The following is a 57,671-nucleotide window of genomic DNA, read 5'->3' on the forward strand; positions in this document are numbered from 1 at the left end:
GAGCAGATGGTGACAAATAACGATTGTCTATCCAGGCCATGCCAATAATACGTTCACAAACCATATCCTCCACATGGATTTTGACGATTTTTTTCGGATTCAAATCCTCATCATCAGGTAGCAATGAAACACCGAGACCTGCACCAACAAAACCTGCAATGGTAGATACCTCATCACCTTCATAAGAAATTTTAGGCTTAATGCCCGCAGCATGTAACAAGCGATCAGCTGAGCGGCGGAGGGCATACCCTTTTTTCATCAGCACAAAGTTCTCATGCTCCAATTCTTTCATTTTTATGCTTTTGCGATGAGCAAGAGGATGATCAATTGGAACCATAATAAATAACTCATCTCGCCAAAGTTCTTTCCAGCTAACGGGAGGCTCTGTATCAATCGCAGCTAGTAAGCACAGGTCTAACTCTCCAGCAAGCAATTGTTTTAATTGAGAATGCGAGTAATTTTGGGTGAAATGAAAACGGATATGGGGGTGCTTCTGACGAAAAGCACGAATTAAGTCAGGCACAATACTAGTCCCAAGAGTGTGTAAAAAACCGAGTGACACATCCCCAAGCTCCGGATTATTAAGCTCTTGTAATTCTAAGACAGCTTTCTCATATTCTTTCCGCATTCGTTGCACACGATATAAAAAAAGTTCACCATAGCGATTGAGCATAATGGAACGTCCCTGCCTATCAAAAAGCGGTACACCTAGTTCTTCTTCCAGCTTTGAAATCGAACGACTTAGCGCTGGCTGTGAGATTGCCAAAGCTTCTGCAGCACGTGTCATATGTTCTAACTTTGCAACGGTTACAAAATATTCTAATTGTTGCCACTCCATTTTTTCACCTCTATTCTCGTAATTTTTAAGTTAACTGCATTATAACGGGAAACAGAGAGGAAGTATAGGTGGCAAAAACTTTTTAAAAAGACGTTGCCTTTAATTAGAAGAATGGAAAAGTTAAGTAGCAGAAAGTGTGATAGTACAGGTGTTAAGTTGACATCATTCATGCATGAGACATATTGATTTGATAAAAACTATAAATTGTACATTATGAATAAAGGGTGTTAAGATAGACACATAAAATACACAATTAATAATTTCCGTGAAGGGGATATCCTAAAATGAAGTTAACAAAGCCGCAACCTCTAACAATTGAGGGAGGCAAAAAAGCCGTACTATTATTGCATGGATTCACAGGTAGCACAAAAGATGTGAAAAAGCTAGGAGAATTTTTATCTCAACGAGGTTATACCGTTCATGCACCGATTTATAGTGGTCACGGAGTAGAACCAGAAGCATTATTAGAAACAAAACCAGAAGACTGGTGGAACGATGTTGTTGAAGGCTATAACTTCCTTCAAAGTAAAGGCTATGAAGAAATCGCAGTTGTTGGCATTTCACTAGGTGGTGTTTTCTCATTGAAAGTAGCAGAGACATTTCCAGTAAAAGCATGTGTAGCGATGTGTGCACCGATTACACGTGATAACTCAAAAGGCTTATTTACACGCTTGTACCACTATGCTCGTTTATATAAACACTTTGAAAATAAATCAAAAGATCAAATTATTTCAGAATTACATGAATTACGTATTTCACCAAAAGATTCATTAGATGGTGTAACACGTTTAACGACTGAAACACGTGATGATTTATCTACAATTAAAGCTCCAACATTAGTACTTCAAGGGTCATTAGACGATGAGCTTTATCAGGAAAGTGCACCGTTTATTTTAAATACTGTAGAGACGGATGACAAAGAAATCATTTGGTATGAAAATTCAGGTCATATTATTACGTTAGATAAAGAACGTGACAAAGTATATGAAGATGTTTATAAATTTTTAGATCATATTGAATGGTCAGTTGCAAATTAAGGAAGGGCTGTCAGAGGGCAGCTCTTTTTTTTATGTACTAACTTTCTATATTCATAATGATATTCGAAAAAACTATTGTAATTATAATAAATGCTTGATAACATAATTGAATTGTAATGAAAAATCATTCGATTAAAATAATTTGCTATAGTTAAAAACTTCTAAGGAGCACATCAATTATGCAACAAAAAATACCTTTCTCAACCTATGCAGTCATTGGCACTATGTTATTTGGGCTGTATTTTGGAGCAGGGAATCTTATCTTTCCAATCCAATTAGGTCAACTAGCAGGGACCCATTTTTGGCTTGGGTTAATCGGATTTTTAGTCACAGCTATCGGTCTACCATTCCTCGGAATTTTAGCGATTGGTTTATCAGGTAGTAATGGCTTACGCGATTTAGCGAGCCGTGTTCATCCCGTCTTCGGTATTGTCTTTTCATTGGCCCTTTACTTAACAATTGGCCCGTTTTTTGCCATTCCACGTACGGCGACCGTCCCTTTTGTAGTGGGCTTTGAGCCATATATTCAAGCACAGCATGTTACATTATTGCTTGCCGTGTTTAGCTTCATTTTTTTCGCCATCGTTTTTTATTTCTCGTTAAATCCAGCAAAAATTATGGATTACATTGGTAAATATTTAACACCAGCCTTTTTAATTGTGTTATTCATTTTAATTATTACGAGTATCGTCAAGCCGATGGGTGATTTCCAGCAACCGATGGGTGATTATATAGATGGAGCCTTTATGACAGGCTTTAAAGAGGGCTATAATACGATGGATGCTTTAGCTTCGCTTGCCTTCGGGATTGTGGTCATTCATGCAATTAAAAGTGCAGGTATATCAGATCGGAAGGAAATAGCGAAGGCGACATGGACGTCAGGTATATTTGCAATGGCCCTAATGATGCTTATTTATGGCTTGATTACGTATATGGGTGCTTCCAGTATTTCAGCTGTAGGTACCTTTGATAATGGTGGTTTAATTTTTGCCGCAGTGGCTGACCATTATTTCGGTTCATTCGGTGCTATTTTATTAGCCGTTATCATTGTGCTCGCTTGTTTAAAGACAAGTATCGGCTTAATCACTTCATGTAGTGAATTTTTCCACGAAGTGTTTCCGAAGATTAGCTATAAATGGTTTGTATTTTTATTGTGTGTGGTATCCTTCGTCATTGCCAACTTCGGATTAAACAATATTATACAATTCGCCATCCCTGTTCTTATGTTCCTATATCCACTTGCGATTGTTTTAATATTACTGGCACTAAGCTCATCGTTCTTTCACAATAAGCAAACGGTGTATGCCATCGCGATGATTTTCACATTTTTCATTAGCGTAATAGACGGCTATAAAGCTTTAGTAGGAAGTGTGCCTGAAGCGGAATTACATGTATTTGATGTTGTAGAGAAGGCTTATTCTTCCATTTTACCATTTTATGATATAGGGTTAGGGTGGATATTGCCTGCGGTCATTGGAGCAATACTTGGAGCTCTAATTCCATCTAAAAAAGTACTATAATTAAAAGTAAGCACGCACAGAAAAAGACATCTGTGCGTGTTGTTTTTTTACGATATTAGTAAGCTGTCCATCCACCATCGACAGCAATAACTTGTCCGTTCACAAAGCTCGCTTCGTCTGAGCCAAGGAAAATAGCTAATTGAGCAATTTCCTCAGGTTGACCAGCACGAGGATTAATCGATAAACCAAGTGATTGGCGTGCTGCACCTGTTTGACTCATATTTGTCATGGAAGAGGCGATATTCGTCATAACTGCCCCTGGCGCAATACCATTACAGCGAATATTTTTATCTGCATACATAAAGGCTGTATTTTTAGTTAATCCAACAACGGCATGTTTAGACGCAGTGTATGCAGCTCCTGCACGTGCACCGTATAAGCCACCAGCAGAAATATTATTGACAAAGACACCATGTCCTTGGGCAAGGAAAATGTCTGTTGCCATACGCATTGAGCGCATCACAGCTGTTGTATTCACCGCAAATACTGTATCCCAACGATCATCAGAGATTTCTCCGACTGGTTCCATACCATCCATAATACCTGCATTATTGACTAAAATATCTAATTGTCCATAGTTACTTTTTGTTTCATCAAATAAACGTTGTAAGTCTTCTGTTGATGCGACATTTGTTTGAATGGCAAACGCTGTACCCCCAGCCGCTTGAATGCCTTCCACAACCGCTTGGGCACCTTCTAAATTTAAATCTGAAACGACAACCTTAGCACCTTCTTTTGCATAACCTTCTGCTATAGCTTTCCCCATCCCTGAAGCTGCACCTGTCACAATTGCTACTTTACCTTCTAATCTCATCTCAAAGACCTCCTCATACTATTTTTCGATAGATATTGAACATCTGTTCATTAAAATCATATAATAAATATGAAAGCGATTTCAATATGCAAAATATCCGGATGTGTTGAGTAATCAACACTTTTGAAAAAACTGTTTACTAAGGAGCTGAAAAAATTGTCTACAACGGATTTACGTATTATTAAAACAAAGCAAGCCTTACACGCCGCCTTATTGACACTACTTAGTCAAAAGCCTTTGGAGCAAATATCCATTGCAGAAATATGTAGAGAAGCCAAGGTGAATAGAGGAACCTTCTATTTGCATTACGAGCAAAAGGAAGGACTCTTTGAAGAATACTTTCAAGAAATTATGGAGGATTTATACCAATCCTACGAAGAGCCTTACCGTGCCGTGACAACATTGGATACACATCAACTAGATCCGAACACGATTCGTATTTTTCATCATATTGAACGCTTTAAAATGTTTTATCGTATTGTGTTTTCCAAAAACGTCCCATTGACGTATTATTACATGCTGTTTGACGGAATTTATTCATTGCTAAAGAGAGACATCACCTTGCATCACGAGCATCAAATGACAGAATCAATTTCGACTGATTATTATAGCGCCTACCAAGCAAATGCGATTATCGGACTCATTATCCAATGGTACCGTGGCGACTTTAAGGACAGCGTAAGCGTCTTAAATCAGCAACTCGCCGCGATTTTGAAAAATGTCCGTAGTGGTGAATAGAGCGGGGATTAGTGGATGGAATTCCTAGGGTGGGATTGAGCGTAAAAAGTGGAGATAGGGAGGAAAAAGTGGTGGATAAAACGTTGAGAGTGACGGATAGAGCAAAAAAGGTGATAGTCCGCTTGAAATGATGCGAAATGAAGAAATCAGTGGATAGAACGGTCGAAGTGACGGTTAAAACGCTCAAAGTGACGGATAGAGCAGAGAAAAGTGGTGGATAAAACGCTCAAAGTAGTGGATAGCTCACTCAAAAACGGATAGCCCCCCGTCCATCCAGCAAATGAACAGAGCAAGGGGCTAAAGCATACAACTAACTAGAGGTAAGAGCAGGAGCGGGTTTGATTGCTACGGTTACTGTAGCAATTGCCAGAGTGACTAGGATGATGATGGCTAAGGAGCTACTGTTTTGTAGTAAATTAGCGGCACTTCCTCCAAAAATAATAGTGTAATAGCCATCGGCACCGTAAGTAGCGGGAAGCAGGGCAGCTATTTGCTGGTAGCCTTCAGAAAGCATGATTTTCGGAACGAGCACTCCAGAGGTTACTAATTGGAGGGATAGGGCACAAATATTAAAGACCATGCCGATATTTCCAAAGAGAATGACGAAAACTTGTGCGAGGCAAAGGAAAGCTAGGAACATCACAGATTGGAAGAAATAGATGGATAGAAAGCTTTCATTACTCGAAATAGTAAATAGATGCATTAAGCCGATTGTAAGGAGTGGTAAAGTGAGAGCGACTCCAATATTGAGCAACTGGCGTGCAAAGAATAATTGCCATTTTGAAACACTACTTTGTACCATTTGTGCGGCTTGCTGATGTTGCATAATCATCACCATAGCCCCTACAAAGGAGGAGATGATGACCATTAGTGGGACAAAGTTTGCTGCAAATCCCTCTACATCATTCGTTTTAACGATAGTCGCATCGACGGCATGATCTTTAACTGTCTTCATGGTTGTTTGGACAGATGCATTTATTTGCTGTGAGGTATTTTGCTCAAATGGAAGCTGGGCAAATTGTTGGGAAAACACCTCGATTGCCTGATTTTGTTGTAATGGGTAGAGCATTTGGTTCATTTCTTCTGTTAATTGCTTAGCTACGCCATCCATCATGTTTTTCGCAACACTAGCATTGGCCTGATTAATCGAATAAATGATTTCTGCTTTTTCTCCAGCCCTAAGCTGCTTCGTAAAATTAGCTGGAATTTGCATAATCATATTAATTTGCCGTTCATTGAGTGCTTGCTCGGCATCCTTCATAGAGGAATATTCTTTTAGCGTAAATGGAATGTTGCCCTTCATGTCCTTTACTATTTGCGACCCCATTTCTGTATCTTCTGTCAACAAGCCTATTGATAATTGATCAGCTCGCTCATTGACTCCGTCATAGGCTGTCATCCAAATTGTAAAGAAAATTAATTGAAAGGCAATTGCAGCAACAATGCCAATATATGTTTCTCGAATTCTCAATAAAGTTTGTAAACCTCTCATGTTTAAACCCCCTATAATAAAGTAAGTACTTACTTGCATCGAAAGGAAAAATTTTTTCTAGGAAACGAGTCCCCTAGAAAAAATAGCAACACTTGTCTGTAATAGTTCTTCGGTTGGTATGTCAGACACCATGGTACCAAGACGTGCACGTGACATAAAATGACCAAAGTTAAGCGCAATTAGTGATAACGCTGCAGCTTCAAAATCAACCTCTCTTATCTTCCCTCGTTGTTGCATTTCTTGGAAGTAATGGCATAGTTCCTTTTTGATTAGAAGAGGAATATTGGCTATTTCCTCACTGATTTCAGGAAACTGGATGGACTCCTTAAAGCCGATCATCACCAAGTCTTTAATCGACATTAAAAACTCAAAATGCTTTAATGAGAAGTTTAATAAATCTTTTTCTAAATCCCACGTAACATTTTGATGGATCTCCTTTTGTAAAAGGGGATAATACGAAAATTGTTCAACTATGGCTTTCAAGAGGCCACGCTTATTGCCAAAATGGCGGAAAAGTGTAACTTCATTGACGCCGGCTAATTCAGCAATCGTTTTCGTTGTGGCGGCAGTATAGCCCTTTTCACTAATTAATTGTAGAGCAGCTTCGATGATTCGTTCTGCAGTTCCCTTTGTTGTCAATCCTAAACTTCCTTTCGTGCAAGTAATCACTTACATGCTAGCATAGTGCATAATTCTCTGCAACAAAATAATTTGTTTCAAGGAAATAATCAACAACAAGAACATTGACAACTATATCGGCGGCTGATATATTTTAAATGTATCGGCTGACGATATATTGGTAGACGATATAAAGGGGGATTGTATGACACAGGAGCATCCGCCGTTAACTGAAGGCGTATATTATATTTTATTAGCATTGTATGAGCCTAGACATGGTTATGGCATCATGCAATTAGTAGAGGAAATGAGTAGTGGGCGAGTACGCTTAGGCGCAGGTACCATTTATGGGGCCATTAAAACTTTGCTTGAACGAGGCTGGATTGAGGCGCTCGACGAGGATGGCCGCAAGAAAGAATATGTAATTACAGAAACTGGGAAAAAGATAGTTGAATATGAAATTTTGAGATTAAGGGAACTTTTTGACAATGGTATCCGTATAACGAGAGGAGTTGAATAATATGCATAAATATCGTTTGATGATTAATCCATATGCAATTGAAAATTGGGTCAACAACATGGCTTGCCAGGGCTGGCATCTGAAAAAGTTTACATGGATTCGTTTTACGTTTGAACGTGGAGAAGCAGGCAGCTATATTTATCGCCATGATGAATTAGAGCGATTTGGCACTCATTACGAAGAGGACTATCTAGCATTTTTAAAAAGTTCAGGCATTGAACAAGTTGATCGCTCTGGTAATTTTGTGTTTTTTAGAAAAGCTTCCCAGGGAGGTCCGTTTGAGCTTTATACGGATAAAAAAACTAAAATAGGAAGCCTGTCAAAAAAGATGGCTCTCTTTTTCTCTCTTATTCTACTTAATTTATATTTTGGTATTTCAGGCTTGATCGGCGATTTTTCTCATGAAAAGACGAATTGGATAGGGTTTATTTTACATAGCTTACATCTAATTGTAGTCATCTTATTCTCTTTCCCATTATATAGGCTTAGACGAGTCCGCAATCGATTGAAGAAGGAATTAAATATATTTTCAGATTAGTGGACGTCCATTATTTTCTGGGAAATCAGAAAATAACAAAAAATATAGTGGGGTGAAAGGATGGAAAAAAGAATATACCGTTTTTTTATCGATTATGAAAAGGAAGAACGGTGGGTCAATGCAATGGCAGACCGGGGGTGGAATTTAAAAAAAGCAGTTGTAGGTTATTTTGTTTTTGAAAAAGGAGAACCACAACAATATATTTATCGGAATGAATTTGTGAATAGCAAATCGAAGGACTATTTTGAGTTTCTAGAGGCGATGAATATAGAATGTGTGCACAAATTCGGTGTTTGGGCATATTATCGAAAACTAAAGGAAGAAGGGCCATTTGAATTATTCTCAGATACTACCTCTAAAATTAGCTATATAAAGTCAATGAATCGTATTTTTATTGTACTGTTGCTATTTAATATAGTGGCTGGGCTTTATAATTTTTCGATTGGAGCTTGGGGACCTTCTGTAACAATCGTCAACACTAGTGTAGGATGTTTAAATTTTATCGTATCCATATTGGTGTGTATCTCTATATTTAAAAATGAAAACCGTAAAAAAAGATTGAAAGAAAATTTACATATATTCGAAGGATAAGGAGGATGACAACATGACTTTACAGTTACAGCATGTCACGAAGAAGTACAAGGATTTTACGGCTGTAGATGGATTGAATTTTACAATTGAAAAAGGTGAAATTTTTGGTCTGATTGGCCAAAATGGTGCAGGGAAAACAACTACTTTCCGTATGATTTTAGATTTACAGGAGACAACAGCAGGTACAATTACATGGAATGGTCAGCCAGTAAATGCGATTAACCGAGATGTGCTAGGATATTTACCTGAGGAACGTGGTATTTTCCCGACGATGAAAGTAGAGGAGCAGTTGTACTTTTTTGGTGAGCTACGTGGCATGAAAAAAGCCGAGCTGAAAAAGGAAATTGATTTTTGGATTCAACGTTTTGAGCTGGAAGAAAAACGAAAAGATAAGGCTGAAACACTATCAAAGGGGAACCAGCAAAAAGTACAGCTTATTGCTAGTTTTATCCATAAACCTGAATTTTTAATTTTGGATGAACCGTTTAGTGGATTGGATCCGGTTAATAAGGACTTACTGAAGGATGCCATTCTACTTTTAAAGGAGCAGGGTACAACAATTTTGTTCTCTAGTCACCAAATGGATAATGTGGAGGAACTTTGTGATCACTTATGCCTATTAAAAAGAGGTGTTTCTTTATTTTCTGGTAGTCTACTAGATTTAAAGAAACAATATGGCAAAACAAAACTGGCAGTACGGACAGATTGGTCAACAACACAGCTATTGGCGTTAGAGGGCGTCAGGGATGTACGTGTAGAGAAGGAACAAACAGTTCTTACATTAGTGGATGAAAGCTTTGCCCAAAGTATTTTTGAGCAGCTTTCCAATGGGAAGTATATTGAAAAATTCAGCCTGGATTATTTATCATTAGATGAAATCTTTAAAGATAAGGTAGGTGGCAATGTTGTCGAAGTTTAATTTATTGATGAAACAATTATATAAATCAAAAATAAAATCAAAATCCTTTATTTTAATGACATGTTTATATGTACTTGTCATGTCTGTAGCTGTTTTCTGGTCCGAAATTAAGGAACTATTTACAGGTGATGATGAAGCACAGCAAATTGCCATTATTAATGAGACATCTGCTGATTTAAGTGGTATCTTTGTTTCCAATGGGGATATGGCCTTTATCCAAGATGAAAAGGATAGATCGACACTTGAAAAAAAAGTGAAGGACGGCAAACTAGATGCCATAGTGACGATTAACGATCAAGGTGGTCAGCTACAAGCTGAAATTGCTACGTTTACACCACTGAAATTAAACGATCAATCGACATTGTCATCTTTATTGCAATATGCTGGTCAGCACTATGCGGTACAGCAATTATCACTTTCACCAGAGCAGGCAGCACAAATTATGGCTGCTCAAACTACGATTTCCACTAAAAACTTAAATGAGGAATCAACGGGTGGAAAAAGTGAAGAAGAAAAGCAATCAGGTTTAGTTGTTTCCTATGCAGTTGGAATTTTAATTTATTTCTTTATTTCTACATTCCTATCTATGATTACGACTGAAATTGCCTCTGAAAAGGGTTCAAGAGCAATGGAAATGCTTCTAGTAAGTGTCAAACCAACTACTCATTTTAAAGCAAAAATTGCAGGTGTTTTATTGCTTGCTTTAACGCAGATGGGCATTCTTGCAGCAGTATTCCTGATTTATGCTAAGCTCGTAAAAGGCGGTATCGTTTGGGATGCGGCTGCTAGCATTGTCAAAGAATTGTCTGTTGGCTATGTTATCTATGCCATTGTATTCCTATTGCTAACGGTTATCCTGTATCTTATCATTGGCGCATTATTTGGCTCATTAGTATCGAAAGTAGAAGAAGCAGGTCAGGTATTAATGCCTGCCATGATTATTACGATTATCGGCTTCTATGTCATGCTAACAGGGATGGGTAATCCAGATACAATCATTATTAAAATATTCTCTTATATTCCATTAACATCAGGAATGATCATGCCTATGAGGATAGGTGCTACAGATATCGGAGGGTTAGTTCCATTACTATCTTTAGGTATTTTAATCGCAACGATTATAGTCGTGTACCTATTTAGTTTATCGTTCTATAAGCGTAGTGTACTGACATATAGCTCAGGCGGGGTCATTCAAAAAATTAAAACAGTTTTAAAGGTTACCACTTAAATGATAAGCAGCTACACGATGATGTAGCTGCTTTTTGGTTGTTTCATGCCAACGTTAGAAAACAATGTAAAGGAATTTGCGTAATCAGTCGAATTTTGTTTAGAAAGAAGCTATAATTTAATTAAGAGCTTGAAATTGGTTTTGTCTTTCTATCGGAAATGAAACCTTTTTCCAAAGTAATCGTAAGTAAATTGTAGAGATAAATTGCAGGGGGTAAAACGTATGTCTGAATTCAACAATGATCTTTTAAAATCCAAGGACCCATTCGCTACTGAAAATCCTTTATTACAACCTAATCCACTTATGCAACAAGAGCCTGAACAAAAACCAGTACTTGTATCTGAGCAAGAGCTATCACAAATTGCGCAAAACCAGCTTATGTTAAAGAAAGATCCAGAGGTTCATGCACTTGCTAAACGAATTGATGTTAAAGATCAAATTGCCATGCTAGAGCTTGGGAAAGAAACAGCAAGTGGCATTTCTACGTTTTCTGATAAAATGCTGGCTACTATGAAGTCCAGCAAACTAGAAGAATCGAGTGTCCTTTTAAATAATCTCAATAAAATTATGGATAAATTTGATCCTCAAGATTTCTCGGAGGAGAAAAAAGGCGGCTTTATTTCCAAGCTCTTTAATAAAGGAAAAGAGCAATTGGAAAAGTTTCTATCTAAATATGACAGCATGAATAAGGAAGTAGATGTCATTTACCGCGAAATTCAAAAATATGAAGGTGAAATGAAGCGAAATACAATTGACCTTGAAAATCTATACGATCAAAATTTAAATTACTTCCAATCTTTAAGTAAGTTTGTCGCTGCGATTGAAGTCAAGATAGAAGATGTTCGTTCAACATTACCGGCCCTTGAACAAAAGGCTCAGACGGGCGATCAATTAGCGGCAATGGAATATGAAACAATGCTACGTGCAGTGGAATTATTAGAGCAACGTCGCTATGATTTAGAAATGGCGCAGCAAGTATCATTTCAATCTGCACCTCAAATACGTTTAATGCAGCAAGGTAATAACCATTTAATTGCGAAGATTAACTCAGCCTTTGTGACGACAATCCCTATTTTCAAACAAGGTTTAATTCATGCCGTTACTTTAAAGCGCCAAAAGCTTATTTCCGATTCTATGATTGAGCTAGATCGCCGTACGAATGAAATGCTTGTGCGCAATGCCGAAAACATTAGTAAAAACAGCGTTAATATAGCACGAGCAGCAGGTAGCCCGAGCATAAAAATTGAAACAATTGAAACAACATGGCAAACGATTATGTCTGGTATTCAAGAAACGAAGCAAATTCAAGCTGAAACAGCTAGAAGTCGTGAAGAAGGTCGTAAACGTATTGAACGTTTGCAATTAGAATATGAAAAATTGAAAAAAATGTAATACTCGAAGCTTCTTGTAGAAATTTTTGCAAGAAGCTTTTTTTATTTTGTATGTATTAATTGTTCTTTGACAAAAAGGAAAATACTGATTATGATAAAATTAAATGAGAATGATTATCAAATGAAAAAGGAAGCGAACAGATGTTATACAAAGCAATACGAATACATGAAATCATTCGTGGAGGAGTGAAATGATGACCAATAAAGTAAAATCCTCTACATTGTCGTATGAGCCTTTTGAAGATGGAACGCTTGCTCTTCACGCAGCTGAAACTTTAATGCTTATTCCACAAAGCCGTTATTTAGAGTTATTGCATAAGGAAAAAGTGTATAGTGCGAGACATGCAGATTTAGATCATAAGCAAAATGGGATAGAACAAGAACGAAAAATATTAAAAAAGCAAAATGCAGTACTGACAGAGGACTTGCAAAAATCTAAGCAGCAAAACATTGTCCTGCAAAAAAAAGTAACGGAATATAATTGCGTGGTAGAGGAAATGCAGGTGCTCCGACAACAAAATACGGAGCTATTAATTGAACTGAGTAAATATACGTCCTTGTCGAGAGAGTCATTAACGGGACCGCTTAAGTCGATGATCCGAAATATGCGAGAGCAAGGGGTTGGTATAAAGGAAATCCATATTCGCATCAAACGCCAAATCAATCCAGATATTAGCTATAGTACAGTGCGTAAATATATCTCCGAGCTAGAATCAGAGCAGAAGAATGGACGTTGATCTAAGAAGTCTAGAAATTTAGCATTTACAGTTGCCATTCAAAGCCCTATAATGAGTCTATTCTTTAACTAGTTTAATATTATGTGAGATCGCAATTGATTTCACTATGAGTAGGGAGCGTTAGTGGCAATGTCAAATGAGAAAAAAGGGGTTTTGGCGGCATTTTTTGCCTATGCCTTTTGGGGTGCCTTTCCTCTCTATTGGAAACTACTTGAACATGTACCAAGCATGGAGATTTTATTATCCCGAGTGATTTGGTCGTTTGTCTTTACTGTACTGGCTGTCATCGTATTTCGAATGCGTAAAGACCTTATCGCGGACTTAAAATATTTATGGTCACATCAAAAGCATTTCTGGCAGCTTGCGGGTGCATCCTTCGTCATTTCAATGAACTGGTACTTGTATATTTGGGCAGTAACCCATAACCATTTAATTGAGACAAGCTTAGGCTATTATATTAATCCGCTCATATCTGTTATTTTTGGAGTAATTTTCTTTAAAGAATCGTTGAGTCGCGCACAATGGGTAGCGACAGGAATTGCCTTTATGGCAGTTATTATTTTAACGATCAATTATGGCTCAGTACCATGGGTAGCACTATTGATTGCGCTATCTTTTGCGATATACGGCGTATTGAAAAAGAAAATTACACTGGATGCGACGAGAGGATTAGCTATTGAAACATTATTAATCCTACCATTTGCTTTAGGCTATTATGTGTATCTATTTACAACCCATCAAGCTTCGTTTTTACATGTTGACGTAAAAACAGATATCTTGATGATTTTCAGTGGTTTAGTAACAGCTGTACCACTCATCCTATTTGCAAAAGGTGCACAAAATATTCCATTGTATTTATTGGGCTTTATTCAATATGTTTCACCAACCATTGTATTGATTTTAGGTATCGTACTGTACAAAGAGCCATTTAGTCAGATAGAGCTTTTAGCATTTAGCATCATTTGGGGAGCATTATTACTATTCTCAGGTTCCAAGATTATAGAAACAAGAAAAGCTCATCATAAATCAGTAGACTTGTAGAATATTCTACAAGTCTTTTTTTATTCAATGGACTACATGGAGAGCGCACCTTTACAATTTAGTCAGCATATAGTAAGATGATGTCAATAATTAGATAACAATGATAAAAATTGAGAGGTGCTTTTTGTGAGTGCGGTAGGTTCTAACTAGGTAAAAATTACATGAAATAAATGATATGGCGACAGGGGATATATGTCATGAACAGACCCCTTATTTGGTCATGGATTTATTTCAAAACCTATGTAGATACCTACAATACTTTATCAAGCGGTGCATATATGGATGAAACTTCTGAAAATGAGGTTTTATTTGTAGTGCTATGAACACTCGCCTTTTGAAGATAGAGCTGTGGGGATTCCTCACAGCTTTTTTTAGTTTATTTAACACTTCATTGCTATCTAATATTGAGTAGGTATCTTCATGAATGATAAATATCAGAATGAGGAGCATATACAAATGAATTTTACTACGCTAGAGAAGTTACAATACCAAGAATTAAAAGATATCGTTAAATCCTATTGTGTAAGTGGATTGGGCAAACAGTTATTAGATAAATTAATGCCAAGCTCAAACTTAGCAGTTGTAAAAACTCGCTTGAATGAAACAACTGAGGCACGGGTAATCGTAGATGCGGAGGGTCATGTCCCATTTCTAGGCGTATCCAATATTGAACATATCATGACCAAATTGGCAAAAGGTATGATTTTGGACCCCAGTGAGCTCATCAGTATGTCAGACTTTTTACGAGGCTGTCGTAACATTAAAAAATTCATGTTGGATAAGGAATTTTTTGCGCCAGTTCTTTCATCTTACGCAAATTCGATGGCTGAATTTAAAAGTGTGGAAGAAGAAATTAATTTTGCCATAAAAGCTAATCGCGTTGATTCAGCTGCTAGTCGAGAATTGAAGCGGATTCGTCATCATATCGAAACGACAGAGGAAAAAATAAAAGACCGCTTAACAAAATTCTTGAACAACAGTGCCAATAAAACGTATATACAAGAGTTCTTTATTAGTCAAAAGGATGAACGCTATACGATTCCAATTAAGGCTTCCTATAAAAATCATGTACAAGGGACGATAGTGGAAATCTCCTCAAAGGGTGCAACTGTTTTTATGGAGCCAAGTGTGGTCGCTAAATTAAATGGAGAATTAGCTACTTTAAAGGCTGAAGAGGCGGTGGAGGAGTATCAGATTTTAGCATCTTTATCTGGGCTTTTAATGGATCATCTTCAAGCTCTCCATATTAATATGGAGTTGATTAGCCAATATGATATGGTTTTTGCTAAAGCAAAATTTAGTAAACAAATTGGCGGTATGGAGCCACGCCTCAATGATTATGGCTTCATCCAAGTAATCAATGGTAGACATCCTTTATTACCAGGGAATGCTGTGCCACTTCAATTTACGATTGGAAAAGATTATAGGAGTCTAATTATTACTGGACCAAACGCAGGCGGGAAAACCGTTGTGTTGAAAACAATTGGCTTATTAACATTGGCGACAATGTCCGGCTTTCATATCGTGGCAGATGAGGGCACTGAATTGGCTATATTCGATCATATCTTTGTCGATATAGGTGACAATCAAAGTATGGAAAATGCGCTAAGTACGTTTTCATCACATATGAAAAATCTCTCCGACATTATGAGAGCATCCAATAACCATACGCTATTATTATTTGATGAGATCGGCAGTGGTACTGAGCCGAATGAAGGTGCGGCACTGGCTATTGCGATTTTGGAAGAGTTCTATCAAATGGGCTGTATGACAGTAGCGACAACACATTACGGAGAAATTAAACGATTTTCAGAGATGCATCCAGACTTTATGAATGCGGCTATGCGATTTAATAGTGAAACATTAGAGCCTTTGTATCAGTTAATGATTGGAACGTCTGGAGAGAGTAATGCTCTTTGGATTTCTAAAAAAATGAATGTCCGTGCAGAGGTTTTGCAACGAGCACAGGATTATATGGATAATAAGGATTATCAGCTGACTCGGGTGCAGGATAGTAAAATTCGTAAGCCGAAAGAAGAGAAAGCTGGCAGGGCAGCAATCATTAAATTTGCCAAAGGGGATCGTGTGAAATTATTGGATCATGATGATGTCGGGCTTGTTTATCAAGAGATGAATCAGTTCTATAATGTCACTGTGTACTATAAGGGTCAAATGCTAGAGGTTCATGTGAAACGACTTACATTAGAGCTACCGGCAACCGAATTATATCCTGAAGGATATGATCTTGAGACCTTATTTGTCGACTATCAAGAACGTAAGCTTCAGCATGATATTGAGCGAGGGTCAAAAAAAGCATTACGCAAAATTCATAAGCAAATCAAAGAAGATCAGCAAAAGTAAAAACAAGGGATTGCACGAAGCGGTGCAATCCCTTTCATATTAAGAAGTAGAATCAATCTGTGCCTTAATCGTCATATAGACTTCTTCGATTTTGCGTTTATAAGGCAAATCAACTAAATCCAGTGAATCGTTGTATGCCATTTTCGCAATATCATAGGCGGTTGTCAGTTCCCCGAAATGCGCATAGCAAAGAGCCTTATAGGAAAAGCATTCATTTAAGCCTAAAATATCATATGGATGGCTGACGAAAACAGGTGATGCTTGAAAATGCTCAAATGCAGCCCTTGCCTCCTCATAACGACCAAGTAAATATAAGGATTTTCCTTTTTCCGCATAATAATAGTTTGAATCCAAAATTTCTAAATCCTCATGCTTGAGCTCATTAAAGCTCTCAATTTCTATTAACGCCTGCTCATAATTAAACATGTAATTATTATAATAATGTGCCCGTAAAATATAGATGAAAGCATCTACTAGTACGCGTTCGGCAAATGCCCGATATTGCTCCAGCTTCATAAACATATGCTCAGCTTGTTCAAAGTCATGGTCAATCATCGCGCAATAAGCACCGATACGATACATATCATCGATTTGATAAAACAGTTGGTTTTTATGAGCATTCGCAATGGTTTCGTTGATTAATTTTTTCCCTTCTTCATGTTCTCCGATGGCGAGCTGTAAAATGCTTGTATAATAAGCCATTAATAAAGCATCCCGAGAATCAAGCTGATAATCCTCTTGTTCAATAATTTCTTGCGCCTGTAAAATACAGGCATAGGCCAAGTCATATTGACGTTTTTCCGCCAATATGTTCATTTGCAGGATGAATGTTTTGAACCAATGGCTAAGTAAATTAATTTCCTTAAAGATAGTGCGGGCTTGAAGGAGGGATGTTTCCCATGAAGCTAATCCTACTTCATACTGTGTGACAGCATATATATACAATAAACGGCCTGCTTCGTAGCTATCAGGAAGGCCCTCTACTGCTGGTTTTATCAAATCAACAATTTCTTGATGACGAACTATATCTCCCCATTTTACCTCTGCAAATAAAATTTCAACCTGCTCTAAAAGTGAACGGATGGATGAAGGGGTTACTTCTTCGAGTAATTCACTAGGCTTGACACCTAACCTTTCGGCAATATAGTCAAGGCTTTCCATAGAGGGCTTGGCCTTTTCATTTTCTATTTGACTCAGCATTCCTTTTGTTAGACGATCACCGGCAAGCGCCTCTAATGTTAATTTTTGTTCTTTCCTTAATTTACGAATTCGTGCGCCTAGAGAGTTCACTGCCTCGCCTCCTTTTGTTTAATTATATTAAACTTTTTCTTGCGTGAAAAGGGGGAGCTGTGTTATATTTTGTTTAATAAAATTAAACTTTTTAATTTAGTTAAAACACGGAGGGGGTTTTGAGATGAATGAAGTGGAGAAATTAAAAAAGGCGACCTATCATTTATGGACATTTACAGCGAGTAAAATGATTGCCATGCTAGGGGCAAATGTCATGGCGTTTGGTTTTAGCTTGTATATATTAGCCATGACAGGGTCCGCCATGAGCTTTGCGACCAATATGATTTGTTCTGTGTTACCTCGTGCTCTCGTAGCACCATTGGCTGGGTATGTCGCGGATAATTTTTCAAAAAAACGAACAATTTTATTAGCGCAGGCAGGAACTATTTTGACCGTAGGGGGATTACTGATTTATACAGAAACGGTAGGGATGTCTGTTTATGCTATTTACATAGCTACTGTTTTTAATACGATATGTTCCGCATTTTCAGGGGTTACGTTTTCATCTGCAATTGCTACACTTGTTAATCCAGAACGTTTACAGCGCGCGATGTCTTTTAATCAATTATCGATGTCGGTGGCTGCCATTGGGGGACCCGTCATTGGCGGTATGATGTATGGATTTTTCAATATTGACGTATTTTTAATGGTAAATATCGGAGCGTATATCATAGCGTTTTGCTTAGAGGCAACAATGGATTTTAAACTCTATAGTACAAGAGGAGAAGATGAAAAGAAGGAAAAAGTGTGGGAAGGGCTTAAAGGCGGCTTCTATTATATAAAACAGCGTAAAGTCATAAAAACAATCATGTGGGTGGCATTATGGATTAATCTATTCTTTTCCGCCATCGCTGTTGGAGGAACGTTTATTATCATTGAATTGCTAAAAGTAGAATCAACGCATTTTGGTTTTATTCAGGCATCAGGTGCAGCGGGTATGCTTATCGCTTCCATTTATTTTGCGACAAGACCAGAAGTCAAAGCACCATTACGTTTCTCAAAAATTAGCTTATTGCTGTTGGCAGGTAGTCTTGCTTTAGCCGTGATTCCATTAGTCACGAATTTTTCCTATATCGCAATTGTTAGTTTTTATCTAATCATTTATTTTATTTTCGCCATTTTCGAAATGGGTATTAATATGCCAATAGGGGTCTATATGCAAAAAAACATCTCGGAAGAATTCCGCGGCCGCGTTTTCGGACTAATGGAAACAATGGCAATGTCCATGATGCCAATTGGTATGGTTGTGTATGGAGTATTATACGATGCTATACCAGCCACGATCATATTGCCTGTTACAAGCGTCATTATCATTATCATTTCACTAGTGATGCTACGTACTTCTATCTTAAAAGAAGCACATCCAGAGTATTATGAAAAAGAAGCCATCACAAAAAGCGTGCCTCATTCAACAACATAAATGCATGCTTATGACTGTAGACAAAAGCTATCGTGACGTCATGATAGCTTTTGCTTTTTTCTTTTTATAAGAGTACTGCAACCGCCTGAAGTAGCAGATCTCAACAGCTTTCCTGTTTTAATGAGCTTAGCGATCCTCGATCACGAGATAGGTGGCTTGAACAGGGCCATGAACACCAACGATTAAAATCATTTCGATATCTGCAGAGTTACTAGGACCTGTAATGAAGTTAATACAAGAAGGAATTTTTTCTCCATTTTTGATTTTTTCACGAATCCACTGTGCTGCTTGTGTCATACGTGGAACAATTGTACTTTTCGGGATCAAAATGATTGATTTTTTAGGTAAGAAGCTAATACTTCTTCCTAGATCTTTACTGCTAAAAAGGATAGCGGTCCCTGACTCAGCTAGCGTCATCTCGCTAATAGTCAAACCGATATTTGCTTTTTCAGCCTGTTGAATATTTTCCTCTGGTTGCTGAGAATTCCATTCATAATATTGAATATTAGCTTGTGGCCATTTTTCTGTCATTAACTTAGATAATCCGTAATCTTGAAATCGTTCATCCTTAGAAGTAATGACGGATTGTCCGCCGTAATGGTCCACCACAGATTGTAGATCTTGAGAAAGCTTCGCACAATTCGAAATCACGATATTCGTATGAATATTGGCGCATTGTTTCGTGAAAATCTCTAGTAATTCGTCTCTTGTGGCATCTATTAATGTACGGTTTTGTGGTTGGTACTGCCAAGTGGGGCGTGGAAGCGTTGTAATAGGTGAACGCCCTAACTGCTGTGCAATGTTTGCTAAAAAATCCTCTCGATGCTGAATGGTACCAGTCATGATTCTTCATCTCCTTTTGTACGGTGCTTCATCCAATTTCGGAAACTGTTTTTATTCGGTGCAGGGAAATCCCGTGCTTCAGTCCATGCTTTTAAAGGACCTGGACCTTTCGTAATCGTATGGTCTTTCGTAAATGGAGACATTGCAGGAGCGGCCATTTTTGTAGCCATTTTATACAAAGTAGGGGAAGAAGCCCCTAAGCCAAATGCCTTCATTACTAGCTTTTCGGAAACAGGTGCTTTGCCTTCATTTTCAACGATGACCTGACGATGTCTATGAATAAGCTGATGTAAAGGAATTTTTACAGGGCAAGCATCTGTACAGGCACCACATAGCGTTGAGGCATAGGGGAGCTCTTTAAAATCATCATAGCCTCCTAATAACGGAGAGAGAACCACACCAACAGGGCCCGAATAGATAGAGCCATACGTATGCCCACCGACATGACGATAAACAGGACAAGCGTTGACACAGGCGGCACAGCGAATGCATTGTAAGATAGGCTGAAATTCGCCACCAAGTATGGCAGAGCGACCATTATCCACTATGACTAAATGGAATTCCTCAGGTCCATCTGAATCACCCTCGTCTTTAATTCCTGTAAGCGTAGTAATATAGCTTGTCAGCTTTTGACCTACAGCACTACGTGTTAATAAGCTAACAAGAACTTCCATTTCTTCAAAGGTAGGAACAATTCTTTCCATTCCCATAACAGTGACTTGAGTTTTTGGTAGAGCCGTAACTAAATCAGCATTACCTTCATTGGTGACTAGAGTAATCGTTCCACTTTCAGCAATAGCAAAATTACAGCCTGTTATACCGATATCAGCAGTTAAATATTCATCGCGTAGTTTATCACGCACATAAAGAGCAAGCTCCTCTGGCTTTTCCGATTGAGTGTAGCCTTGTTTTTCTTTAAACACATCTCGAATTTGCTCTTTGTTTTTATGCAGAGCAGGAGCCACAATATGAGATGGGGGCTCGTGATCTGCAACCTGCAAAATGTATTCACCTAAGTCCGTTTCTATCACTTCACAGCCTAATTCCTCTAAAGCAGCATTCAGGTTAATTTCCTCGGTTACCATCGATTTTGATTTAACAATTTTAGCGGCATTTTTCTTTTTCGCAATACCTTGAATATAGGCTGTCGCTTCTTGAGCAGTTTGAGCAAAGAAAACATGGCCACCTCTTTTGGCAATATTTTCACTTAATTGGTATAGATAATAATCTAGGTTTTCTAAAACATGTTTACGTATTTCTTCTCCATGTGAACGCCATTCTTCCCAATCTCCAAGTTCCAGAGTTTGCTGTAGACGACGAGTTTGAAAGCGGTCCTGAGCATTAGAAACAGCATTACGCATAAATGGATTGTCAAGCTCTTTTGTAACACGGTCTGAAAAGCGATCATTACTAGTTTTCATGGCCATTAATGTTTCCCCCTCTTATCGGCAATTTAAAACCTCTGCAATATGCATCACTTTAATCGGTTTGCCTTGGCGATGAATACGACCACCAATATTAATTAAACAGCCAGCATCTGCTCCAATTAAATAATCCGCCCCTGTCTCCTCTACATGATGGACCTTTTCATGAACCATTTCGCTAGAAATATTGCCCATTTTGACAGAGAATGTGCCACCAAACCCACAGCACCTATCTTTTCCAGGAAGCGCCACATACTGTAAACCTTCGACGTTTTGTAATAACTTCAATGGAGCCTCAGTCACACCGAGGAGGCGAGTCATATGGCAGGAAGTATGGTAAGTAGCTTTGCCCTCTAAATGTGCTCCAACATCCTCTATCTTTAAAACGTTGACAATAAATTCAGTAAACTCATATGTTTTGGCTGCCAATGCCTTTGCTTTTGATTCCCATAGAGGATCCCCCTTAAAAACCTCTGGATATTCCTTAAACATATAAGCACAAGAACCAGAGGGGGAAACGACGTATTCGGCATGCTCGAAGGCAGTGATCATTCTTTTCATCGCATTTTTTGATTCTTTCACATAGCCACTATTATAAGCAGGCTGTCCACAGCAAATTTGTTCCTCAGGAAAATCAATTTCACAGCCAAGTCTTTCTAATACTTCCACTACGGCTTTCCCTACATCTCCCTGAAACAAATCCACTAGGCAAGTAGCAAAGAGAGTTACTTTCATATGCATCGCTCCTTTTATAAACAACAGGTCATCAGATGACTTATGCTATATGTATCATACTACAAATTTTTCTAAGAAAGAAGGTGTTTTGATGGAATTTTCAGAAAAATTAAAACAACCTAGTCGAGAGCTAGGCTGTTTTAAAGTGGATGAGAGTCGGTTGTTTCATAATACTGCAATAGAACCTTTTCAACATTGCTTAAATGAAGGGTCATTGCCTGCTTAGCTGATTCTTCATTTTGCTGCTGAATAGCAAGGAAGATTTTCATATGTTCCTCATATAGTTGCTCGCTTGTTGTTTTTTTAGAGTACAACCAAATGCGGCGTGTTTCTTTCATCGTATCAATCATCAGGCCAGAAATTTGATCTAGAATCGTAGCAAGTAGGGGATTTTGGGAGGCAGTCGCAATCGCCACATGAAATTGATAATCCACCTTTTCACCAAGTTCACCATCTCCATGGGCTTGCTTCATGTCATCTAAAATTTGAACCATTGCTTGAATATCCTGTTCGGTACGGTTGATAGCGGCACTGGCGGCTGCTCCTACTTCAATGATCTTGCGCACCTCTAATAAACGGGCAATATCAAGTTTATTCGATAACATGGCTGTAGATAATGGAAAATCCAGTCTATTTGGAGGCACACTTTTAACAAAAGTCCCAGAGCCTTGTTTGATTTCAATCAATCCCATTGCCTTTAAGGCAGACAGCGCCTCTCGCACAGCAGAACGGCTAACTTGTAATTGTTCAGCAAGCTGTTCCACCGAGTCCAGTCGATCACCAGGCTTTAAAACACCCGCTCTTATTTTCTCATGCAAAATTTCGGACACTTCTTCATAGATTTTTTTAGGTTTAATTTTTCTTAATTCCAAGGAGCTACACCTCTTTTTTTCAATCAAATGCGCGTTTGTTATGAATAGTATACATGAAGATTAGTGAATCACTCACTAATTAACCATATATCGACTATAAAAAAGGGGTGCAGAGCTGATTTAAATGAGATTTGCCATCCTATTTGATGATGTAGAATAATGGCGAATTTTGTTGACAGAAAATCAACAGGGGCGCATAATGCAGAAGTAGCTTATTAAGTGTTCTACATGTATGGGAAGGACTTTTCAGAAATCTCATCATTTTGCCATGAAACGTTCACAATCAGGAAGGGCGCAATTTATCATGTTTTTTGGTACGATGGATGCAGTAACTGTAAGGAGCGATCGAAAATATGGGATCAGATATTAACGTATTTTTAGCTTTTGGTGCAGGGTTTTTAAGTTTTATTTCACCATGTACCCTCCCATTGTATCCAGCATTTTTATCGTACATAACGGGTATGACATTAGATGAGCTAAAATCAGAAAAAGGGATGCTACAAAAGCGTGCCATTTTCCACACACTATTCTTTTTACTAGGATTTTCAATTATTTTTATCATAATTGGACTAAGTGCCTCATATGCGGCAGAGTTTTTCCTGAACTATCAAACTTTACTACGTCAGGTTGGTGCCATTTTAATCGTAGTATTTGGATTAATGATTGTAGGATTACTACAAATTGATTTCCTCATGAAGGATCGAAAGTTTCAATTTAAAAATCGACCATCTGGCTATTTGGGATCCGTTTTAATTGGTATTGCCTTTGCGGCAGGATGGACACCATGTACAGGACCAATTTTAGCTTCTATTATAATGTTGGCTAGTACAAACCCAGGAGCGGGCTTTAGCTATATGTTCGCCTATTATTTAGGGTTCGCGATTCCATTCTTTGTGTTATCGTTCTTTATTTCACGCATGACATGGATTCGCACACACAGCCAAAAAATCGTGAAAATCGGTGGTTATATAATGATTGCCGTGGGTATTTTGTTATTCTTTGATGGATTAACGTATATTACTCGTATATTACAGCCTATTTTCGGTGGATTTACAGGCTTTTAATTTGATACACTAAAGAGGCATACCGTACTTTAACGTGGAGGGAGATGAACATGTGCCTACAGTTTTAGTAGTGGATGATACGCTATTTATGCGTGTTGCAATCAGTAATATGTTTTCAGAATGGGGTTACGAGGTAGTAGGTAAGGCAGCAAATGGTAAAGAAGCTGTGGCTATGTATCGAGAGTTACAACCAGACTTAGTAACAATGGATGTAACGATGCCCGTTATGACTGGTATTGCGGCAGTAAAAAAAATTATCCCAGAGTTTCCAAATGCAAAAATAATTATGGTAACAGCATTAGGCCAACAAAAGTTAATTGTAGAAGCGATTGAAAGTGGGGCAAAAGATTTTATTACCAAGCCCTTTGAGCCAGAAAGATTAAGAGCCGTCGCTGACCAATTACTTGGACAAAATTGCTAATTTGACATTAGAGGAGGATCTTTTATGTTAAGCAATATCCCTTCTCACTATTATGTTATTGGGTCAACCATTATGGCCATTCTTATGGGTAGCTTTGTCATGGTCATACGTATGAGAGCTTCCAAAATGCCAACAAATGAGAAGAAAATTATTATTCCGCCAATCGCGATGTCTTCTGGTGCGCTCATGTTTTTATTTGAACAATTCCGAGTGCCACCCATGCAAATATTAGAAGCAGCCGCTGTAGGAATGGTATTCTCGACCATTTTAATTGCCACTTCCAAATTTGAAGTGAAGGGTCGAGATATTTATTTAAAACGTTCAAAAGCATTCGTTTTTATATTATTTGGTTTATTAATATTCCGGGTAGTGGCCAAAATGATTTTAAGCAACTCCATCGATGTCGGCGAATTAGCAGGCATGTTCTGGATCCTAGCCTTCGCCATGTTAGTACCTTGGCGAATCGCCATGCTACTCCAGTTTAAAAAAATCAAAAAAACAATTTCCCAACTACACTAGTACTCAAACTAGTGTAGTTTTTTTATGCTCTCGAGTTGGGCGGTGGGTGCAATGAGAAATAAGGACGGTTCGGCAGAAGTGATGGATAGAGCTCCAAAAGTGGCTGCATAGGCAAAAATGGCGGATAAAACAAGAGAAGTGACGGATAGAACCGCAGAAGTGACGGATAGGATCGCGAAAGTGGTGGATAGAGCCAGCAAAGTGACGGATAGAGTATCAAAATAGGCTGCCTCGGCAAAAGCGGTGGATAAAACGAGTGAAGTGCTGGATAGAACCGCGAGAGTGACGGATAGAACCGCAAAAATGCCGAATAAAACCGCGAATAAGGATGCCCCGCTAAAAAAGTAACATAGAAAACGAAGGAACAATAACCCCATTCAATCCCCAAAAAAACGCTGCACAAGCGTATGTGCAGCGTAGCTTTCTTTATTCAAATAAATGTTCGTAGGGGGCGATGTCAATTTGCATTTGCTCTAATTTTTTGCGTAAAAATTTGTGATCGCGTTTCGGTGTTGCTTGGATGTAGCCGCGAATGATGAGGTCATTATTAATAGCAGGTGCTTTTTCCTCTAAAGCGAGCTCGCCAATTTTCCCTGCAATTTTCTCCTTTGCTACTTGTCTAAAGAGCTCAGGGACAGGGCTTACAAGCTCATAGAGTAACTCTTTTTCTGCTTGTCCCCATAAATGAATTGTTTTATCTAAATAAAATTCCTGCCAATCTAAATCAGACTTTCCATCCTGCTTTGGGAGTGCTTTTAAAAACTTGCGGAACATGAAAAAGCCGCCAATCGCCATCAATGAAATGAGGACAACTACCCAAAATAAAATAAACCATAAAAACCAACCTTGTAACAAATCGTTCACCTCTTTGTCTTCTCTGATTCTATTATAAGAGCTTCCGAAAGAAAATTCATCCTATAATGTCCCTTTTTTAGCAATTCGTCTTTATATAGTGTTTGAAGGGAGGTGAGATGTATGGCAAATGAGAATTTTTTACATGCTACCCTAAGACTTAAATATGTGGAAGGCTACAATGAGCAAAACGAGCCAACATTCACTACTAAATCGTATCGTAATATTGCTAAGACACATAGCGTAGAAGATTTAGTAGCTGTCGCACAAGGGATGGCCAGTCTATCATCACAAGCACTGGCTGGTATCGAAAAGCAAGAGACAAGCGAATTAACTTAAGGGGGATCAGAAGATGGCACAAGTTTTAGAGTTACAATTTGTGACAGTGGATGGTAAAACATCTACGCTGACGATTGATGCACCGAAGCCAGCAATAAACGCAGCTGACATTCAAAAGGTCATGCAAACTATTTTGGCTAAAAATGTATTTTCTGGACAAGGTGGCGCCTTAGCAGCTATTAAAGGCGCTCGTATTGTAGAACGAAAAGTAATAGAATTCGATGTAGCAACAGAATAATGCGAAAATGGTCTTTGCTATGAAAAATGCAAAGGCCATTTTTACCTAAGTGAAAGGGGGCATAACGATGGAACAGTGGTTAAGCATGATTTCAGATATCGGTTTCCCGATAATAGTGTCCTTTTATTTATTACAGCGTGTCGAGGAAAAGCTTGATGCGATACATGAGGCACTTGTTTCCTTAAAATGAAATTAATTTCACAAATATGTACGAAAGCTGTCACCTAGAAGTTCTTGTCAACGCTTACAGCCTAAGTTAGGATGAGGGTAGTGTAGGTTAGGGAGAGTGTTAACATGAAACATAAACTAATTGGGCTAATATTGCTTTTAGCCTGTGCGACTGTTCTAGGCGCCTGTGGGAATTCCAAATTTAAAGCAGATTATAGTTTGGAAATACCTGATTTTGAACATGTCAATCAACGTGGAGAGACGGTTTCGCTTGAAAGTTTAAAAGGCAAGCCATGGATTGGTATGTACATTTTCACGAATTGTGTATCGATTTGCCCACCAATGTCCTTGAATATGGCACAGGTCCAAGAAAAGCTACAGAAAAAAGGAGTAGAGGATTATAATATCGTCGCCTTTTCCGTAGATCCAGATGTTGATACGCCAGAAGTATTAGCCAACTATATTAGTAAATATAATGTGCCAGATGATTCTAAATGGAATCTTCTTACTGGCTATTCACAAAAATATATTGAACAGTTTGCGGTTAAAAATACGAAAATTTTAGTGAAAAACGATCCTAACAGTGATCAAGTTATCCATGGTAATCAATTTTTCCTAGTCGATAAAGATGGAACAATCGTTAAAATGTATAATGGCTTTGCTGAAAAGATTGAAGATGTACCAATTGATACAATAGCTTCTGATATTGAAACATATATTGATGAAAATTTATAATTAGCAACCGTCTCGAACTTTTGAGACGGTTTTTAATTGTATGACGACTATTAGCTGGTAAACAGTAAGATTTTCTATTTATAATAATAAAAAAGAGGGGATGGGGGTTTGCTTATGACGATTGCACAAACGTATTTACAGGTCATCCAAAAAAGGTTTAACAATGTGAAAGAGCTAGGGGATGGGGCACTGGCCCAACTAGAAGGGGCTGAGTTGCACTGGGCATATAATGAAGAATCCAATAGTGTCGCGGTCATTGTTAAACATGTTAGTGGTAATATGATTTCGCGCTGGACTGATTTTTTAACGACAGATGGTGAGAAAACTACACGAAATCGAGATGATGAGTTTATTAATAGTCTGTCTACAAAAGAAGCCATTCTTGCAGTTTGGGAAGAGGGCTGGCAAGTATTTTTAGATGCATTGGCGGGTATTACAGAATCCGATTTGCAGGGGTATGTCACAATCAGAGGGGAAAAGCTAGCGGTAATTGATGCGATAGAAAGGCAAATGGCTCATTATTCACAGCATATTGGCCAAATGATTTATATCGCGAAGCAAGTAAAGGGATCCGAGTGGCAAACGTTAAGTATAGCAAGAGGACAGTCGCAAGCGTTTAACAAGGCCATGCTTGAAAACAGCCATGAGAAATAAGAGAAATCGTAGCAATTATTAGTTGCTACGATCTTTTTTATGATAAATAAAGCTTGTACATCGCAGTCTCCGAATCAATGGCTTGAGCTAGTTCAAATGCTTCCTGCTGATTTTTATGATGAGAGATGATCTCATAGAAAAAGCGAATTAGAAACATAAGATTGGCGTTACCATCGATATAGTCATCTGGTGCTAAATAGGAGAGGCAGCCACTTTGCAAAAATGCTGTTGCGAGCTGTTCGCACCCTAATGTACAGCCTGCTGCAATAACCTTTACACCTTGGAGGCGGCTATAAGTTTGTACATCCAATGGACCAAAGTATATACTCTTTGGTTCATTAACTTCATAAACATCCTCCCCTAGCTCAGGTAGACAAAACCGTCCTTCATCTCCGTGAAAGTTCAAAATTAGATAATCCATCTTGCCATGAAGATCAACGCCTGATAAAACATCAATCAAATCATTGGGTCTACCAATTAAATGAAGTGTTACCCTTGCACCAAAGGATTCAAGTGCAGCTCGGAGGGCCATTGATTCGAAATCACAATCAGGTCCTACTACTACATTAACGTATAATTCTGGCTTGCTCATTTGCCATCCCACCTCCATCCTTTAGTATAGATGAAACTTATTGGATGAGTAAACCGTATATTACAATAATTACTATATATGTAAAGGTTAAAGGAGTTGTAGCTATGAAACGGGTTGGACATTTACTTACATTACTACTTGGCATGACGTTAAGCCTCATCACCCTCTTACTGTTTTTGGACAATGAGAGGCAAAGAGACGAACTAGTATCTCTTCCTTATAGTCAATTTCAAACTATCCAACAGGCATGGTATATGTCTGGAAGTGATGGCAAGGAGCAATATTTATATCCATTAAAGCAAGTGTTCTACCTTAACCGTTATGAGGTAAAAGATACAGAACACCTTCAACAAGCTTTACGGACTAAGAAAGTCCCTATCAGTCGACCCGCCCAACCTACCCCAACAAGTGATTTATATATACGTTTCGATAATGGTAAGGAGATGGCCATTAAGGTAATGGTCGAGGATGAACAATTATTCCTCATGGATCAAAAAACGATGCAGTATTATCAACTGCCAACAGCAGAAGTGGTCGGTTATTTTCGTTGGTTGAATGAAGAAAGCCGAATGCCGTTGTTATTATTTATTATTTATACTATTTTATTTTTTAGTATAGCTTATCTGCTTGCAAAGAAATTAATAGGAGGTACATCGAAAACTACTCCGACAAAATTAATCAAACAGAAAGGAAAACGACTGACTGCTGATTTTCTGCTTCCTATCATCCTGCCATTAATCATCACCATTTCGATGCAAATATATGGGGCTCAGCATAGCTTATTATTATTAAGTGTCATGATGCTTACATCAGGTATTCGAGAATATGTTGAAAAAAGAGAGCTTTTCATGAAAATGGTCCTGCTTCTCCTGCTCTTTTTGTTTTATCTCCATGGCTTTCAATGGATTATTTCTTATTTCAACTAGCGAAATAGTGGATATTATTGTCAATAGTTTTCAGGTGGAGTTTGCATTATTGTTAAATTTTAGCGATGTTTTGTGAGGAAAGGTACATATTCTGTAGGATAATAGATTTAGGTAGGATATACTCAATGGTGATTACAGTAGAATTGAGGGAATCATATGAGATTAACTGTGGAACGTAAACTACAAATGGCTTTTGGTATAGTGCTAGCCTTCTTATTAATGATTACAGCCATTGCGATGTATTTCTTAACGAATAATAATAAGACACTAGCTGAAATCGAAGACAATACGGAATTAATCCATCTATATCAAGATATCTCGTTCCAAACTGTGCGTGCAAATGCAGCTATTCGAGGATATATATTATATGGTAAGGAAGAAATGTTGAACAATCATCATGAAATACGCAATACCTTACATACATCCATTAATCGCCTCCAAGAAATAGGCGCTCGCAATCAAGATTTTGAGCAATTTTTACAACAGCTTGATGATTGGGAAAAGGCGATAGATGGACAGATTATTCCGCTTTATAAACGCGGCGAAATAGAACAGGCTCAGCAAGTAGCCTTGCCGATTTTAGGGGAGGGCTCTTTGAAGCTTGTAGTCTTTGGTAAGACAATGGCTACTGCACAACAGGAGGACATGCTAGCACATATTGAGGCGACTAAGGAAAAAGGGGAAAGAAGTGGTATTGAAATAATGATATTGGCGGCAATTTCTCTCCTCATTAGCATCATTATTGCTACTGCATTTGGTAGAAGAGTTGCTAAAAACATCCAGCTAACAGTCAGAGAAATGGATACATTCTCGGAGGGGAATTTACACGCTCATCTACAATTCAAAACAAAGGATGAATTTGCACATCTAGCCGAGTCATTCAATAGCATGTCAGAAAAACTTCGCCAAATGATGAAGCAAGTTGGAGATTCCTCTGAGCAAGTAGCCGCTACCTCTGAGCAGCTAACGGCTAGTAGCTTGGAGGTTACACAGGCAACGGAAGTCGTCACTGAATCAATTCAAGACATTGCACAAGGAATTGATGAGCAGGATACGTTAACAGGCGATGTACGAAATTTATCGGCCCATATTTTGAAGAAAATGAATGATATTTCCACTAGCATTCAAAACGTTAATGATGCAACCGTCGAAACGAAAAATATGGCGAGTTTAGGTCGTTCTTCCGTCCATGATGCCACGGTACAGATGGATGAAATTTCAGCCAACACGAGTGAATTAAATACGCGCGTCCAAGATTTAGATGATAATTCAGCAGCCATTGTAGCAGCTGTGAATGTCATTAAAAGTATTGCGACACAGACCAATTTGCTTGCTATCAATGCCTCCATCGAAGCAGCCCGAAGCGGTGAACATGGGAAAGGGTTTGCCGTTGTCGCTGAGGAAGTACGTAAACTAGCAGATGAGTCGAATCTTGCAGCAGTGGAAATTGAAAAAGTAGTAGCACAAATTACTGATAGTACAAGAATAATTGAAGAAGATATGGTGAATAGCAATGATTCGGTGCATGTAGGTCGTGATAAGGTCAATGTGGCAAGAGATAATTTTATACAAATTGATGATGCCATTACGGATGTACAAGCACAAACGGAATTAGTTACCGCAGCTATTCGTACTATCCATCAAGATATTGAAAAGCTGGTCCAAGAGATTGATTACATAGGCGAAGTATCTATGAAATCAAGCCGTCATGTGCAAAGCGTTGCCGCTTCTTCGGAAGAGCAAAATGCGGCGATGGAGGAAGTAGCGGCAGCTTCCAACCATTTAGCGAAAATGGCGATCGATCTACAGGAATCCATACAAACATTTAAATATTAAGCTCATGATAAAGGAGATGTCTAATGGTCCAATAGATTATTAGACACCTCCTCTTTTTTTACTTTCCAATCATTTCAGCAAGCTCAAATTCCTATAGAATCAGGATCAATAGTTGCCATTTTTCATGTAGTTATGATTAGGAAGTGATGGGCTAATAGTTTGTTCTTCCTGACAATTACAGGGATTTATAGTTATCTGTAAAGACTGAATAATAGAATAATCATAAATATGTTTGAAAAATAATATTTCATCCGATAAAAGCTATGGGAGAGATGTAAAACAGATACAGAGTGGGAATGGTTGTAGCAAATATCAGGCTGACAAGTGATATTTTTCACTTCAAGAAACAAAAGGAGAATAATATATGAAGAAAATATTTAGCAGTTTTAAGGGCAAGCTTTATACGCTATTTGCGCTAGTATTACTAATTCCTGTTATATCTGTAGGTAGTTTATCTTATTTATCAGCTAAAGATTCCATAGAAGAAGAAATCTTATTTAGTGCCAATGAAAGTGTAGGCATTTTAAATAAGCTTATCGATCAAACTATTACTGATAAGATGAATGACATTCAAGTGTTTAGTAGTGAGATAGATGCACAGCAATTTAAGCAATCACAAGCATCTATAGAATCGAAGTTTAAGCAGTATGGACAGCTTAATCCAGACGTTTTAAGTATTTATGTTGGAACCAATGATGGTTCGTTTTCTCAGGTACCAAAATTGAATGATGCGGATTATAATCCATTAGATCGAGATTGGTATAAACAAGCGACTGCTTTAAAAGGTGAAACTTTAATTACTAACCCTTATAAGGATGCAGGAACTGGTGATATGGTTGTAACGGTTGCTAAACAAATCAAGGACCGCTCAGGGGTTGTCGCTATTGATATTAAATTAACAAACCTTCAAAAAATTGCAGATTCCATTCGAATTGGGAAAAATGGGTATCCCTCTATTTTTGGAGAGGACAATCTGGTCATTTCACATCCTACATTAGAAGCGGGTGGCAAGCTCAAAGAAAGTTTCCTCGATAAAATGTATGAAAGTCCCTCTGGCACCTATGAATACGTCTTTAACGGTGATGATCGTATTTTGTTCTATACGACGAATGAGGTAACCAATTGGAAAATTACAGGTACGATCTTTTCTAAGGAAATTGATGAATCGGCTTCATCGATTTTAACTCATACCATCATAGTTCTGCTTGCCGCTGTCGTGATTAGTTCTATAATCTTCTACTTCGTGATGAAGGCTGTCATTAAACCAATTAAAGCATTAAAAGATAGCGCCGTTACGATCAGTAAAGGTGATCTGACAGAGACTGTTACAATAACTTCGAAAGATGAAATAGGGCAATTAGGACAAGCCTTTAACGATATGCAGGAAAGTTTGCGGACGCTTATTCAAAAAATTGAACAAAATGCAGAGGAAGTGGCATCGTCTGCTGAAGAGCTAACAGCTAATGCGAATCAAACAAGTATAGCAACCGAAAAAGTCGCTATTTCTATTCAAGATGTTGCGTCAAGTGCAGATGGTCAAACGATTAGTGCCAATAAAAATGCAGAATCATTACATGAGCTTTCAACAGCCATTCTTCATATTGCTGAAATTTCTTCTGCTGTGACGGACCTTTCACAGCATGCGACATTACAGGCAGATGAGGGCGGACAAGCTGTCCAAAATACAAAGGATCAAATGCAGTCTATTCATTTATCTGTTGCAGATTCTAATGCTAAAATTCAAACCTTACATGAGCGTTCACAGCAAATTACATCCATTTTAGATGTTATTACAAGCATTGCGGATCAAACTAATTTACTGGCTTTAAATGCCGCTATTGAAGCAGCAAGAGCAGGGGAGCATGGAAAAGGCTTTGCGGTTGTCGCAGATGAAGTTCGTAAGCTAGCCGAGCAATCACAGGAATCGGCTAAACAAATATTTGATCTAATACGTGGGATTCAACAAGAAACAGAGCAGTCTGTTAGTATTATGGCTAAGGTAACGGAGGATGTTCAAAGTGGTTTACATATTTCTGATGAAGCCATTACGAAATTCCAAGTAATTAGGAATAGTATGAATGAAATTACACCGAAAATGGAAGAGGTTTCTTCTGCCTCAGAGCAAATGTCTGCTGGCGTACAAGAGGTAGCAGCGGTGACGGAAGATTTGGCCTTCTCAGCCAAGGGCAATGCTGCCGCTTCTGAAGATGTTGCAGCCTCAACAGAGGAACAATTAGCATCAATGGAAGAAATCAACGCCTCGGCACAAGCACTTGCACATATGGCAGATGAATTAAAACAACTTATTAGTCAGTTCAAATATTAAAAAAAACGCCCCTCCATTCATTACAATGGAGGGGTGTTCCTATTTTATCGATCTTCTTCCCAACAATCAGTATTTTTTAATGTCGGAATTGATTTGGCATAAAAGACAGGATTTTTACCTGCTTTGCGTTGGCCTGTAAAATCATCTAATACAAGGAAGGCAATTTTACCAAGAATCATGATGATAGCAATATTGATGAAAGCCATAAGCCCCATAAATAAATCTGCTAAATTCCATACAAGTTGAACTTGTGCTACAGAGCCGAACATAACCATGACTAGTACTAGTATGCGATACATAATCATCCAACCTTTATGGGCATTTATAAATTCGATATTAGATTCACCGTAGTAATAGTTCCCGATGATCGAACTGAAAGCAAAGAAGATAATGGAAATGGCAATAAAATAAGGAGCCCAATCCCCAACATGTACAGCTAGGGAATTTTGCGTCAAAATAATACCATTACTTTCACCTTTATCATATAAACCAGCTAAAATGATGATAAAGGCTGTTGCTGTACAAATCATAATCGTATCGAAAAAGACACCTAAGCTTTGTACAAGCCCTTGCTTAGCAGGATGTGAGGTATTAGCAGTCGCCGCAGCATTTGGCACACTACCCATCCCAGCTTCATTGGAAAATAAACCACGACGTACCCCTTGCATAATAGCGACTCCAATTGCTCCACCAGCAGCTTCTTGTAGACCAAATGCATGTGTGAAAATTAATTTAAACACAGTTGGTATTTCTGATAAATTTGTCACCACAACAAAAAGGGCTACAAGTAAATAGAAGATGGCCATAACCGGTACAAGAACTTGAGTTACCTTTACAATTCTTTGTACACCACCAAAAATAATTAATGCTGTTAGTGCTACTAGTAAGATGCCAATGAGCTTTGGACTTATATCAAATGCTTCCCCAACTGAAGTGGCAATTGTATTAGATTGCACTGCATTAAATATAAATCCAAAACTTAGTGTTAATAGAATACTAAAGATAATACCTAGTTTTCTTTGACCTAACGCTTTTTCCATGTAATAGGCAGGTCCACCTCGGAACGTATCGCCATCCTTCACTTTATAGACCTGTGCTAATGTACTTTCAATGAAGGCTGTTGCCATTCCTAATATAGCAATAATCCACATCCAAAATACTGCACCTGGTCCACCGACACCAATGGCTAAGGCAACACCTGTAATGTTCCCAGTGCCTACGCGTGAAGCGGCACTAATCGTAAAGGCTTGGAACGGCGAAACCCCTGAATCGCCTTCTCTTTTTTCGACAATCAGACGAAACATTTCAGGGAAAAGACGTATTTGTACAAATTTTGTACCTAATGAAAAATATAGTCCTGCAGCTAATAGTAAGATAATCAGGATATATGTCCATAAAATATTATTTCCACTATCAACAATATTTGAAATCCATTCCATAAGTTGTTTCCTCCTTTCACAGTACGCTTTAGTCTACACTGTTTTTTTATGAAAAATCAACCTTTCTAATATAATAAATTATAATAAGGTTTTGATTTTTCCTATAAGAGTGATATATTCCGAAAATTCTCTTATTTTTATTCTGCAAACGCGTATAATAATAGAATAAAAGGAAGGAGATTGGATGATGAAAACAATCGGATTGATTGGCGGGATGAGCTGGGAATCCTCGGCCGAATATTATAGACTTCTAAATGAACAGGTTAAACAAAAGCTGGGGGGCCTTCATTCTGCCACATGTATTTTGTATAGTGTTGATTTCCAGCAAATTGAACATTTTCAAGCGAGGGGACAATGGGATAAAGCTGGCTTCGTGCTAGCTCAGGCCGCACAGTCACTTGAACGCGCAGGGGCAGATTTTATCGTTATTTGTACAAATACGATGCATAAGGTCGTAGCAGTTATTGAAGAGGCCATCACCATCCCTATTTTACATATTGCAGATGCCACAGCTAACCAAATAAAGGAGGCTGGGCTACAAAAAATAGCGCTCCTTGGAACTATGTACACAATGGAACAGGAATTTTATAAGTCGAGGGTAGAGGGGTATGGAATAGACGTTATTGTGCCAGATTACCACTCACGTATGGAAGTAAACCGGATCATATATGAGGAATTATGCTTGGGGAGCATTGTACCAAATTCGAAGTCCTATTATATCCAAGTGATCAATGACCTTGTGCAGGCTGGAGCGCAAGGCATAATTCTTGGCTGTACCGAAATTGGCTTACTTATACAACAGCAGGATATCGATGTTCCAGTATTTGATACAACGGCTATTCATGCACAGGCAGCTGTGTCGATGGCGATTCAGGAGGAAACGTAGTATGCAGGGAAAGGTAAGACAATTTGGCATTGAAGTGGGTACATTACCGGTTGGGCAGAAAAACTGTATTACTGATGTTGCTGGGGTACGAGTAGGACATGTCACATTGGATGAGTCATTAGATCATGAAGGTGGTTACGCCTGTACAGGAGTCACAGCTATTTTACCGCATGGGGGAAATTTATTTCAGCACAAAGTTACAGCGGCTAGCTATGTGTTAAATGGCTTCGGCAAAACAACTGGACTCGTACAGGTGAATGAGCTAGGTGTGATCGAATCACCGATAATGCTCACGAATACATTTGGGGTACCAGCGGTTACGCAGGGAACATTGCGATATATGCTCGACATGAATCAGGACATAGGGCATACGACTGGCACCATCAATCTTGTTGTGGGCGAATGCAATGATAGTTATTTAAATTCCATCCGAGCATGTTCAGTAACAGCTGAGCATGCCCTAGAAGCCATCAGTAATGCCTCTCCGAATACAGCGCAGGAAGGAGCCATTGGCGCTGGAAAAGGGATGATGTGCTTTGGCTATAAAGGAGGGATTGGCTCCTCTTCTCGTATTGTCAAAGTCGATAAAAATGAAATTAGCTATACGGTGGGCTGCATGGTGCTTAGTAATTTTGGTCATAGTTCTGAATTTTTAGCGGAACGTTATGTTGCTCCCATAAACCAATGTGCCTCGACTCTCGCTCCTACAGATGGGTCGATTATGATAGTCCTTGCTACAGATGCTCCACTTAGTAGTCGTCAATTGAAGAGAGTCATTAAACGCTGTGGGATAGGTTTAGGTCGGACAGGTAGTCATTACTCACATGGCAGTGGAGACATTGTGATAGGCTTTACAACTGCACATAACATCCCACATATGTCTGAACAACTTGTAGAAACAAGAATACAGCTCCGTGAGGATCATCCCGTTATGAATCAGTTATTTGTAGCTGCGGCAGAGGCAACTGAGGAAGCTATTCTCAATTCACTAGCTCAGGCACAAACAACAATTGGTCGCAATGGACATCAAGTTGAAGCCTACTCATTTCAAAAGGCATAGCGAAAAGGTTATTGAGACATAGACAATGTTTCAATAGCCTTTTTTGCGTAAGTACATAAGATTCATAATTTTTTTAGCATGTGTGGGTCATGAGATGAATAAATTCTTAACTAGAGGATAAAGGAGATTTTTCGACGATTTTTTGCTGAATTTTGAATCATTATAAGAGAATAGCCATTACTTTGTAATAATTGTATTTTTATCTAGTCAATGATAGAGAGATATGATACTATTCATTTTAAAAAACTGAATTATCCAATAATTAAACGGAGGTGTTCTAGTATTGTAAACCTCTTTCAACCGATTGGAACGGCTTCAAATGGAAACTCTCCTGAGAGCCCATCTGTTAGGGAAAGCCAAGAGCCTCTAATACAGATTACAGCTGCACATAAAAGAATTTTTATAGAACCTATCTACTATCAGCAAAAGATTCCTAATAGTTTACGAGCCATTTATGTACGTGCTGGTGTAGTTGAACGCTTGCAGCATGCTTTGACACTATTACCGAAGGAGTATAGCCTGCTCCTCTATGACGGCTATCGCCCATTCCAAGTTCAACAGTATTTATTTAATTATTTTTCACAGCAATTGGCGCACATTATGCCACACGCCACAGAACAAGAATTACTGCAGGCAACCAAAAAGTATGTCGCAATGCCAAGCGCAGATGCTGCTCATTTGGCACCCCATTTAACAGGTGGTGCTATTGATCTAACTCTTGCTGATAGACAAGGGAAAGCTTTGGATCTCGGTACAGCCTTTGATGAAATGAATGAAAAATCAGCTACACGCTATTTTGAACATAACCTAAACGAGAATCCAGAGGCTTGTCAACATCGACGTTTATTATACAACTGTATGACACAAGTAGGCTTGAGTAATTATGGAGAGGAATGGTGGCATTACGATTTCCATAATATGGCGTGGGCGAGACGAGTTCAAGCTAAAACAGCCTGTTATGGAGCCATTCAGGTAACGATACATGATCATGAAATAAAGGAGATTCGATATCAATGAAAGTTTATATTAGCGCCGATATAGAAGGCATTACGGGTACAACTACATGGAGTGAGACAGAGTTAAATGCACCTGACTATCAATTTTTTCAAAAACAAATGACTCGAGAAGTAGAAGCGGCCATTGAAGGGGCGATAGCGGGTGGAGCAACAGAAATACTATTGAAGGATGCGCACGATTCAGCACGCAATCTCGATATTTCGAATTTACCTATCAACTGTAAGGTAATCCGTGGCTGGACCTACGATCCGATGTGTATGGTAGCAGGTCTCGATCAAAGCTTTGATCGTGCGATTTTTATTGGCTATCACAGTAAAGGGGGAAGCGAGCGTAATCCGCTATCCCATACGCTTTGCACGTATGCGGATGTCAAAATAAATGGTGAGTATGCGAGTGAATTTTTAATTAATACGTATGCAGCAGCATTACATGGTGTTCCTGTTTCATTTGTCAGTGGTGATGTTGGCTTGACCGAAGAAATTCATGCCGTTAATGAAAACATTGTGACCTTCGCGACCAAAGAAGGAATAGGGAATGCAACTATTAGTGTCAGCCCGAAGCTAACGATTATGGAAACCAAGCGACTGGTAGCTTCCTCGATGAAGGTGCCACGTCAACATATTCAGGTACCATTACCAGAACGCTTTATGGTAGAAATCATCTATCGAGATCATACACGTGCCTATCGTAATTCCTTTTATCCAAATGCCACATTTAAACCACATAATACAGTAGAATTCGTCACAGACGATTTTTATGAAGTATTACGTATTTTACAATTTTTAACTTGACTGTGTGGATGAGCTTTTGCTTAGAGTGTGTGTGCCAATAGGACACGCTGTTTTCATGTGGAATAAGTAATTTTGGATTCGTATATAGAGAGAGGGTCCATATAGAGGGACCTAGCTTATGTTTGAAAAATCCTATTGAAGGTCATGACATCGGTCCTTCCAATAGGATTTTCATTATAAAAAGATGACTAGGGGGATGCATGTGAGAAAATATTGGTGGCTTTTCGTATGTTTGGTCGTATTGTTTTGTGTAGCCTGCAATGATGAAAAATCGGGTGAAAAAGCATCGGAATATCGTGTGGTATATTCAGGGGAAATTAAAACATTAAATTACTTAAAAACGTCTGAAACAAATGAATTTGCGGTGGCGGCGAATATGGTAGATGGTCTTATTGAGTATGATAAATACGGGGTAGTCCAGCCGGGATTAGCGAAAGAATGGTCGGCAAATGAAGATGCAACCGTATGGACCTTCAAGTTGCGTGATGATGCCAAATGGGTGACACATGAAGGGAAGAAATATGCGGATGTAGTTGCACAGGATTTTGTGGACGGTTTGCAGTATGTCCTTGATGCCAAAAATGAATCCTCCACAGCCTGGATTGCGACAGTCGTCAAAAATGGAGAGGCATTCTATAACGGTGAAATGACAGATTTCAAGCAGGTAGGCATAAAGGCGTTGGATGAACATACAGTAGAATATACTTTAGAAGCTTCAACACCTTATTTTCTTTCTATGTTAAACTACGTTTGTTTCTTCCCAGTGAATGGTAAGTTCATTGCAGAAAAAGGGGCAGACTTTGGAACAACGCGTGAAAATTTTCTTTATAATGGCGCTTATATTTTAGATAAATTTGAGCCGCAAAATGAACGTGTTCTTGTAAAAAATGATACGTATTGGGATCAAGACAAAGTACTGATTGATCGTATCCGCTATAAATATAATAAAGAAGCTGCAACGGTAGCACCCGAACTGTTTTTACGTGGAGAAATTGATTCCGCTAGTATTCCTACTTCTATTATTGATGAATGGTTTAAGGATGATAAGAAAAAATCTCAAGTTCGTCAAACACAAAATAACTTCTATACCTACTTCTACGCTCTCAACTTTAACCCACAATTTGACGCAGAATATGAACCAGATAACTGGAAGATCGCCGTCAACAACAAAGATTTCCGAAAATCAATATTCCATGCACTGGACCGTGTTTCCGCCATGTTAACGGTGGAGCCTTATAATCCAGCCGATTTGCTGAGCAACACGATTACCCCAAAAAACTTTGTAGATGTAGCAGGAGTAGATTACACACAATTAACGCCACTTGCAACTATTTCCAATGAAGATTCCTTTAATAAAGAACTAGCACTTGAATTCAAAGAAAAAGCAAAAGTGGCATTAGCGGGTAAAGCTACATTCCCTGTAAAAGTGTTATTGCCATATAATGCGGGTAGTCCAGACTGGGCAAATCGTTCTCAAGTAGTGGAGCAGCAAATTGAAAAATTACTGGGGACAGATTATATCGACATTATTGTAGAGGCAGGTCCAGCGACAGGTTTTTTATCTGAGGTGCGTCGTCCTGGGAAATTTGCACTTTTAGAAGCAAACTGGGGCCCAGATTATGCAGATCCATCCACGTATACAGATCCATTTACAGTGGACGGTACTTATAATAAACCTGAATTAGCTGAGGGTTACACAGAAGCCAATGGAAAAACGACGTATCAAAACCTTGTGGATGAAGCAAAGGTAACAATTGATGTGGCAAAACGCTACGAGCTATTTGCAAAGGCAGAGGCCTTTTTAATTGAAGAAGCCTTTGTGATTCCATATTCCGTTGGAGGTAGTGGCTATGTTGCATCCAAATTAAACCCTTTCGAGGCACAGTATTCACCATTTGGTGTGACAGCCGAGAAATTTAAAGGTCAGCAAGTATTGGAAAAGCCAATGAGTAATGATGAATTTAAGAAAGCGCTTGCTCAGTGGGAACAAGAGCGTGCTGACGCTTTAGCGAATGCTAAAAAGTAGTAGGGGCTCGTAGATGAAAAAGGAGATACCGAAAGGAACAGTCGGCATCTCCTTTAGTCTTTTTGACATAGGAGGATGGCGCGATGTTGCAATATATAGGAAAACGACTCTTACAATCTGTGTTAACCCTTTTTATTATTATTACAATTGTTTTTTCGTTATTACGATTAATGCCAGAGGAAGGATATTTAGGGGCGGCAGCCGATAAAATGTCACCTGCTCAGCAAGAAATTTATTTAACGAATTTAGGATTACGAGATCCATTGCTTATTCAGCTAGGAAACTTTTACACGAAATTATTACAAGGGGATCTCGGGAAATCGGTGACCTATCGTACAGATGTACCTGTTACAACGATTATTGCGGACAAAATTATGTATTCACTACTCTTTGGGTTAGGGGCCGTTGTCCTGTCACTCCTAATTGGTGTGCCGCTAGGTATTATGATGGCCTATCGTAAGGGGCGTTGGCTCGATCGACTTGGGACAGGCTATATTGTTTTTGTCGTTGCTGTACCTGCAGCCGTTTATTATTTAGTGATTCAAATGTATATTACAGATCTCTTTCAATTACCGATGCTCTTTGATGAGTATAGACCGATTACATGGATTCTCCCACTAACTTCTATGGCGTTGGCTCCTACAGCCTCCTACGCGATGTGGATGAGGCGTTATATGGTGGATGAATTGAACAAGGACTATATTAAACTAGCGAGGGCTAAAGGAGTAAAGGAACGAACATTAATGTTCAAGCACGTTTTGCGAAATGCCTTTATCCCAATGGCGCAATATTTACCTGCAACCATTTTGTTTACCATTACTGGCTCCATTTATATCGAATCTTTGTATTCCATTCCAGGGATGGGGGGCTTACTCGTTGATGCGATTCAACGACAGGATAATACGATTGTTCAAGGCTTAGTGCTGGTGTTCTCCTCCCTTGGTATTATCGGACTTATTTTAGGGGATATTGCCATGGCACTTGTTGATCCTCGAATTAAACTGGGCAAGGGAGGGGGAGTACGTTAATGGGCATGTATTCGAATGAAATTCATAATATTTCTAATAAATCACGGGAAACATTGTTTGAATTTGCGGAAGTTGATGCGCGACAAGCAGAAGAAACCGGTCATTCTAATTACTCATATTGGCGATCTACATGGCAATCCTTTTTGAAAAATCGACTAGCTGTTTTTTTATTAGTAGGCGTGCTTATTATTGTGGGCTTTACGATCCTTCAGCCGTATTTACCAGTACAAAAATCACCAACGGAAATTTACCTAGACGAGCAAACGGGGATGCAGGCACGTAATATTACCCCCAATGCTGCATTTTGGTTTGGTACAAACTCAATTGGGCAGGATTTATGGTCACGAATTTGGGCGGGGACAAGGACATCCTTATTTATTGGCTGTGTAGTTGCCCTAGTAGAAGCTGTGGTTGGGATTACAGTTGGTACACTATGGGGCTTTTCGCGAAAGCTAGAGGTGCCTATTACACAGCTGTATAACGTTGTTGATAATATTCCAACAACCATTGTACTCATTTTAATGTCTTATATTTTGCGACCAAGTATATCAACGATTATTATCGCCATGTGTATAACTGGATGGGTGGAAATGGCTAGATTTATTCGCAATCAAATTGTTATTTTGCGGGACCGTGAATACAACTTAGCCTCTAAATGTCTAGGGACACCTGATTACCGTATTATTGTGAAAAATCTATTACCCTATTTAATTTCTGTCATTATGTTACGTATGAGTCTAGCTATTCCCTTTGCTATAGGGGCAGAGGTGTTTTTAACGTATATTGGCTTAGGGCTTCCAATTAGTGAACCGTCCTTAGGTAATTTAATTAATGAAGGGCGTGTGCTCATGATGTCGCCAGACTTACGATATCAGCTAATTTTCCCGAGTATAGTGTTAAGTGTTATTACTATTGCATTTTATATAATTGGTAATTCCTTTGCTGATGCAGCAGATCCGAAAAACCATGTATAAGGAGATGGAATCAGTGACACCTAAAAAATCACGCCTATTAGTTATCCAAAATCTAGTTATTCAATTCACATTACGTGGTCGTGTTTTAACTGCAATTCGAGATATTTCTCTTGATTTATATAAAGGGGAAAGTCTAGCGATTGTTGGTGAATCGGGCTCGGGCAAATCTGTGCTAATGAAATCTATTATGGGCTTGCTCGACAAAAATGGCAGCATTAAGCAGGGCAGAATCATTTACCAAGCACAGGATCTAGGACAATTTACGACAGAGCAAGAATGGCTCCATATACGTGGGAAGGAAATAGCGATGGTGACGCAGGACCCAATGACATCTTTAAATCCACTTAAAACGATTGGTAAGCAAATTGAGGAATGTGTGGTGTTGCATCAAGGCTTAAAGGGGAAGGAGGCTTATGAAGAAACATTAAAACTACTTACAGATGTTGGAATACATGATGTGAAAAAACGCTATAAGCAATATCCTCATGAATTTTCAGGAGGTATGCGCCAACGTATTGTCATTGCGATTGCGATTGCCTGTAAGCCAAATATTTTAATATGTGATGAACCAACAACTGCTCTTGATGTAACGATACAGGCACAAATTTTACAGCTATTAAAAAATCTTCAACTTAAGTATGGCTTAACGATCGTCTATATTACGCATGATTTAGGTGTGGTCGCCAAAGTGGCTGACCGTATTGCGGTCATGTACGCGGGTGATGTAATTGAGGTTGGGAAAACTCATGAAATTTTCTTTAATAGTAAGCACCCTTATACATGGGCGCTTATTTCCTCTCTGCCGCAGCTCGGGTCTAAGGGAGAAGCGTTGTATTCGATCAAAGGGACGCCACCTAATCTTTTTCAGGAAATAAAGGGGGATGCCTTTGCGCCGCGCAATCAGTATGCGCTGAAAATCGATTTTATCGAGCGCCCACCCTTTTTTCAGGTAAGTGACACGCATTTTGCACGAACATGGTTATTAGATCCGCTTGCTCCAAATGTAGAACCTCCTGCTGCTTTACAAGCCTTTTTTGCAGAGGGGAGGCAGTATGCTAGTGAGTGAAAAAGAAATAGTACTAGAAGTGAAAAATTTAACCGTCAATTTTGGTAAGGGGAATCATAAGTTTACGGCCATCGATGATGTCAGTTTTCATATTTTTAAAGGCGAAACATTTGGTTTAGTAGGGGAATCGGGGTCAGGAAAAACAACGATTGGTCGGTCTATTATGCGCATCAACGAGGTCACTGAAGGACAAATTTTGTATCATGGCAAAACTATTCATGGGAAAATTCCAAAAGATTGGGATAGGGAAATTACGCAGAAAATCCAAATGATTTTTCAGGACCCGATGGCGTCGCTCAATGAACGTGCTAAGGTTGATTATATAGTGGCGGAAGGACTATACCCTTCCAAAAAATATAAAGATGAAGCAGAGCGGCAAGAAAAGGTACGCAGGGCATTAGTAAATGTTGGTCTACTTCCGGAATTTTCGAATCGATTTCCTCATGAGTTTTCGGGTGGTCAACGCCAGCGTATAGGCATTGCTCGTGCTTTAGTGATGGAACCAGAATTTATTATTGCTGATGAGCCAATATCCGCCTTGGACGTATCCATTCGGGCACAGGTGTTGAATTTATTAGCTAATCTTCAACGACAAAATCATTTAACCTTTTTATTTATTGCTCATGATCTATCCGTTGTCCGTTTTATCACGGATCGGACAGCCGTCATTTATCAAGGGAAAATTGTCGAGCTAGCTGCAACAGAACAGCTTTTTACTCATCCGCTTCATCCGTATACGAGAGCATTGTTATCAGCTGTACCGGAGCCAAATCCTTATAAGGAGCGAGAGAAAGTTGTAGAGATATATGATCCAACACAACATCGTTATGCGGACAGTCCTCCGTCATTTGTGGAAATTGAGGATGGCCATTTTATTTTAGCTAATGAAGAAGAGCTAACGGTTTATCGTACTTCATTGAAACGGGAGGTAAATGAATGATTTGTCCAAAAGCATTAAAAAAAGGTGACACAATTGGTCTAATAAGTGCTTCAGGTGCTACTCCACCCGATAGATTACAGCCAGCTATAGCCAGTATTGAAAAGCTTGGGTTGAAGGTGGTTGTAGGAGAGACGTGTCACGCGCGACATGGTTATTTAGCAGGTACTGATGATCAGCGGGCAGCGGATGTTCATCGAATGTTTCAAGATCCAACGATTGACGGTATTTTTTGTGTTCGCGGCGGCTATGGGGCTACAAAAATTTTACCGCTTTTAGATTTTGAGGTAATTAAGGCGAATCCTAAAGTCTTTGTAGGCTATAGTGATGTGACTGCTCTACATATAGCCTTCAACCAGCTTAGTGGCTTTGTTACGTACCATACACCAATGCCATCGACTGAATTTATTAGGCAGGAGATGGACGATTACACATGGCAATCCTTCTGCCAGCAAATAATGGCGGTAGGGGTAGAGGAGTATGACTTAGAAAATCCTGTAGACCAACCAATGTCCAAGCTCGTAGCTGGTAGTGCTACAGGTACACTTATTGGGGGCAATTTAACATTAGTGACTGCATCACTTGGTACACCCTATGAAATTGATACAAAAGGAAAAATCCTATTTTTAGAAGATATTGATGAAAGTGAGCAACGAGTTGACCGGATGTTAACGCAATTAAAACTGGCGGGGAAATTAGATGACGTAGCAGGTATCTTATTGGGAGCATGGACAAATTGTGGACCTGAAAATCCACAAAAGCCCGAGCAAAGTTTATCACTACAAACGATCTTCGAGGAAATTCTAGTGCCTTTTAACAAACCTATTATTTCAGGGATCACGTGTGGACATTGTTTACCAACGATGTCACTGCCTTTAGGAAGAACCATTACAATGGATGCAGACAATCACCGAATTCGTGTTGTTAGGTAGGTGTCTAATGGAGAATCAAATCCAAGATCTCATCCAAAAAACTCCCTATAAGGTGCATCTCTTTGTTAAAGATCCAAAAACCGAGCAATTCCTATTTAGTCATCAACTAGAGGAGTCATTTTCTAGCGCTAGTATTATAAAAGTGCCGATTCTTCTAGCTGTTTTAGCGTATACCGAGAAACACAACATATCCCTTCATTCAGCCTTAACAATCACTCCTGCTGATTGGGTAGATTTTAGTGTAATAAGTGAGCAACGTCTGACGCAAAGCACAGTTTACGAGCTATTAGTATGGATGATTATAACGAGTGACAATACAGCAACAAACGTCCTAATTGATGTAGTGGGAATGGATTTTTTAAATGATTATTTCCGTCAAATAGGCTTACAGGAAACATTGCTACAGCGAAAAATGATGGATGTCGAGCGACTTGCAATGGGGATCGACAACTTTACGTCTGCACGGGACATGGCCCATCTTTTTACACGAATATATCAACAGGATTTACTAGCATCACCTTACAATGAGCTGGTCATCGACATTTTAAGTAGACAGCGCGTACATGAAGGCTTAAAGCGCTACCTCGTGGATGATGTAAAACTGGCCCATAAAACAGGTGGGCTTGACACAGTCGATCATGATGCAGGAATTGTCTACAGTAGCTCGTTTGATTATCTAATTGGTGTTTTCATAACAAATGTAACGGATAATGATCTTGCTCGCCAACTTATTGGTCGTCTTTCAAAGGTTGTTTATGACTATATGATGGGGCAGAGGGAGGAACAGCAATGAAGTCTATCGTAACAGCCATGATTGCCAATTTGCATGCCAAGCCTGATGAAACTTCTGAATTAATAGATGAGGTACTTTATGGCATGACAGTAGATATTCTGACAGACTGTCATGAGGATTGGGTATATGTCCAAACTGCTTATCGTTATAAAGGATATTGTCAGAAGGCTGATTTGCTACTGGATGAAGAAACGGCCGCTAAATGGCACAGCGAAGCACAGCCTATCATTATTCAAAGCTTTGCAGATGTTTTACAGCAGCCTCGTATCCAAAGCACAAAGCTGATGACTCTTGTGAAAGGTTCTAGTATAGGCGTTGTTACGCAAGAGGACGTACCGGAAGAGTGGTCTGCTATACAATTAGTGTCGGGAAAAATAGGCTATGTTCGCACAAAATGGCTACAGGAAAAGCCATCTCAAACTCAAATAACAACCGAGCATTCCTTTCGAGAAAACGTGGTCCAAACAGCGCTAAGCTATTTGGCTACACCTTATCGTTGGGGTGGTAAATCACCATTAGGCATTGATTGCTCCGGTTTATGTTCAATGGCCTATTTGTTAAATGGGGTTACTATTTTTCGGGATGCTAAAATGGTAGAGGGCTTTCCTATTGTGAAAATAGAAAATGAGGATAGACAAAAAGGTGATTTGCTCTATTTTCCAGGCCATATCGCTTTATATATGGGCGATAATCTATATGTCCATTCTTCACTTGGTGGTAATGAAGTGACCATTAATAGCTTAGATAAACAGCATGCACTCTATCGCCATGATTTAGCCACAACCCTAACAGAAGTAGGTTCTTTATTTCCGGAGAAGCCAAAATGATAGGCTTCTCTTTTTGATTTCAAGGACAGAAGGGGAGTAGTTAGGGCAAGGTTAAGAAGAATTAGCACTCTCCAATCACCGGCTAATCAATTCTGTCCATATTTATTGTCTTGCTTTATGAGGTCAAAACCTATAAAGCTTTTTTTTGTAATCATTATTTCGGATGGTTTGCCAAAATAAATAAACGACAAACGTACACATATTGATTATAAATAATGCGACCAGCTGCCATAATCCAATTAAAAAAGTGACCATGTATAAATCAAAGGCTGCTTCACCGAGAGGCATATGTGGGAAGGGCGTTAATTGACTATAATGCCACACGAAATAACAGGCTAATGCAGTACCTTGTCCTACATAAATAAAGATCCAATGGGTATAAAATGATATTTTTAGTCGCCAGCAACAAAGGAACAGGTTCAGGACAATAATGAATAGTGGGAACAGGAATATTTGAAACAAACTTTCAGCTATTTGAGTCATAAATAATAAATTGTAGCTAAGCTGAATGATTGGCAATAGTACTAGATTGATGATGATCAGGCTGAGCAGTTGTGTACGAGTCACTATATTCCTATCCTTTCCTTGCCTCATTTTTACATAAGGACGTTTGAAAAAAAGAATGGTTTCGCACAAAAAATCTCCATGCACAATGTCTGAGCATGGAGATTTTCGACTAATAGTGATAAATATTTAATTGCATACCAGCCTCAAGGCGATCTGACCGCAGCTGATTCCACTGTTTAATAGAAGTCACGTTGACATTATAGACCTCGGCGATATCTCCTATAGAGTCACCATCCGTGACCGTTATCGTTTTCTTATTCTTTACGGGGCTGTCATATTGTTGTAGGTCGTATTGCGCGATAAGTGAATTTAATTTTTCGTTATATTTTGAATCAGTGGCATAGGAGCCTGTTAAAAACTTTGTTGCATCTGAATAGGATTTGGTGTTACTTTTGAAAACACCTGCATAAAATTCCTTGTTCCACGAAACACCATTGCGCATTAGCTTTACATAGTCCTGCATAGAAGCCTCATAGGAGGGGTATTTGCGGAAATCAGCCATAATGGTTGACAAATTACCTGATCCATCATCTTCTGATGTTTCGAGTTTTACAGAATTATTCTGATAGCTGCCTTTCATGCCAAACAGATTATAGTTGGGGGCAGAGCCAAGGCCACTTTGTCCGCTCTCGCTTTCTAGTATAGCTTGTGCAATCATCACGGATGCATATAAGTCATTGTTGGCTCCAAGATTTCGTGCAGTTTCAGCGATTTTGCCAATAAATTCTTCCGCACTCGGGCGATCATCAATGACGACAGGCTCTTCTTTTTCTGTCGTATTAAACAACTGAGTCACCATAAAAAAAGAAATACAAATAACAACGACAGCAATCATAAGTCCTTTTAAAAAATTAACTACGTATTTCATGGTAGGCTTGATGTTGGTAGTGACCACATCTCCCTCCCTTCTATTAAAAGATTAGCTATCTCTTATTATGACAAAGAGTGAAAGAGAAATAAAGAACTGTATATATAAATAGCTTGTATCATTAATAGAACGTTGCGAACATTAAATAGTTCCATGTCATTCCGCTGAAATGTCTATCTTAAAATTTTGAGACATAAATTGTTTAAATCTCTCAAAATATTGTTCGGAAGCCTCCCAGCGTCTCGTATTTAAAAAAGCTATTTCGTGGCGACCAAAATGGTTGGGTGGTTGGTAGTGTCGAGAAACATAGGATGGATTTTCTAATGAATAAAAATAATACGCTTCATCAGGTGTCTTAATTTCAATACGGGCATGAATGAAATCACCATCTTCATCCGTATAGGCCTGACGAAAACTATAATATTTAGAACCGTCCCAGAAACCATCGTCATCCTCGTCAAGCCCTTGAATTTCTGGAAGTTGTAAAATTCGTTCTACATACTGAACCTCGATTTTAGGCACATAAAGGGTAGCAACATTTACACAAGTTAATAACATAATCCAGTGATCCTGAATATCCACTAATTGCTCCTGAGGTAAATCCGTAATGTCCCACCAGTCATCTCCTTCATCTAATGATTTTCTCAATAGGGAGACGGTTTGATCTTCATTGAGCCAAATAAAATAATGATACTGGGAGGTTTTCATATAAATGCTATCATTCGTCTTGTCTCCGTCATCATCGATATGCGCTCGCTGAACAGTGAAATGCACTCCTTGTTCCTCAAGGTCAAAATAAGGCTTGTCTCCAGTCATCAAAATACACTTAGTTAGCTTTAGTATATTTTCCACATCGATATGATTGTCCGTAAAATATACATGAGTTGCCTTCTTGATGTGGGGGTTTTCCTGTAAATTAGTCAGTGCGGAGCGTCCTTCTTTAAGGATACTCACCAATGTGACGAATGAAAATTCAAACTCTTCTTCATCGTCATCCATATCATAAAAAACCTCGTCAATTAACACATCTTGTATACGGATAGGGAGTTCTTGAAAAACGCCATCTCCGTGCCAAACGTTGACGATACATGGCAGTGACTTCTGTCCATGGACGTTGAAGCGATACTCGTCATCTTGAACTAATACGGTTGCCTGAAGATGACCATTGACAATCGTTTCCCCATGATTATAGGAGCCACACAAAATGTCCTCTACTGTCAGATGACCGTGAACATAGATTTCCTGACCACCTACAGCTATATTTTTAGCTGTCAAATTGCCCATCACCATCAGTCCAATTGCACCATCCGTTTCTGCGTTGTATAGATGATCTACCGTCAAATGACCATTAATAAAAATAATGATCACATTGTCTTGCTGTGGGAAAGGAATGTCCCAATCCAAATCAAGAAAAGGAAGCTTCAAATCTCCTTCATAGTAAGCAACAAGGTCATTCTCACTAAATTCCGTGTAATGGCTTGCCCACCAAGAGTTTTCGGGAAACCTATCAGCTAGTTTGCTAATAGGTATAAATTGAAAGACATTACTCATAGTTCACTACCTCCCAATTGCCGTTTTTTTTATCTTCTCATACGGAGGAATTAACAGTCAATTTAGTAGATTGGTAGAGTTATGTGTAATTGGGAATAAAATGCTATGATAAATTTCAAAGAGGTTTTATGATCATTATTACCAATTGCTGAGAAGTGGGAGGTGAGGTGAACCAACTAGCTTTCGTACAGATGTTTGGAAGGGCTATTATTGGTGAAATATATAGACGAATATGAATTTACTATATCATTAGCGAATTATAAGGAGCTGGCAGATGATAACATTTGATAATGTCTCAAAAATGTATAGTAACGACCATGTGGCTGTCAAAGCCCTCAATGTGGAGATTAAAAAAGGTGAATTCTTCGTTATTATCGGCCCGAGTGGATGTGGCAAAACTACTTTATTGAAGATGATTAACCGATTAATTCCATTGACGGAAGGAACTATTTGGATAAATGGAAAAAGAGTAAGTGATTATAATATTCACGAGTTGCGCTGGAGTATTGGCTATGTGTTACAACAAATTGCTCTTTTTCCGCATATGACCATTGAAGAGAATATTGCGATTGTCCCAGAATTAAAAAAATGGAGTAAAACAAAAATTCAGAAGCGAGTAGATGAGCTTTTGGAATTGGTAGGGCTTGAGCCTGAAAAGTATCGTCAGCGTAAGCCAAAGGAGTTATCTGGAGGAGAGCAGCAAAGAGTGGGCGTTCTTCGGGCATTGGCGGCTGATCCAGAAATTATTTTGATGGATGAACCTTTCAGTGCCTTGGACCCTATTAGTCGTACGAAGTTACAGGATGATCTACTGGACATGCAGCGTAAGATTCAAAAAACTATCGTCTTTGTCTCGCATGATATGCAGGAGGCGTTGAAGTTAGGGGATCGACTATGTGTCATGAAAGATGGAGAAATTGTTCAAATTGGATCTCCTCAGGAAATTGTAGAAAATCCAGTGAATGAATTTGTCCAACAATTTATAGGGGTAAATACAGTTCACAATAGGTTTGATATTCGGACGGTTATGCAACCAATCGTAAGTGTTAGTGAGCTAGGGGATACTATTACTATCAATGAGCCGATCACAACTATTCTTGAAAAACTGACAGAGCATAACGTTCTTGGCGTGGAAGAACATGGAGAGATGATTGGTATTGTGACTCGAACAACTATACTGCAATATGTAGCAAAGGATTTCAAGGAAAGAGGTCGAGCCCATGACTAATTTTGTAGCAATGTTTCAGGAACGAAAGGGACAGCTTCTGTCAGCCTTACTCGAACATATACAAATCTCCTTCATAGCGCTATTTTTTGCTATCATTATTGCCATTCCTCTAGGTATCTATTTAACCAATAAAAAGAAAATAGCTGAAACGGTTATTGGTATTAGTGCAGTGCTACAAACGATTCCATCTCTAGCGTTACTTGGGTTATTAATTCCATTATTCGGTATTGGGAAAGTTCCTGCCATCATTGCCTTAGTGGTCTATGCACTGTTACCGATTCTCCGAAATACTTATACAGGCATTAAGGAAGTGGACCCTTCATTGAAGGAGGCAGCTTTGGCAATGGGCATGAATACGCCTAAACGTTTATTAAAAGTTGAATTGCCCCTTGCTTTGCCTGTCATCATGGCAGGTATTCGAACAGCGATGGTATTAATTGTTGGAACAGCCACATTAGCTGCTTTAATTGGAGCAGGTGGTTTAGGGGATATTATTTTACTAGGCATTGATCGTAATAATACCGCACTCATTATTTTAGGGGCTGTGCCTGCTGCGATATTAGCATTGATCTTCGATGTTTTACTGAAAAAGCTTGAATCGCTATCATTCAGAAAAACAGTAACAACTGTAAGTATCGTTAGTATTGCGGCTTTGATAATGGTCTGCATTCCTCTTCTCAATAACAAAGACCAAGATGAAATTGTCATCGCTGGAAAACTTGGAGCGGAGCCTGAAATTCTCATCAATATGTATAAGTTATTAATTGAGCAGGATACAGACTTAACGGTGCAATTAAAGCCAGGACTTGGAAAAACTTCATTTGTATTTAATGCGTTGAAGTCTGGCAGTATTGATGTATACCCAGAATTTACAGGCACAGCCATCTCGGAGTTTCTAAAGCAGGAAGCAATCAATAACAGTGAGGCAGATGTCTATCAGCAGGCGAAAGATGGGATGCTAAAGCAATTTGATATGGTTATGCTTAGCCCAATGAACTATAACAATACGTATGCGTTAGCAGTATCGGAGGATTTGGCTGAAACGTATCAGCTCCAAACTATTTCGGACCTTAAATCGATAGAACAAGCTGTTAAAGCAGGGTTTACATTAGAATTTAATGATCGTGAAGATGGCTATGTTGGGATTCAAAAACGCTATGATATTGCGTTTCCTTCTATTGCAACTATGGAGCCTAAGCTACGCTATCAAGCGATTGAATCGGGAGATATTAACCTACTCGATGCTTATTCAACGGATAGTGAAATTCGTCAATATAAGCTCCACGTATTAGAGGATGATCAAGCGCTGTTCCCCCCTTATCAAGGAGCTCCATTATTACGGCAAGAAACGCTGATCAAGTATCCAGAGATTGAAACATCTTTAAATAAACTGGCTGACCAAATTTCAGATGATGAAATGCGAGAAATGAATTATCAAGTGAATGTCGAAGGAAAGCTAGCAGCAGAAGTAGCAAGAGAGTATCTACTGAATGCCGGCTTATTGAACTAAACGATCAGGACCCTCGAGCATTAATATGCAAGAGGGTTTTATTTCTATCAATAATAATTTAATGATAAACGTTAATTTATTATTGATAGAGATAAATGAAACTGTATAATAAAATAGAGGGAAGGGGAGGCTGACAATGGAGAAAACGATTCAAAGTAAAGAATTTCAATTGTTGATAAAGGGGCTTCGTACGATTTTTACAATCATCATGGTTCTCATGATTTTGGGCATGGCGTTAATGGCAGTTATGTTGGTTGGCGCAATAATTGTGTCAGAAAATAATGTAAATGGTTGGTTAGCCAAGGCAAGTGTGACAGCTTCCATCCATTTTGAGGGGGTGGAAATGCTGCTGTCCGAGCAGGCAGTTCAAGATATGCACTACTCCAAAATAGATGTCGTGAAATTAGTATTAACAGCTACAATATACATAACTATTTTATTTTTAATGGTTGTTCAAGTAAGGAATATTATAAATAATTTATCAAAAGGAATCATATTTTCGCTAGATAATAGTAAAAAAATAGAAAGAATTGCGTATTGTGTGATAGTCTTAAGCTTAACTGTGAGTGCATTCCGTACATATATCGTCTATCTAATGATGCAACCATTTAAGCTTGAATCACTATTTGTAGAGACGGATTTTATTACAGGGATTAGCTATCATTTCACAGGCATTAATTGGACACTATTACTTTGTGGCTTGGTGATTTGGACCATTGCGCGTATTTTCCGTTACGGTGCTTTTCTCCAAGATGAATATGATGCAACAGCTTAGGAAGTGAAAATATGACTATAATTATTCGCTTAGACCGGATGCTAGCGGATCGTAAAATGCAGCTAAGTGAGCTTGCAGAGAAGGTTGATGTGTCGATCGTCAATCTTTCAAATTTAAAAACAGGCAAGGTAAGAGCCGTGCGTTTCTCTACCTTAAATGCCATCTGTAAGGCTTTGGGCTGCCAGCCAGGAGATATATTAGAGTATGTCGAGGATGAAGATTAATTTTTGTCATCTAAACATAGCAGCAAGAAAGGGTTTTTAAAAAATGAAGGTTTTCAGTCTTTTATTCATCGCCATTGTAGCAGAAGTTTTTGCTAGCTCCATGCTCAAGCGCACCGAAGGCTTCTCCCGTATTTGGCCATCTATCGGTGTGGTGGTCGGCTATGGAACGGCCTTTTATTGTTTAGCCTTAACCTTAAAAACCATACCCATTGGCACCGCCTATGCAATATGGGCAGGGTTAGGCACAGCACTAACAGCGATTGTAGGGGTTGTGCTATATAAGGAAATATTCAATCGTAAGAAGGTACTAGGGATTCTTTGTATTATTGTAGGTGTCGTGGTGCTCAATCTTGCGGGTGGTCATTAGGAGGCAAACGCGATGAAAGGCTATTTATTTTTAACATTATCGATTATTAGTGAGGTCTTTGCGACAACTATGCTGAAGCTATCGGATGGATTTACTGTTCCAGGACCATCTGTAGCGGTGGCACTTGGCTATGGAATTTCATTCTACAGCCTATCCCTATGCTTGAAAACCTTGCCATTAAGCCTAGCCTATGCCATCTGGTCAGGTGTCGGTACCGCTTTGACGGTGATTGTAGGCATTGTCATTTGGAACGATTTGTTTAACCTCTACTCTGCGCTTGGAATCGCACTCATAATAGGCGGCGTGATTTTGCTGAATCAAGGAGACCGAAATGGCAGAGAGGCCGATAGCAAAGGGGAAGAGCCTGATAGCATGCGTGGATAGACGGATAGCACCGGCAAAGTGCCGGATAGGATGCGGAAATAGCAGATTACCTTTTTGGTAGGAGGATGTTAATGAAGGCTATTATTTTTGATTTTGATGGGACGATTATTGATACAGAAACAGCTTGGTATACAGTTTTTAAGGATGCTTATGCATCATATGGTGTGGAATTATCGTTAGAGACGTATGCGAAATGCCTTGGGACAAATCTTCAAGATTTTAATCCTTATACTTATCTCGTGACACATCATCACATGGATTTGGATGTGGAGGCATTTCGTACATCTATTCAAGCAAGGCATACAGAGCTAATGGAATTGGAAGTGATACGACCTGGTATTTTAAATCTTTTGCAGCAAGCAAAGGAAGCGGGTTTAAAAATGGGTATTGCTAGTAGCTCAAGTCGTCAATGGATTGATCGGTTTGTGGATGCACTAGGAATACGCAAGTTTTTTGATTGTTATTGTACGGCTGATACGGTGACAAATGTTAAGCCACATCCTGAGCTGTATTTGCAGGCCCTTGAACAGCTAGGGGTAAGTGCTGGTGAAGCGATCGCTATGGAGGATTCGCCAAATGGAGCACGTGCAGCTTTGGCAGCAGGGCTTCATACGGTAGTTGTTCCCAATACCATCACCAAGCAATTACCTTTTGCTACAGGTCATTATACAATAGATACCTTAGAACAATATGATTTAGAAAATCTACTGGCATGCTTTATCAAATAATGAAATGCTTCGAACCTCTAACCATTCATTTCGAATGGTAGAGGTTTTTTTAGTTTCTTTGTGAAAAGGTCGTCATATTATTGATCGCTACATATTATAACGAGAGGGCAACTTACGGGGACCAAGATACTTATTCAGACTAGGAAGGGGGCTACGATTTGAATAGTGAGAAAAAAAGAAATCATTTTTTATGCGAAGCTTTATGCGATTTGAAGGATCTTCAGGATATTATGATGGATTTTCATTCTAAATATTTCGGTCAGCTGCTTGTCAAAATAGTTGGGAGTGATACGATTCCGTTTTTTTTAATTACCAATAGTGGCGCTCATTTAAGATTAATGGATACGGTAAAGAATTTTGAAACGGAATTTTTCCGTATAGAGGATGTCGATAAGGATCGATATCGTGGCACTGTGTCATTGCTGCGCGCCTTTGACTATGAGGGGAACGATACAAATTTCCTTGCAGATGTAGTGAGGCTAGAGAAAACAAGTACAGAAAAATCCATAGAACTTAGTGGCATTTCAGCGATTCAGCTATTAAAGCCAGATATGCTAAAAGGGAAATTTATCATAGAGCCTAAATGGTAGCCTCATATTAAGCTACTAGAGCTAGAGCATCTGTCTATATATAAGGGATTAAGTGTGAATGTAATAGAGAGAGAATCTAATGAAAGGAAGTTTAGCTATGACGATTATTGGTATGCTGCATCATCGACTTGATCCAACGACAGTTCTCAAGTCTTATGCGTATGCAGCAGTTGCAAAGGCAGAAGGGGCACAGTTTTTTTATTTTACACCTAAAAGTGTTGATTTTGCGAAACGTTCCATTCGAGCTAAGGTTTATGAGGATGGGCAGTGGCAGGAGAAAACAATGCCTTTTCCAGATGTTATTTATAATGCGGGGAGTCCCGAGAAGCTATCTGTGTCCAAGGAGATTATTGAGCGCTTAAAAGAAGAGATTCCCTTTACGACGTATTCGATAGGGAATAAATGGAATGTGATGAAGCGATTAAAGGAAGCCAAAGAATTCGAACAGTATTTGATTCCTTCTGAAATTGTCAAAGATGCCGATGTATTTCATAAGTTCATTAATTATTATAAAAGGGTTGTGTTTAAGCCGATTGATGGACGTAAAGGAAAAGGAATTTATTTTATTACGAAGGCGGGACCGAAGAATTTTGAGGTGAAAAAGGATAGTACGAACACAATCTATTCCAAGCCGCAATTAGATGCTTTATTAAAAGAGCAGTTAGCGTCTGGTACTTTTATTATGCAGCCTTATATTCAATCGATTACAAAGGCAGGCCAAGTATATGATTTCCGTCTGCATGTGCAAAAGAATGGGGAAGGAAAATGGGTGGTGACGACTGTTTATCCTCGGATTGCTCCAAATGGCTCTATCATCCCGAATATTAACAATGGAGGATTCACCAATTACTTAGATCCATTTTTAGAGCAAGAGTTCAAGGAAGAAGCCTACAACATTCGGCGAATGCTCGAGCATTTCTCTTTAGCACTGGCTCATCATCTAGATGACATACAAATGGAGAAATTTGGGGAAGTCATTGATGAAATTGGCATTGATGTTGGTTTAGATCAACAACAAAAAATTTGGATGTATGAGGTAAATTGGCGTCCAGGCTGTCCTCCTGCTTTTTATTTAGAATTAGATGTCGTGATTAATTCCATCCGCTATGCGATGTATCTTGCAAAAAATCCAAAACGTGTAAAAAAGAAAATTGTTCAACAGAAGAGCAATCCAGTGGAGGTCAAAAAGGAGATTGTACAACAAAAAAGCAATCCAGTGGAGGTCAAAAAGAACCTTCCTATTATTGCGATTACGGGAAGTGCGGGAAAAACAACAACCAAAGCATTTGTCGGTTCGATTTTATCAAAACAATGGAATGTGTTTGAATCAAAGGATTATTGGAATACGACAGAGCATACAAAAAAGCATAAGGAAGAAATTAATGATTCCCATCAGGCTGTCGTATTAGAGTATGGCATGGCCTACCCAGGTATTATTACGAATCACTGCAGCATCATTCAACCGA

61 protein-coding genes (2 of these 61 cut by a window edge) are annotated in these 57,671 nt (G+C 38.8%); 46 read left to right on the forward strand and 15 right to left on the reverse strand.

Annotation, left to right across the window (positions count from 1 at the left end):
• A protein-coding gene (locus PI85_RS18730) for a LysR family transcriptional regulator (protein ID WP_036125024.1) crosses the window boundary here: on the reverse strand, positions 1–838 show its 5' portion. 68 nt of this gene lie to the left of the window's left edge; 838 of the gene's 906 nt are visible here — the first part of the coding sequence; it begins with the start codon at positions 836–838; its stop codon lies off the left edge, out of view.
• A 284-nt stretch (positions 839–1,122) separates the two neighbouring features.
• Between PI85_RS18730 and PI85_RS18735 the strand changes: the two genes are divergently transcribed.
• The gene (locus tag PI85_RS18735) at positions 1,123–1,875 is read left to right on the forward strand and encodes a carboxylesterase (RefSeq protein WP_031419567.1); all 753 of its coding nucleotides are present in this window, start codon (positions 1,123–1,125) and stop codon (positions 1,873–1,875) included.
• A gap of 179 nt (positions 1,876–2,054) precedes the next feature.
• A complete protein-coding gene (brnQ, locus tag PI85_RS18740) occupies positions 2,055–3,395 on the forward strand; it encodes a branched-chain amino acid transport system II carrier protein (protein WP_036125027.1) in 1,341 nt (446 codons plus the stop codon).
• 55 nt (positions 3,396–3,450) lie between these two features.
• Here brnQ and PI85_RS18745 read toward each other — a convergent pair whose 3' ends face one another.
• Positions 3,451–4,209, reverse strand: coding sequence for an SDR family oxidoreductase (locus PI85_RS18745; protein WP_036125029.1), 759 nt, complete (start codon positions 4,207–4,209; stop codon positions 3,451–3,453).
• Between the two features lie 156 nt (positions 4,210–4,365).
• Between PI85_RS18745 and PI85_RS18750 the strand changes: the two genes are divergently transcribed.
• Positions 4,366–4,947 (forward strand): TetR/AcrR family transcriptional regulator, encoded by a 582-nt coding sequence (locus tag PI85_RS18750; RefSeq protein WP_036125030.1) that lies wholly within the window; start codon positions 4,366–4,368, stop codon positions 4,945–4,947.
• A 310-nt stretch (positions 4,948–5,257) separates the two neighbouring features.
• Here the strand turns inward: PI85_RS18750 and PI85_RS18755 are convergent, their stop codons facing one another.
• Together PI85_RS18755 and PI85_RS18760 are read right to left on the reverse strand one after the other, a co-directional pair.
• Positions 5,258–6,439 carry a YhgE/Pip domain-containing protein gene (locus tag PI85_RS18755; protein ID WP_036125032.1) on the reverse strand — a complete coding sequence of 394 codons (1,182 nt, stop codon included), beginning with the start codon at positions 6,437–6,439 and terminating at the stop codon, positions 5,258–5,260.
• A gap of 57 nt (positions 6,440–6,496) precedes the next feature.
• A complete protein-coding gene (locus tag PI85_RS18760; protein ID WP_036125034.1) occupies positions 6,497–7,078 on the reverse strand; it encodes a TetR/AcrR family transcriptional regulator in 582 nt (193 codons plus the stop codon).
• Positions 7,079–7,262: 184 nt separating this feature from the next.
• On the opposite strand from PI85_RS18760, the gene PI85_RS18765 reads away from it, so the two are divergent.
• The 10 genes from PI85_RS18765 to PI85_RS18805 all read left to right on the forward strand — a co-directional run bounded on the left by PI85_RS18765 (position 7,263) and on the right by PI85_RS18805 (position 16,383).
• The gene (locus tag PI85_RS18765; protein ID WP_036125037.1) at positions 7,263–7,577 is read left to right on the forward strand and encodes a PadR family transcriptional regulator; all 315 of its coding nucleotides are present in this window, start codon (positions 7,263–7,265) and stop codon (positions 7,575–7,577) included.
• 1 nt (position 7,578) lies between these two features.
• Positions 7,579–8,115, forward strand: a complete 537-nt coding sequence (locus PI85_RS18770; protein WP_036125040.1) for a DUF2812 domain-containing protein — start codon at positions 7,579–7,581, stop codon at positions 8,113–8,115.
• Between the two features lie 60 nt (positions 8,116–8,175).
• Positions 8,176–8,706, forward strand: a complete 531-nt coding sequence (locus PI85_RS18775; RefSeq protein ID WP_036125042.1) for a DUF2812 domain-containing protein — start codon at positions 8,176–8,178, stop codon at positions 8,704–8,706.
• Between the two features lie 13 nt (positions 8,707–8,719).
• Positions 8,720–9,625 (forward strand): ABC transporter ATP-binding protein, encoded by a 906-nt coding sequence (locus PI85_RS18780; RefSeq protein WP_036125044.1) that lies wholly within the window; start codon positions 8,720–8,722, stop codon positions 9,623–9,625.
• A 7-nt stretch (positions 9,626–9,632) separates the two neighbouring features.
• Entirely contained in the window at positions 9,633–10,853 is a 1,221-nt protein-coding gene (locus PI85_RS18785; protein WP_225316223.1) for an ABC transporter permease, read from the forward strand.
• A gap of 222 nt (positions 10,854–11,075) precedes the next feature.
• Entirely contained in the window at positions 11,076–12,245 is a 1,170-nt protein-coding gene (locus PI85_RS18790; RefSeq protein ID WP_036125048.1) for a toxic anion resistance protein, read from the forward strand.
• 190 nt (positions 12,246–12,435) lie between these two features.
• Positions 12,436–12,981: a hypothetical protein gene (locus PI85_RS18795; RefSeq protein WP_082011592.1), complete on the forward strand. Its 546-nt coding sequence runs from the start codon at positions 12,436–12,438 to the stop codon at positions 12,979–12,981.
• Positions 12,982–13,110: 129 nt separating this feature from the next.
• On the forward strand, positions 13,111–14,022 hold the full coding sequence (rarD, locus tag PI85_RS18800; protein ID WP_036125050.1) for an EamA family transporter RarD: 912 nt from the start codon (positions 13,111–13,113) through the stop codon (positions 14,020–14,022).
• A gap of 197 nt (positions 14,023–14,219) precedes the next feature.
• A complete protein-coding gene (locus PI85_RS25085; RefSeq protein ID WP_012293905.1) occupies positions 14,220–14,345 on the forward strand; it encodes a hypothetical protein in 126 nt (41 codons plus the stop codon).
• A 133-nt stretch (positions 14,346–14,478) separates the two neighbouring features.
• Positions 14,479–16,383, forward strand: a complete 1,905-nt coding sequence (locus PI85_RS18805) for an endonuclease MutS2 (RefSeq protein ID WP_036127818.1) — start codon at positions 14,479–14,481, stop codon at positions 16,381–16,383.
• A gap of 39 nt (positions 16,384–16,422) precedes the next feature.
• Here the strand turns inward: PI85_RS18805 and PI85_RS18810 are convergent, their stop codons facing one another.
• A complete protein-coding gene (locus PI85_RS18810) occupies positions 16,423–17,673 on the reverse strand; it encodes a helix-turn-helix domain-containing protein (RefSeq protein ID WP_036125053.1) in 1,251 nt (416 codons plus the stop codon).
• Positions 17,674–17,797: 124 nt separating this feature from the next.
• On the opposite strand from PI85_RS18810, the gene PI85_RS18815 reads away from it, so the two are divergent.
• Positions 17,798–19,093 carry an MFS transporter gene (locus PI85_RS18815; RefSeq protein ID WP_036125054.1) on the forward strand — a complete coding sequence of 432 codons (1,296 nt, stop codon included), beginning with the start codon at positions 17,798–17,800 and terminating at the stop codon, positions 19,091–19,093.
• A 126-nt stretch (positions 19,094–19,219) separates the two neighbouring features.
• Here the strand turns inward: PI85_RS18815 and PI85_RS18820 are convergent, their stop codons facing one another.
• The 4 genes from PI85_RS18820 to PI85_RS18835 form a co-directional block, all read right to left on the reverse strand.
• A complete protein-coding gene (locus PI85_RS18820; protein ID WP_036125056.1) occupies positions 19,220–19,936 on the reverse strand; it encodes a lactate utilization protein C in 717 nt (238 codons plus the stop codon).
• Entirely contained in the window at positions 19,933–21,363 is a 1,431-nt protein-coding gene (locus PI85_RS18825) for a LutB/LldF family L-lactate oxidation iron-sulfur protein (RefSeq protein WP_036125059.1), read from the reverse strand. Before PI85_RS18825 ends, PI85_RS18820 begins: the two co-directional genes overlap by 4 nt.
• 15 nt (positions 21,364–21,378) lie before the next feature.
• Positions 21,379–22,095: a (Fe-S)-binding protein gene (locus PI85_RS18830; protein WP_036125060.1), complete on the reverse strand. Its 717-nt coding sequence runs from the start codon at positions 22,093–22,095 to the stop codon at positions 21,379–21,381.
• 140 nt (positions 22,096–22,235) lie between these two features.
• Positions 22,236–22,967 (reverse strand): FadR/GntR family transcriptional regulator, encoded by a 732-nt coding sequence (locus PI85_RS18835; RefSeq protein WP_036125063.1) that lies wholly within the window; start codon positions 22,965–22,967, stop codon positions 22,236–22,238.
• A 353-nt stretch (positions 22,968–23,320) separates the two neighbouring features.
• Between PI85_RS18835 and PI85_RS18840 the strand changes: the two genes are divergently transcribed.
• From PI85_RS18840 to PI85_RS18850, 3 genes are read left to right on the forward strand one after another with little or no spacing between them, the layout of a single operon-like run.
• Positions 23,321–24,031 carry a cytochrome c biogenesis CcdA family protein gene (locus PI85_RS18840; RefSeq protein ID WP_008175625.1) on the forward strand — a complete coding sequence of 237 codons (711 nt, stop codon included), beginning with the start codon at positions 23,321–23,323 and terminating at the stop codon, positions 24,029–24,031.
• A 34-nt stretch (positions 24,032–24,065) separates the two neighbouring features.
• Positions 24,066–24,452: a response regulator gene (locus PI85_RS18845; RefSeq protein ID WP_008175626.1), complete on the forward strand. Its 387-nt coding sequence runs from the start codon at positions 24,066–24,068 to the stop codon at positions 24,450–24,452.
• Positions 24,453–24,476: 24 nt separating this feature from the next.
• Complete coding sequence (locus PI85_RS18850) at positions 24,477–24,971, forward strand: CcdC family protein (RefSeq protein WP_036125066.1); 495 nt, start codon at positions 24,477–24,479, stop codon at positions 24,969–24,971.
• A gap of 426 nt (positions 24,972–25,397) precedes the next feature.
• Here the strand turns inward: PI85_RS18850 and PI85_RS18855 are convergent, their stop codons facing one another.
• Positions 25,398–25,826: a DUF2621 domain-containing protein gene (locus PI85_RS18855; RefSeq protein ID WP_008175629.1), complete on the reverse strand. Its 429-nt coding sequence runs from the start codon at positions 25,824–25,826 to the stop codon at positions 25,398–25,400.
• Between the two features lie 120 nt (positions 25,827–25,946).
• Here PI85_RS18855 and PI85_RS18860 point away from each other — a divergent pair, with 120 nt between their 5' ends.
• From PI85_RS18860 to PI85_RS18875, 5 genes are all read left to right on the forward strand, one after another.
• Positions 25,947–26,162: a DUF1659 domain-containing protein gene (locus tag PI85_RS18860; RefSeq protein WP_036125071.1), complete on the forward strand. Its 216-nt coding sequence runs from the start codon at positions 25,947–25,949 to the stop codon at positions 26,160–26,162.
• Positions 26,163–26,175: 13 nt separating this feature from the next.
• Positions 26,176–26,400 (forward strand): DUF2922 domain-containing protein, encoded by a 225-nt coding sequence (locus PI85_RS18865; RefSeq protein ID WP_036125072.1) that lies wholly within the window; start codon positions 26,176–26,178, stop codon positions 26,398–26,400.
• A 67-nt stretch (positions 26,401–26,467) separates the two neighbouring features.
• A complete protein-coding gene (locus tag PI85_RS24015; protein WP_082011593.1) occupies positions 26,468–26,590 on the forward strand; it encodes a YvrJ family protein in 123 nt (40 codons plus the stop codon).
• A 104-nt stretch (positions 26,591–26,694) separates the two neighbouring features.
• A complete protein-coding gene (locus PI85_RS18870) occupies positions 26,695–27,303 on the forward strand; it encodes an SCO family protein (RefSeq protein ID WP_036125073.1) in 609 nt (202 codons plus the stop codon).
• 114 nt (positions 27,304–27,417) lie between these two features.
• Positions 27,418–27,957 carry a DUF1572 family protein gene (locus PI85_RS18875; RefSeq protein WP_036125074.1) on the forward strand — a complete coding sequence of 180 codons (540 nt, stop codon included), beginning with the start codon at positions 27,418–27,420 and terminating at the stop codon, positions 27,955–27,957.
• Between the two features lie 37 nt (positions 27,958–27,994).
• On the opposite strand, the gene PI85_RS18880 is transcribed toward PI85_RS18875, so the two are convergent.
• Positions 27,995–28,549 carry a hypothetical protein gene (locus PI85_RS18880; RefSeq protein WP_036125075.1) on the reverse strand — a complete coding sequence of 185 codons (555 nt, stop codon included), beginning with the start codon at positions 28,547–28,549 and terminating at the stop codon, positions 27,995–27,997.
• Between the two features lie 104 nt (positions 28,550–28,653).
• On the opposite strand from PI85_RS18880, the gene PI85_RS18885 reads away from it, so the two are divergent.
• The 3 genes from PI85_RS18885 to PI85_RS18895 all read left to right on the forward strand — a co-directional run bounded on the left by PI85_RS18885 (position 28,654) and on the right by PI85_RS18895 (position 33,637).
• A complete protein-coding gene (locus PI85_RS18885; RefSeq protein WP_036125078.1) occupies positions 28,654–29,475 on the forward strand; it encodes a hypothetical protein in 822 nt (273 codons plus the stop codon).
• Between the two features lie 156 nt (positions 29,476–29,631).
• On the forward strand, positions 29,632–31,311 hold the full coding sequence (locus PI85_RS18890) for a methyl-accepting chemotaxis protein (protein WP_036125081.1): 1,680 nt from the start codon (positions 29,632–29,634) through the stop codon (positions 31,309–31,311).
• Between the two features lie 364 nt (positions 31,312–31,675).
• Positions 31,676–33,637: a methyl-accepting chemotaxis protein gene (locus PI85_RS18895; protein WP_036125083.1), complete on the forward strand. Its 1,962-nt coding sequence runs from the start codon at positions 31,676–31,678 to the stop codon at positions 33,635–33,637.
• A 44-nt stretch (positions 33,638–33,681) separates the two neighbouring features.
• Here the strand turns inward: PI85_RS18895 and PI85_RS18900 are convergent, their stop codons facing one another.
• Complete coding sequence (locus tag PI85_RS18900) at positions 33,682–35,076, reverse strand: sodium:alanine symporter family protein (protein WP_036125085.1); 1,395 nt, start codon at positions 35,074–35,076, stop codon at positions 33,682–33,684.
• Between the two features lie 187 nt (positions 35,077–35,263).
• Between PI85_RS18900 and PI85_RS18905 the strand changes: the two genes are divergently transcribed.
• From PI85_RS18905 to PI85_RS18960, 12 genes are all read left to right on the forward strand, one after another.
• A complete protein-coding gene (locus PI85_RS18905; protein WP_036125086.1) occupies positions 35,264–35,962 on the forward strand; it encodes an aspartate/glutamate racemase family protein in 699 nt (232 codons plus the stop codon).
• A 1-nt stretch (position 35,963) separates the two neighbouring features.
• Positions 35,964–37,022 carry a P1 family peptidase gene (locus PI85_RS18910; protein WP_036125088.1) on the forward strand — a complete coding sequence of 353 codons (1,059 nt, stop codon included), beginning with the start codon at positions 35,964–35,966 and terminating at the stop codon, positions 37,020–37,022.
• A 210-nt stretch (positions 37,023–37,232) separates the two neighbouring features.
• On the forward strand, positions 37,233–38,039 hold the full coding sequence (locus PI85_RS18915; RefSeq protein ID WP_235318510.1) for a M15 family metallopeptidase: 807 nt from the start codon (positions 37,233–37,235) through the stop codon (positions 38,037–38,039).
• Complete coding sequence (locus PI85_RS18920; protein ID WP_008175653.1) at positions 38,036–38,830, forward strand: M55 family metallopeptidase; 795 nt, start codon at positions 38,036–38,038, stop codon at positions 38,828–38,830. Before PI85_RS18915 ends, PI85_RS18920 begins: the two co-directional genes overlap by 4 nt.
• Before the next feature lie 196 nt (positions 38,831–39,026).
• Positions 39,027–40,856 carry a peptide ABC transporter substrate-binding protein gene (locus tag PI85_RS18925; protein WP_036125092.1) on the forward strand — a complete coding sequence of 610 codons (1,830 nt, stop codon included), beginning with the start codon at positions 39,027–39,029 and terminating at the stop codon, positions 40,854–40,856.
• 83 nt (positions 40,857–40,939) lie between these two features.
• Complete coding sequence (locus PI85_RS18930) at positions 40,940–41,884, forward strand: ABC transporter permease (protein ID WP_036125095.1); 945 nt, start codon at positions 40,940–40,942, stop codon at positions 41,882–41,884.
• A complete protein-coding gene (locus tag PI85_RS18935) occupies positions 41,884–42,858 on the forward strand; it encodes an ABC transporter permease (protein ID WP_036125096.1) in 975 nt (324 codons plus the stop codon). The genes PI85_RS18930 and PI85_RS18935 overlap by 1 nt, the downstream gene beginning before the upstream one ends.
• Positions 42,851–43,924, forward strand: a complete 1,074-nt coding sequence (locus PI85_RS18940) for an ABC transporter ATP-binding protein (protein ID WP_042737468.1) — start codon at positions 42,851–42,853, stop codon at positions 43,922–43,924. Before PI85_RS18935 ends, PI85_RS18940 begins: the two co-directional genes overlap by 8 nt.
• Positions 43,911–44,864, forward strand: a complete 954-nt coding sequence (locus tag PI85_RS18945) for an ATP-binding cassette domain-containing protein (RefSeq protein WP_036127823.1) — start codon at positions 43,911–43,913, stop codon at positions 44,862–44,864. The genes PI85_RS18940 and PI85_RS18945 overlap by 14 nt, the downstream gene beginning before the upstream one ends.
• Entirely contained in the window at positions 44,861–45,793 is a 933-nt protein-coding gene (locus tag PI85_RS18950; protein ID WP_008175664.1) for an LD-carboxypeptidase, read from the forward strand. The genes PI85_RS18945 and PI85_RS18950 overlap by 4 nt, the downstream gene beginning before the upstream one ends.
• 7 nt (positions 45,794–45,800) lie before the next feature.
• Positions 45,801–46,586: a serine hydrolase gene (locus PI85_RS18955; protein ID WP_036125098.1), complete on the forward strand. Its 786-nt coding sequence runs from the start codon at positions 45,801–45,803 to the stop codon at positions 46,584–46,586.
• A complete protein-coding gene (locus PI85_RS18960) occupies positions 46,583–47,413 on the forward strand; it encodes an SH3 domain-containing C40 family peptidase (protein WP_036125099.1) in 831 nt (276 codons plus the stop codon). Before PI85_RS18955 ends, PI85_RS18960 begins: the two co-directional genes overlap by 4 nt.
• Positions 47,414–47,536: 123 nt before the next feature.
• Here PI85_RS18960 and PI85_RS18965 read toward each other — a convergent pair whose 3' ends face one another.
• The 3 genes from PI85_RS18965 to PI85_RS18975 form a co-directional block, all read right to left on the reverse strand.
• Complete coding sequence (locus PI85_RS18965) at positions 47,537–47,980, reverse strand: hypothetical protein (RefSeq protein ID WP_235318511.1); 444 nt, start codon at positions 47,978–47,980, stop codon at positions 47,537–47,539.
• Between the two features lie 109 nt (positions 47,981–48,089).
• On the reverse strand, positions 48,090–48,875 hold the full coding sequence (locus tag PI85_RS18970) for a glucosaminidase domain-containing protein (protein ID WP_230584807.1): 786 nt from the start codon (positions 48,873–48,875) through the stop codon (positions 48,090–48,092).
• A gap of 129 nt (positions 48,876–49,004) precedes the next feature.
• A complete protein-coding gene (locus PI85_RS18975; RefSeq protein WP_036125104.1) occupies positions 49,005–50,399 on the reverse strand; it encodes a hypothetical protein in 1,395 nt (464 codons plus the stop codon).
• Between the two features lie 274 nt (positions 50,400–50,673).
• On the opposite strand from PI85_RS18975, the gene PI85_RS18980 reads away from it, so the two are divergent.
• The 9 genes from PI85_RS18980 to PI85_RS24020 form a co-directional block, all read left to right on the forward strand.
• The gene (locus PI85_RS18980; RefSeq protein ID WP_036125105.1) at positions 50,674–51,627 is read left to right on the forward strand and encodes an ABC transporter ATP-binding protein; all 954 of its coding nucleotides are present in this window, start codon (positions 50,674–50,676) and stop codon (positions 51,625–51,627) included.
• The gene (locus PI85_RS18985) at positions 51,620–53,137 is read left to right on the forward strand and encodes an ABC transporter permease/substrate-binding protein (RefSeq protein WP_036125107.1); all 1,518 of its coding nucleotides are present in this window, start codon (positions 51,620–51,622) and stop codon (positions 53,135–53,137) included. Before PI85_RS18980 ends, PI85_RS18985 begins: the two co-directional genes overlap by 8 nt.
• A 136-nt stretch (positions 53,138–53,273) precedes the next feature.
• Entirely contained in the window at positions 53,274–53,912 is a 639-nt protein-coding gene (locus tag PI85_RS18990; protein ID WP_036125110.1) for a DUF2975 domain-containing protein, read from the forward strand.
• Between the two features lie 11 nt (positions 53,913–53,923).
• Positions 53,924–54,136 carry a helix-turn-helix transcriptional regulator gene (locus PI85_RS18995; protein WP_008175687.1) on the forward strand — a complete coding sequence of 71 codons (213 nt, stop codon included), beginning with the start codon at positions 53,924–53,926 and terminating at the stop codon, positions 54,134–54,136.
• 43 nt (positions 54,137–54,179) lie between these two features.
• A complete protein-coding gene (locus PI85_RS19000; RefSeq protein WP_036125112.1) occupies positions 54,180–54,503 on the forward strand; it encodes a multidrug efflux SMR transporter in 324 nt (107 codons plus the stop codon).
• 12 nt (positions 54,504–54,515) lie between these two features.
• Positions 54,516–54,887 carry a multidrug efflux SMR transporter gene (locus PI85_RS19005; protein ID WP_036125113.1) on the forward strand — a complete coding sequence of 124 codons (372 nt, stop codon included), beginning with the start codon at positions 54,516–54,518 and terminating at the stop codon, positions 54,885–54,887.
• 65 nt (positions 54,888–54,952) lie between these two features.
• Positions 54,953–55,615 carry an HAD family phosphatase gene (locus tag PI85_RS19010; RefSeq protein ID WP_036125114.1) on the forward strand — a complete coding sequence of 221 codons (663 nt, stop codon included), beginning with the start codon at positions 54,953–54,955 and terminating at the stop codon, positions 55,613–55,615.
• A 158-nt stretch (positions 55,616–55,773) separates the two neighbouring features.
• On the forward strand, positions 55,774–56,205 hold the full coding sequence (locus tag PI85_RS19015) for a hypothetical protein (RefSeq protein ID WP_008175697.1): 432 nt from the start codon (positions 55,774–55,776) through the stop codon (positions 56,203–56,205).
• Positions 56,206–56,284: 79 nt separating this feature from the next.
• Positions 56,285–57,671 carry the 5' portion of a YheC/YheD family protein gene (locus tag PI85_RS24020; RefSeq protein ID WP_082011594.1) on the forward strand. Its footprint extends 848 nt past the window's final position, so the window shows 1,387 of its 2,235 coding nt (coding positions 1–1,387); its start codon is at positions 56,285–56,287; its stop codon lies off the right edge, out of view.

The organism is Lysinibacillus sp. A1 (genome assembly GCF_000801965.1).
Classification (GTDB): Bacteria; Bacillota; Bacilli; order Bacillales_A; family Planococcaceae; genus Lysinibacillus; species Lysinibacillus fusiformis.

Bases quoted from the DNA above. Each gene is read 5' to 3' on its own strand.
- PI85_RS18735 (WP_031419567.1), top strand. From the start codon at position 1,123: ATGAAGTTAACAAAGCCGCAACCTCTAACAATTGAGGGAGGCAAAAAA.
- brnQ (WP_036125027.1), top strand. From the start codon at position 2,055: ATGCAACAAAAAATACCTTTCTCAACCTATGCAGTCATTGGCACTATG.
- PI85_RS18745 (WP_036125029.1), bottom strand. From the start codon at position 4,209: ATGAGATTAGAAGGTAAAGTAGCAATTGTGACAGGTGCAGCTTCAGGG.
- PI85_RS18755 (WP_036125032.1), bottom strand. From the start codon at position 6,439: ATGAGAGGTTTACAAACTTTATTGAGAATTCGAGAAACATATATTGGC.
- PI85_RS18765 (WP_036125037.1), top strand. From the start codon at position 7,263: ATGACACAGGAGCATCCGCCGTTAACTGAAGGCGTATATTATATTTTA.
- PI85_RS18770 (WP_036125040.1), top strand. From the start codon at position 7,579: ATGCATAAATATCGTTTGATGATTAATCCATATGCAATTGAAAATTGG.
- PI85_RS18775 (WP_036125042.1), top strand. From the start codon at position 8,176: ATGGAAAAAAGAATATACCGTTTTTTTATCGATTATGAAAAGGAAGAA.
- PI85_RS18780 (WP_036125044.1), top strand. From the start codon at position 8,720: ATGACTTTACAGTTACAGCATGTCACGAAGAAGTACAAGGATTTTACG.
- PI85_RS18785 (WP_225316223.1), top strand. From the start codon at position 9,633: ATGAAACAATTATATAAATCAAAAATAAAATCAAAATCCTTTATTTTA.
- PI85_RS18790 (WP_036125048.1), top strand. From the start codon at position 11,076: ATGTCTGAATTCAACAATGATCTTTTAAAATCCAAGGACCCATTCGCT.
- PI85_RS18795 (WP_082011592.1), top strand. From the start codon at position 12,436: ATGATGACCAATAAAGTAAAATCCTCTACATTGTCGTATGAGCCTTTT.
- rarD (WP_036125050.1), top strand. From the start codon at position 13,111: ATGTCAAATGAGAAAAAAGGGGTTTTGGCGGCATTTTTTGCCTATGCC.
- PI85_RS25085 (WP_012293905.1), top strand. From the start codon at position 14,220: ATGAACAGACCCCTTATTTGGTCATGGATTTATTTCAAAACCTATGTA.
- PI85_RS18805 (WP_036127818.1), top strand. From the start codon at position 14,479: ATGAATTTTACTACGCTAGAGAAGTTACAATACCAAGAATTAAAAGAT.
- PI85_RS18815 (WP_036125054.1), top strand. From the start codon at position 17,798: ATGAATGAAGTGGAGAAATTAAAAAAGGCGACCTATCATTTATGGACA.
- PI85_RS18820 (WP_036125056.1), bottom strand. From the start codon at position 19,936: ATGACTGGTACCATTCAGCATCGAGAGGATTTTTTAGCAAACATTGCA.
- PI85_RS18825 (WP_036125059.1), bottom strand. From the start codon at position 21,363: ATGGCCATGAAAACTAGTAATGATCGCTTTTCAGACCGTGTTACAAAA.
- PI85_RS18830 (WP_036125060.1), bottom strand. From the start codon at position 22,095: ATGAAAGTAACTCTCTTTGCTACTTGCCTAGTGGATTTGTTTCAGGGA.
- PI85_RS18840 (WP_008175625.1), top strand. From the start codon at position 23,321: ATGGGATCAGATATTAACGTATTTTTAGCTTTTGGTGCAGGGTTTTTA.
- PI85_RS18850 (WP_036125066.1), top strand. From the start codon at position 24,477: ATGTTAAGCAATATCCCTTCTCACTATTATGTTATTGGGTCAACCATT.
- PI85_RS18860 (WP_036125071.1), top strand. From the start codon at position 25,947: ATGGCAAATGAGAATTTTTTACATGCTACCCTAAGACTTAAATATGTG.
- PI85_RS18865 (WP_036125072.1), top strand. From the start codon at position 26,176: ATGGCACAAGTTTTAGAGTTACAATTTGTGACAGTGGATGGTAAAACA.
- PI85_RS24015 (WP_082011593.1), top strand. From the start codon at position 26,468: ATGGAACAGTGGTTAAGCATGATTTCAGATATCGGTTTCCCGATAATA.
- PI85_RS18870 (WP_036125073.1), top strand. From the start codon at position 26,695: ATGAAACATAAACTAATTGGGCTAATATTGCTTTTAGCCTGTGCGACT.
- PI85_RS18875 (WP_036125074.1), top strand. From the start codon at position 27,418: ATGACGATTGCACAAACGTATTTACAGGTCATCCAAAAAAGGTTTAAC.
- PI85_RS18880 (WP_036125075.1), bottom strand. From the start codon at position 28,549: ATGAGCAAGCCAGAATTATACGTTAATGTAGTAGTAGGACCTGATTGT.
- PI85_RS18885 (WP_036125078.1), top strand. From the start codon at position 28,654: ATGAAACGGGTTGGACATTTACTTACATTACTACTTGGCATGACGTTA.
- PI85_RS18890 (WP_036125081.1), top strand. From the start codon at position 29,632: ATGAGATTAACTGTGGAACGTAAACTACAAATGGCTTTTGGTATAGTG.
- PI85_RS18895 (WP_036125083.1), top strand. From the start codon at position 31,676: ATGAAGAAAATATTTAGCAGTTTTAAGGGCAAGCTTTATACGCTATTT.
- PI85_RS18900 (WP_036125085.1), bottom strand. From the start codon at position 35,076: ATGGAATGGATTTCAAATATTGTTGATAGTGGAAATAATATTTTATGG.
- PI85_RS18905 (WP_036125086.1), top strand. From the start codon at position 35,264: ATGAAAACAATCGGATTGATTGGCGGGATGAGCTGGGAATCCTCGGCC.
- PI85_RS18910 (WP_036125088.1), top strand. From the start codon at position 35,964: ATGCAGGGAAAGGTAAGACAATTTGGCATTGAAGTGGGTACATTACCG.
- PI85_RS18915 (WP_235318510.1), top strand. From the start codon at position 37,233: ATGATAGAGAGATATGATACTATTCATTTTAAAAAACTGAATTATCCA.
- PI85_RS18920 (WP_008175653.1), top strand. From the start codon at position 38,036: ATGAAAGTTTATATTAGCGCCGATATAGAAGGCATTACGGGTACAACT.
- PI85_RS18925 (WP_036125092.1), top strand. From the start codon at position 39,027: ATGCATGTGAGAAAATATTGGTGGCTTTTCGTATGTTTGGTCGTATTG.
- PI85_RS18930 (WP_036125095.1), top strand. From the start codon at position 40,940: ATGTTGCAATATATAGGAAAACGACTCTTACAATCTGTGTTAACCCTT.
- PI85_RS18935 (WP_036125096.1), top strand. From the start codon at position 41,884: ATGGGCATGTATTCGAATGAAATTCATAATATTTCTAATAAATCACGG.
- PI85_RS18940 (WP_042737468.1), top strand. From the start codon at position 42,851: ATGTATAAGGAGATGGAATCAGTGACACCTAAAAAATCACGCCTATTA.
- PI85_RS18945 (WP_036127823.1), top strand. From the start codon at position 43,911: ATGCTAGTGAGTGAAAAAGAAATAGTACTAGAAGTGAAAAATTTAACC.
- PI85_RS18950 (WP_008175664.1), top strand. From the start codon at position 44,861: ATGATTTGTCCAAAAGCATTAAAAAAAGGTGACACAATTGGTCTAATA.
- PI85_RS18955 (WP_036125098.1), top strand. From the start codon at position 45,801: ATGGAGAATCAAATCCAAGATCTCATCCAAAAAACTCCCTATAAGGTG.
- PI85_RS18960 (WP_036125099.1), top strand. From the start codon at position 46,583: ATGAAGTCTATCGTAACAGCCATGATTGCCAATTTGCATGCCAAGCCT.
- PI85_RS18975 (WP_036125104.1), bottom strand. From the start codon at position 50,399: ATGAGTAATGTCTTTCAATTTATACCTATTAGCAAACTAGCTGATAGG.
- PI85_RS18980 (WP_036125105.1), top strand. From the start codon at position 50,674: ATGATAACATTTGATAATGTCTCAAAAATGTATAGTAACGACCATGTG.
- PI85_RS18985 (WP_036125107.1), top strand. From the start codon at position 51,620: ATGACTAATTTTGTAGCAATGTTTCAGGAACGAAAGGGACAGCTTCTG.
- PI85_RS18990 (WP_036125110.1), top strand. From the start codon at position 53,274: ATGGAGAAAACGATTCAAAGTAAAGAATTTCAATTGTTGATAAAGGGG.
- PI85_RS18995 (WP_008175687.1), top strand. From the start codon at position 53,924: ATGACTATAATTATTCGCTTAGACCGGATGCTAGCGGATCGTAAAATG.
- PI85_RS19000 (WP_036125112.1), top strand. From the start codon at position 54,180: ATGAAGGTTTTCAGTCTTTTATTCATCGCCATTGTAGCAGAAGTTTTT.
- PI85_RS19005 (WP_036125113.1), top strand. From the start codon at position 54,516: ATGAAAGGCTATTTATTTTTAACATTATCGATTATTAGTGAGGTCTTT.
- PI85_RS19010 (WP_036125114.1), top strand. From the start codon at position 54,953: ATGTTAATGAAGGCTATTATTTTTGATTTTGATGGGACGATTATTGAT.